We start from the raw sequence: 56,570 nt of genomic DNA, 5'->3' as shown, positions 1-56,570 counted from the left end.
CAAGAGCCTACAATAACAAGTGCAGGTTTATCTATCTGATCTACTTTTTGCATTATATCAAACTCATTGCAAGCAAGAAAATCATTGTATCGTACGATTTTGTTTGTATTATTAAATTCACTTTCAGCTTCTTCGATCAATTCTTTTTTTGTATGTTCGCAATAAGCCCAATCTACTGCATAGTTTGCACCTTCCAGGGTTGCTTTTAAAATATCTTGATGAACTTTTAATTTTGCGCCGCTTCCAGCAATGATAATTTTATCTAAAAGGTGTGGGTATTTGAGACTGAATTGCAAAACAATTGCGCCACCCATAGAATGTCCGCAAAGTGTTACATTTTTTAAGTTTAAGGCTTCAATAAATGACTTTATAAAATCAACATAATCATCAATAGAAGAATAACCATTACCTTGAGACTCACCATGTCCAATTAAATCAAGAGCGATTTTTGTATAATTGGGCAATGTTGCTTTTAGCTGATGCTTCCATGTTAGTTTGGTAGCTCCAGAACCATGTATAAAAATAATATTCTTTTGTTGTTCTGGGCTTTCTTGTTCGTATGAAATTTTTTTGCCTTCTATATAAACTTCTTTTTCCATGATTTACACCTTTTAATTAAAGTTTAAGTATTATAGCATTTTTTGAATTATTTATCAAATTAAAAAAGTTTTTTAAAGTAGAGCCAATTTAATTAGATTTAAATTCAATAAGACTTGACAAAAAATAAAATTAGAATATCTTTGTTAGCAGGTAGAAGTGGTGATTGCTAATGAAAGCAGAATTAGATGAAAGATATTTAACGGTTTTAAATATAGTTGTTGAAAACTTTATAAACTACAAAGAAGCCGTGGGCTCTAGAGTATTAATAAAAAGGTATAATTTACCTTTTTCTGCTGCTACAATGAGAAATATTATGTCTGATTTAGAAGAAATGGGATACCTTAAACATTCCTATATATCAAGCGGAAAAATTCCAACTGAACTTGGTTACAAAGTATATGTACAGCATCTATTGGAAAAGAAAAGAAAGAGTTTAAAACCAAGATTAAAACAAATTGATAATATAAATTTAAGCACCATTGAAGATTTTGTTTCAGATATATCGAATATCTTATCTAATTCGTGTGGTTTGATATCCATGGTTAGCTCTCCTAATATATTTAAATTAAAACTAAAAGATATTAGTTTGATAAAAATTGGATCTAATAAATTGCTGTGCGCTGTAATAGCTGAGCCGTCAGTTGTGGAAACAAAAATAATAGAAGTTGCAAAAGATTATTCTGAAAGTGAGCTAAATGATATAGTCCAGTTTTTAAGTGAAAATTACAAAGGTTGGGAGCTAGAAAAAATTCAGGAAGATTTAGAAAACTCATTGTCGAAAAGCAGACAAGAGTGCGATTTAATATTTAAAAAGTTAAAAGAAAAAAGTAAAGCTCTGTACTTTTCTGGTGTTCAAAATCTATTGAAAGAAAGAGAATTTTATGAAGATTATGAACAGTTGAATAAAATTCTTGATGTTATAGAAAAAAGAAAACATGTTTCTGAAATAGTTGATTTGATTTTAAAAAATGATGAAAAAATATTAATAGGTAATGATATACCAAATGAGAAACTAAAAGGCATGAGTCTTATTGCCCAACCTTACTATCTGGATAATGTAAAGTTGGGTTTTGTAGGTGTACTTGGGCCTATGAATTTAAATTATGAAAATGTAATCTACACACTGGATTTATTGAGCAAAAAAATAGAAAAACTTTTTAAACAAGGGAGGTAGTAATGAATGATAAAAATAATATCACGGAAAATTTACAAGAAAATCAAGAGTTGCAAAATAATAATATAGAAAGCAAGGAAACAGATCTAAATCAAACCCAACAGGAGACAAAAGACGAATTGTCAGAAATAAAAGAACAATTAGAAAAACAAAAAGATGCATATTTAAGGTTATTGGCTGAGTTTGATAATTTCAGAAAACGCACAGAAAAAGAAAAGTTTGAAATTGCTGATGTTATAAAGGGTTCAGTAGTAAGAGATTTTTTGCCAATTTTGGATAGTCTGGAAAAAGCATATGAAGCTTGTGTAAATGATGAATCAATAAGATCTGGCATTGAGCTTGTTATAAAAGCGTTTAAACAGCTTTTGGAAAAGTATGAAATAAAGGAAGTAGATACTGAATGCGAGTTCAATCCAAATCTTCATGAAGCTTTAATGATTGTAGAATCAAATACGCCGAATAAAATTGTTCAGGTTTTTGAAAAAGGTTATACTTATAAGGATAAATTGCTTAGACCGGCAAAAGTTTCGGTAGGTAAATTGAATAATAATGACAACAATACAAATGAAGATAAAAATGAGGAGGTATAATTTATGGGAAGAGTGTTAGGTATAGATCTTGGAACAACAAACTCTTGTATGGCCATTATAGAAGGTGGCAAACCAAAAGTAATTCCAAATGCTGAGGGCTCAAACACAACACCAAGCGTTGTAGCTTTTACAGATAAAGGCGAAATATTAGTTGGGCAGGCTGCAAAAAGACAGGCAATAACAAATCCTAAAAAAACTATATTTTCGGCAAAAAGATTGATAGGTAGAAGGTATAGTTCAAAAGAAGCTCAAGAAGCAAAAGCTAAACTTCCATACGAAGTAGTAGAAGGACCAAATGATGATTGCAGAATAAGAATTAATGGAAAAGATTATACACCACAGGAAATTTCTGCTCAGGTTTTAATGAAATTAAAACGAGATGCGGAAAGTTATTTAGGTGAAAAAATAACAGAAGCAGTTATAACTGTACCAGCTTATTTTGATGATTCACAAAGGAAAGCAACCAAAGATGCTGGTACCATTGCGGGACTTAATGTTTTAAGAATAATAAATGAGCCAACTGCATCATCACTAGCATTTGGGCTTGATACAGCAAAAGAAGGTAAAGTGGCAGTTTACGATTTAGGTGGCGGTACATTTGATATATCAATATTGGAAATTGCTGATGGGGTTTTTGAAGTTAAATCAACCAATGGTGATACATATTTAGGTGGCGATGATTTTGATAGGGTGTTGCTGGATTATTTAGCTGATGAATTTAAAAAAGAACATGGTATTGATTTAAGAAATGATCCAATGGCACTCCAAAGATTAAAAGAAGCCAGTGAAAAGGCTAAAATTGAGCTTTCAAGTTCTCTTGAAACAGAAGTTAATTTGCCTTTTATTACAGCTGATGCTTCAGGACCAAAACATTTAGTAATTAAAATTACAAGGGCTAAATTTGAACAATTAGTCGATCCGTTAATACAACATACACTTGAGCCATGCAGGCTAGCCTTAAAAGATGCTAATTTAACGCAAAAAGATATAGATTATGTTATCCTTGTTGGCGGTATGACAAGGATGCCTAAAATTCAGCAAGTTGTTAAGGAATTTTTTGGCAAAGAACCTAGAAAAGATGTTAACCCAGATGAAGCTGTTGCAATAGGTGCTGCGATACAGGGTGGTGTATTAAAAGGTGAAGTAAAAGATGTATTATTACTTGATGTAACACCACTTAGTCTTGGCATAGAAACACTTGGCGGTGTTATGACAAAGATAATACCTAGAAATACTACTATCCCTACCAAAAAAAGCCAGATATTTACAACAGCAGAAGACAATCAGACTGCAGTTACTATCCATGTATTACAAGGTGAACGAGAGATGGCATCAGAAAACAAGACTCTTGGAAGGTTTGAGCTTGTAGGAATACCACCTGCACCAAGAGGGATACCCCAAATAGAAGTTACATTTGATATTGATGCTAATGGAATTCTTAATGTAACTGCAAAAGACAAAGCTACAGGTAAAGAACAGATGATTCGCATTACAGCTTCAAGTGGTTTAACTCAAGAAGAAATTGAAAGAATGGTAAAAGAAGCTGAGCTTCATGCAGAAGAAGATAGGAAGTACAAAGAATTAGTAGAGGTCAGAAATAAAGCCGATTCAATAGTGTATTCTACTCAAAAGAGCTTAAATGATTTTGGCGACAAAATTTCTGAAAGCGAGAAAAAAGAGATTCAAGATGCGATAGAAGCTACAAAGAAAGCTATAGAATCTGGTACTAAAGAAGAAATAGAAGCAAAAATGAATGAGCTTATAAATAAAGCTCATAAGTTAGCAGAAGAAGCTTACAAACAAGCTTCGTCCAAAGGGGATCAGGCTGGCAGCGATTCAAAAAAAGAAGAAGATGTTGTTGAAGCAGAAGTAGAAAAAGAAGATAAATAACATGAATTGCTATGAACCAGGGTAGATTTTGCCCTGGTTCATAATTCTTTAAGTAGCAGGGAGATTAAAACAAAAATGGCAAAAGATTATTATGCTATTTTGGGTGTAGATAGAAACGCAACTACAGAAGAGATTAAAAAAGCTTACAGAAAGCTTGCACTTAAGTATCACCCAGATAGAAACGAAGGCAATAAAGAAGCTGAGGAAAAATTTAAAGAAATTACAGAAGCTTACGCTATACTATCAGATGAAACAAAAAGGGCAAAATATGATCAGTTTGGTTATGTAAACGAAAATGATTTTGATTTTAATCCATCAAGTTTTGATGATATTTTTGCTTATGTTAATGATATATTCGGAGATCTTTTTGGTAATTTTGGCTCAAGACGCTCAAGGTATTATCGTCAAAAAAGAAAAGGTGAAGATATACAGTATCAGTTAACAGTTTCTTTTAAGGAAGCAATATTTGGGGCTTCAAAAGAAATTGAAATAAATTACCAAAAAGTTTGCGATGAATGTAATGGGCTTGGTGCTAAAGCGCAAGACTTTGAAACATGCGATTACTGCAAAGGGACAGGTCAGGTAGAATATGGTAATTTTTTCATATCAGTTAGAAAAACGTGTCCTAAATGTGGTGGTACTGGCAGGATAATAAAGAAAAAATGCTCAAAATGCAGCGGTAGAGGTTTTGTCGTTGAAAAAGAAAAAATTACAATTAATATTCCGCGCGGTATAGATAACGGTTATGCTATAAGAATATCATCAAAAGGACATGAAAGTATAGATAGAATTAGAGGTGACTTAATAATATACTTTAAGGTTTTGCCCGATAAAGTTTTTAGAAGAGAAGGTTTAAACATATATCTTGATTTAAATATTACGATTCCTCAGGCAGTTTTAGGCGATACAATAGAAGTAGATACAATTTGGGGCAAAAAAAAGATTTCAATTGAACCTGGTACTCAAAGCGGTTCACAAATTTTACTAAAAGGCGAAGGTGTGGAGATTGAAGGTGCAAAAGGTAACCAGATAATCAATATACATGTAGATATACCAAAAAAATTAACACCAAAGCAAAGACAACTTATGGAAGAGTTTGCAAAAGAAATGGATCAATCACTTTCTTCTAATCAGGAAAAAAATATATTCAAACGCTTTTTTGGCCAGTAAACATTTTTAAAAACTTAAAGTTTATTGATAATTTTGATAAATTGTACTTTAAAATTGCCATATTAAGCAAAAAATTTAATATATTGGCCAGAAGTATTGAGAGCCATATACCATTTAGCTTAATATGCATAGATAAAAAATATGCAAGTGGAAGCTGAAACAAAAATAAACTAAAAAAATTCATTATGCTTGGCAAAAAAGTGTTTCCACAGGCCATTGTAATGCGGTTTGCAATAGAACCTGCTGCAAAAAATGGATAACTTAAAGCGTAGTATAAAAATGCATTTTTTGCAATTTCAAAGCATGTTTTATCTGAAGTAAAAACTTTTATTATGATACCTGAAAATACAAACAATAAAATATCTAAAAAAACTATAAAGGCACTACCAAATAAAATTGATTTTTTTACACCTTCTTCCACAAATGGCCAGTTTTTTGCACCAATATTTTGACCTACAATTACGGCTGCTGCATTTGATATACCAAAAATCATAAATAACAAAATTTGATATATGCGTGTTACAATACTATAACTTGAAATTGCAGTTTGAGATTGAATAGCTATTATTTTAATAATTAATAACATGCTTAAAATCCTTACAATTAAATGAAATGAAGCAAAAATGCTTTTGCTTAAAAGTTGTTTAATAAGAGGCAAGTTAATGTGTAATTCAAATCTTAGTTTTGTTTTTAAAATAACAGATACCTGCAACAAAATGCCAACAAACATTGAAAAAATTGTAGCCAAAGCCGCACCTTTTACGCCCATTTTTAAAACAAATATTAATAAAGGATCAAGTAAAATGTTTATAATTGTAGCAATAAGCATAATAAGAAGGGTTTTGTGGGGTAGCGACATACTTTTTAGTGTTGAGCTATTTAGGCCAAACACAAACGATATTGGAAGCCCTAAAATAGAAATACTCAAAAACTCTTTAGCAAAAACCAATGTGGAATCTTTTAATCCAAGAAGACTTAAAATATTATCTAAAAATGGATAAAGCAACATTGATGCAAGAGAAAAGAATATCATAACAATTAAAGCGTTTGAATAAACAGTGTTTGCTCTTTTAAAGTTTTTTGCACCATAACTTTGTGTAAAAAAAATTGATGATGCAATAGAAATACCTATAGTAAAAGCAGATATTAGCATCATTAGTATGCTTGAAGAGACCAGTGCACCTATTGCACTGTAGCTTATCTTCGAAACAAAAAATGTATCAACAAGATTAAAAATGGTTTGAAGATTGCTTTCTATAATCATCGGTATAGATAATCCAATCAGACTTTTTATTATAGGATCTTTTGTAGGGTCTATATTAGTCAATTTATTGTGTGTAGTATTTTAACATATCGGCTCTTTTTCTAGCATCCGCAATTTTTCTTTCTATGTTGTTTCTTATCCATGAGCCGTCAAGCCATTCGATCGGGTTTACATAATAGCCGTCAATTAACATACCAAAGTGCAGGTGGTCTCCTACTGCAAGACCCGTGGTATCTGTATGGGCAATGATCTGGCCTTTTTCAACAAAGTCACCTTTTTTAACAAGGAAATCTTCTAAATGGCCATATAGGCTAAATATACCAAGCCCGTGATCGATTAAAATACAATTTCCGTAAACACCGATTTTTCCAGTATAGACTACTATACCCGAGTTAGCTGCAAGTACTTTAGCGTGTTTTATGCTAGCAAAATCAACTCCTAAATGATATTCATGAGTCAGTGGCCTATTATCATAGTAAAACGTTCTATAATCGCCAAAATATGCCATAACAGCAGAGCCAGGCAATTGCAAAAAGGGGCCATTAAATAGTATCTTGTCTGTATGAATAGAATTTGCTATTTGAGCAATTTGTTCGTTATTTTGTTTTTCTAATTTATTTATAACCAAGTCAAAAGCTTGTGCTGGATCTTGTTCATTAAAACTTATATTAGCTTCTTTTAATAATCTGTATACTTTTGTTTCAATAAAATGTGTATCGACCTGAACATCTGTTTTTTTGTTTTTAAAAGATTCATAATAGACAGGTACATGTACATAAATTTCATTTCCTGCATTGTTTTGGGCAACTATAGATGTATCCCAATTTTTTTGCTCACAAAAGGGATAGGTGAAAAATGCTATATAAGTATGTGGATGATTTGTGAATTTTTCTGCATTAAAGCATCGAAATTTAGCAATTTTGTTATTTGCATATTTAACCTGTAAATATACATTTTTTAAACCAATTTTATCATTTGCATAAAACAATACTACAGCCGAACCACCTTCCAGTATATTTGCTGCATCATTTAATAATATTACTTTTGGATAATGATTGTAAACAGTAACTTGTTTTTCTATTTTCTTTTTAAATCCAAGAGAAAAATTGTTGTGTGAGTAATCTGTTACTTCAATTACGAATTTTGCTGGACCATCTGGAAGCCTTTGGTTTAACTTAAATTTAAGTGGAAAATTGTAAGTATTTTTGTTTTCAAATATTTTATCATACAAAGGAATTTTTGTATTCATGGTGTATGTGTAAATATTTATTTCTTTTAAAGGGTATTTTGTATCTTTGATATTTATATCAATATTTTTATCTGAGCTAAAATATTCATTTGGATAAACAATATTGATTTGTATCGGATTTTTAACAAAAAAAGGCGTATAATGATAAACTGCATAAGCACAGACAAGTAATATCAGGATAAATAAAAGTTTAGATCCAAAGCCTTTCTTTTTTTTCTTTTTTAAATAAAATGTGTCTTTCATTTTATACTCCTTACTATATCTTTTTGAATTTTTAAATTTTGCGTTGATATGCAAATTATTTTATATATGTAAGAGTTGTGCATTAGTTTATTTGAAAAATGATTTAAGTAAGGTAAGCTCCTAAGTATAATAGACACAAGTGCAATCAAAAAAATAGCTTTAAAAAATCCAAACAAAGCGCCGAGGATTCTATCAATGCTTGTTAATTTCATTTTTCTTGATGCACTTTGGCTTAAAAAACTAATAAGGTTTACCAGTGTATATATAATAATAAACAATACAATAAAACTCAGTAGATTTGCAATTAAATAAGATACTTTTAGTGCTTTTTCTATGGGTAGTGTCAAAACACTGTGGTATATAACAGACAAATACAAACCCAAAATTACAGCTACCAATTTAAAAAATTCCTTTATAAAACCATTAATATAGCCTAAGACCAATAGACCTAAAATAAAAATGCCAAAAATAGTATCTGCCATTAACCCACCACAACCGTTTTAAAATTAGAGTAAGTAACCCTGCCTTTCTTAAAACCTTTAGGTTTTTTTACAAATTTTACAAATGTATAGTCTACTTCAATTTTATCGTTTGTACCTAAATTTTCTCTTATTTTTTGTGCACATTTTTCTAAAAGAGTTTTGTCTAACTGTTGCAAGCGTTGTGGATTTTTTATTATTAAATGTGGCCCTGGTATGCTTTTTGTATGCATCCATATATCATCTTTTGAAGCGTTTTTTAGAATTAAATCGTTTCCTTTAGCGTTTTTTCCTATATACACATCAAAACCAAGTACGTTAAAGTGCTCATATGGTATATTATCTAAAGGGACAATTTTTTGCGCATTATTATGAGGCAAGATTGTTTTTATATAATTAGGATCAATGTGTCCACTAAGTAGGTTTTCTTTTATTTTTAATAAAAATTTTTGCTCTTTAATTGCATTTTTTAATACATTTTCTAGTTTGCTCTTTGCATTTTTATATTTTTTGTAGAGTTTATAGTAATGATTTATGTTGTCTTGAATTGTTTTTTGAGGATTAATCGGTATAGCTAACTCATTTGGTTTTTCAAGAGGTTTTAGGTAAATTATATCGGCATTGATATACTTTAATTTAGAAATATTTTCAAGTAAAGTGTCAGCGTACAATTTAAAAGTTTGAGCATCCTCGGCTTTTTTGATATCGCTTTGAATTTTTTCAATTTTTTCGCTTAATTTTTTAATTTTTTTGTCTAAAAAATTTATAATTTTAGTATTGTTTGAGTTAATATTTGTATTTTGTTTAAAAAATTGTTCAAAAAGCTCGTTTTCTTCAATAGCAGATGTATCTAAACCAAAATTAAGTAAAAATGGATATACAAATTTCTTTTTATTGTAAGTATAGCAAAATAGCCTGTCTGATGGTTTTTTTATTGTTTCTATGAAATTTTCTAAATTTTCCTCATTTATGAAGTTTTTTGTAAAGCTGTCTATACCTAAGATATTTTCTTTTTTTATAGCATTTTTTAAAGTATTTATATCTGATAAAGTTACATCTAACATTTGAGGTGGTTTTTTGTAAATTTTTCCTGGTATGATTTGTCTTTTTTGGTTTAAACGGAACACCTCAATTATTTTTTGAGCGTTATCGCATAGCAATAGGTTACCATTTCTACCGGTAATCTCAAAGATTAGATAATAATGATGCTCAATATCTAATCTTTTATCCAAAAGATGCAATGTTAAAACACGCTCAAGCCCTACAAAGTCTACCTCAATAATTCTAAGTCCACTGATTTTTTTATGTAAAGATACAGCAAAGTTATTTTGTGTTTTTTCAAGTTTATAATTACCGAAAAATAAAGCAGTTGGAGAGTTTAATTTAAATAGAATGGCTAAATTATTTTTTAAATTTAAAAAGAGTGTATCCTCATGTGCATAAATATTAAAAATCCTTTCCCCTATTGATCTTTCTTTTATTTTTTTTGCAAAATAGTTAAATAAAAAGTTGTTCATAAGCCAAATAAACTCCTCAAAAGGAGGAGTTTATTTTTTTCTTTCGCTAAGTCTTTTTTTCTTGAGAGCCTTTTTGCGAGCAGCTAATGCTTTTTTCTTTTTCTTTTCGCTGGGTTTTTCATAATGCTCTCTCTTTTTTATTTCAGAGAGAATACCAGCACGCTCGCATTGCTTTTTGAATCTTTTGAAGGCTTCTTCAAAAGATTCATTGTCCCTTACATAGACACCCGGCAAACAAATCACCCCTTTACTTTTAAATTCTTTTTATTATATTAAAAAAAAGATATTGGGTCAACATCAAAGTTTAGGTTTTTATCTAAAAGTTCAGCTGTTATAAAGTGAAGTGTTTTAAATATATCATTTGTTTTTATAATTATATGGTATCTGTATTTATTTTTTATTTTATCTATTGGACATTTAGTTGGTCCAAGAAAACTAAATCCACTATTTTTCAATATTTCAAAGCATAGTTGTATGTTTTGTTTTGCAACTTTTTCATTCGTGTTTTGAGAAAGGATTCTTATTAAATGTGAAAATGGTGGATAATTTAGAGATTTTCTCAAATTGATTTCTTCTTTTAAAAAACCTTCGTAATCATGGTTTATTATAAAATTTTCTAACCTCGAAGGTAATTTTGACTCGATAATAACATTTCCTTTTTGCTTGCGACCACTTCTACCTGCTGTTTGAATAATTAGTGAAACGCACTTTTCATCTGCTCTAAAATCAGGCAAAGCAAAAATTGATTCAATGTTTGATATTATTACTAGATTTATTTTTTCTATATCGTAGCCTTTTGATATCATACTTGTACCTACTATAATGTCTATTTTACCATCAAGCAAATTTGAAACTATGTTATAAGCGTTTTTTTTTGATGAAGCTGTATCTCTATCTAATCTTGCAATATTGATATTTCCAAAATTTTCGCGCAAAAATTCTTCCATTTTCTGTGTACCTGTACCAACATCTTTTATATTGTAACTGGAACAGTTTGGACATTTTTTTGGTATTTCAAAGCTTGATTCACAAAAATGACATTTAAGATCCTTTGTTTTTTTATGATAAACAAGCGAAACATTGCAATTTGGGCACCTAAAAATATAACCGCAGTCACCACAAATCAAAAAATGTGCAAAGCCTCTTCTATTTACAAGGATTGCGCAAGTTTGTTTTTCTTCTATTGATTTTTTTATGTATTCTTGTGATTTTATACTCAAAAGAGTATTTTCTGGTTTTGAAAACTCAATTACAGGTAACTCACAATTATTTATTCTATTATTAAGTTTAAATAATTTAAATTTTTTTGTTATCGAGGCTTTATAATAAGTTTCCACTGTAGGTGTTGCACTTGATAGAATTACTGGAATATTTAGTTGTTTTGCCCTGTATATAAGCAGGTCTTTAGCGTTATATGATGGCGTATTTTCTTGTTTGTATGAATCATCATTTTCTTCATCTATCACTATTAAGCCTGTATCAGATAAATCTACAAAAGCAGCGGAACGCGTACCAAGCAATACTCTTTTTTCTTGTTTTTTAAACATTAACCACTCGAGGAATTTTTGTTTTGGTGTAAGTTGAGAATGATATACACCAACTGTATCAAGAAATTTTTCTTCAAAAACCCTTTTGTATTGATTTGTAAGCACAATTTCTGGTACCAACACAAGGGCGTTTTTTCCTTTTTCTATTACGTCTCTTATTAGATGTAGAAATATTTCTGTTTTACCAGATCCTGTAACACCAAATATCAAATTAACATTAAAGATTTTTAGATCAATAGATTCATAAATTTTTTTTTGTTCATCGTTTAAATTAAAAAATTTTTGATGGTTAATTTGTTTTTTAATAGAATTTTTTTCAAAATTTATTGGTTCTTTTGAAAAAGCTTTAGAAGGCAGAGCATTCCTCAGAATTAGACCTCTTGGAGATAAATAATAATAACTGGCGAAATTAATTGTTTTTATTAACTCTTCAGTAATAACCGGTTTATTATCTAATATAGATATAATTTCTTTTATTTCTTTTATATCATCTATATTTATTTGTGTTGTTTTTTCAAGGACAATGCCGACTTTTTTCCTATTGTTGAAATCCACCAGTACACGCGAGCCGACTTCAATATTTTGTGTACTTTTGTAAGTAAAACTTTTGCTTAAAGCAATATTAAATAGCACATTATAGTAATTCACAAAAAAATTTTATCATAAATCATTTAAAAATAAAATCATCATTTACCATTGTGAGGGTTTATTTTTTCTATTTCTATGTGTAAAAAAAGTTTGTTATAGGTTTTTTGAAAATAATTTGATAATTCTTTATTATTGAGTTGTTTATATATGTCTATATAATACTTTAAAACCTGTTTTAAATGAGTGCTTGCTAATTGATTTTTACTTTTAGATAATGTTTTTACCCAATTTTTGCTTATCTGTTCGCCTTTATTTTTGTCAATTTGATACTCAACAGGACCCATCATATCACAGCCTGGAATGTAATTATTATAGCAAGCAATAGAAAAATAGATAAATGCATTTTTATAATCATTTTTTTTCAAAAATTCAATAGCCTGATTGTATAAAACCTCGCCATTGCTTAGTGCCTTAGAGGTTATATTAAAGAGTAAAATGAAAAAACAAATTGCAACAAAAATTTTCATACAACCTATACTATAGTATTTTTTATTTAAATCTCAATTGTTTAAAGCTAAGAGGGATAAATCCCTCTTAGCTAGCAGGCAAAAGTGTTTTTAAAAGCACAGTAACGACAATAACAAATATTAATGCCAAAACACCAATTAAATATTGCATAGAATATTCTTTAGATTCTGTGCGGTTTTTGTTGACATAAGATACAATGTATTGCATAAAACCCATAAAAAATCCGCCGATAGCTAATGTTATTATAAACGAAACTAAAGTATTTGCACCAAATAGTGTGTGCCAGTAAACTTGGCCTAAATCACTTGATACATAAAAATCTTTCTCAAATGGAAAACCGAATATAAATATAGCCATTCCAACAAGCATTCCCAGTCCAAATACCATAGCATCTTTTTTACCACTTGCTATGGCTGCTACAGAAGTACCTGGACAATAACCACTCATTGCCATGCCAACGCCAAATAACAATCCTCCAAATATATATGGCCATAAGTATAAATTTGGTGTCCATATATTTTGTATCTGGATAAGACCCAGTGAGCCAAATACCAAAAACCAGAATGTGGATGTCAAAATAGCTGTAACCATCATCTGTATGACGCGATTGTTTCTAAAATAAAACTCATCTGTGATGTTTTTACCCGAAGCAAAGCCTGTTGCTTCCAAAAAAAATCCAAACAAAAAGCCTCCAAATATTGAAAAAAGCATATTTGTATGACCAGATATAACACCGTTTATATAAAGTGGAGCACTCATAGCCACTGCCTCCTAAATAATCTTGCTGTAAGATACACACCAGCAAATACACAGAACAAAAATAACCATCCACCTATTGAATATGCACCTGCACCTGCTAGTCCTTGGCCACTTGTACAGCCTCTTGCGTATCTGGTAGCATAGGCAATTAAAATACCACCAAAAAATGCCAGTGCATATCTATAGGATGTTGGAGTAGTTTGGCCTTTGTCCACTGAGAATCTTAATCTGCCACCAATAAGTGCACTTACAAAACCGCCAATAAATATCCCAATATCAATAAAGAAAATGCGGTTATAGAGAATATGAGTTATACCGTGTTCACCTAAATCTTTTGCAGTATATGCATTTGAAGCAATGTAAGATTTAGAAAACAAAGCTATAATGAAAGCTGAAAGTTGGGAAAAACCGCCACTTGCGCCAAAGCCTGCACCAGATACGTAATAGAAAATAAAGAGTGTTGTGCCAACAAGAAAACCACCAATCAACGTCCCCCAATAACCTCTTTGTTGCATAAAACCTCCCATTTTTTGATCTTGATGTGAAGTTTATTATTTTTATGTCTAATATCAAGAATGATTTATTCATTTAAGTTACTTACTTATTAATGATAAAACCGCTATAGTTTCAAAATGATAGGTATTTGGAAACATATCAAGTAAAAAAATCTTTTCAAGTGTGTAGTTTTTTAAAATAGATAGATCCCTTGCAAGCGTTGGTGGCTCGCATGATACATATATCACTTGATTTGGTTTTTTATTGTTAATAAAGTGCATTAGATTTAAGCTTCCGCTTCTTGGTGGATCAAGTATTAATGTATCAATTGGTTTTTTATAATTTATAGGTTTATTTAAATCGCACTGTGTTGTTTTGATATCAAGCGATAATCTTTTTGCGTTTTGTTTTAGTGTCTCAATGGATAACTCATCAATTTCAAAAGCTTCGACCTTGTGGTTTTTGAGTGCCAAAGGTATTGTAAAGTTCCCGATTCCGCAGAATGCTTCAAAAACATTTTCACCTTTAACTAAATTTAGTATAAGATTAATAAGAGTTTTGTTTGCATCAAGATTGACTTGAGTAAAAGAACCCATTTTATAATCAATGTAAGCATCTTTTGCAATAAAAGATAAGTCTATTCTTAACGGTTCATTTTTATTTGTAGCTAGTTTAAAAAAGCTGTCGACTTCTATTTCTAAATCTTTATGATTTTTTATATAACTATTTATTAGTTTAACAAGTATCGGGCAATAGTTTATTTCTAGAAATTCATTTGAGTTTTGTTTAAAAAATCCTATTTTTTCAGCTTTTTTTTGAAATTTTACCCTGTGTCTGTAAAATGTTTGTTTACTTTTTATTATTTCAATGTTATCTAATGATATATGTCCTATACGTTTAAGTATATTTTTTAATATTTGAGATTTTATGTTTAACTGTTGATTATAGTGGATATGTTGATAGTGACAACCGCCACATAAACCAAAATATTTACAAAATGGTTTTTTTCTAGTTTTAGTGCTTTCCAAAATATCAACGACCTCCGCGAGACAATAGTCTTTTTTTTCTTTTGTAATTTTTATTGCTACTTTTTCATTTGTTTCTACAAAAGGAATAAACACTATTTTGCCATTTATGAAAGAATAACCGTAGCCCTTGTAAGCCTGTCCTGCAATCTGTACAATCTCAAACATCAAAGCAATTATACTAATATAATTTTTAATGACAAATCTACTTGAAATTATAGCTACTAGCAACTAAATTAATAAAAAACAAGGAGGCTGTATGAGAAAAGAAACAGATTCTATGGGTGAAGTTATGGTTCCAGATGAAGCATATTTTGGTGCTCAAACACAAAGAGCTATAGAAAATTTTAAGGTATCAGGTAAATCTATGCCTTTGGATTTCATATATGCTTTAGCTACTGTTAAGCTTGCCTGCGCTTTAAGTAATAAAGAGCTTAAATACATTGAAGAGAAAAAAGCTGATGCAATAATCCAAGCTTGTAAAGAAATTTTAGATCATAAGTTTGATAATCAGTTTCCTGTAGATGTTTATCAAACAGGTTCTGGTACTTCAACAAACATGAACATTAATGAAGTAATAGCAAACAGAGCAACAGAGATTTTGGGAGGTAAAAAAGGTGAAAAACTTGTTCATCCAAACAATGATGTAAATAAAGGCCAATCTAGCAATGATACAATCCCAACTGCAATGCATATAATGATTGTAGAGCTTTCAAAAAAGAAGCTTTTACCAGCGCTAAATGGCCTTGAAGAAGCATTAGAGTACAAAGAAAAAGAATTTGCAAATATTATAAAAATTGGAAGAACACACATGCAGGATGCTGTACCTATTAGGTTATCTGATGAATTTGGGGCATATAAGACTCAGATTATTAACAATAAAAAGCGTATCACATTTGCTTTGGAAGGTTTAAAAGAACTGGCTTTAGGGGCAACAGCAGTTGGGACTGGTTTAAACGCACCAAAAGGGTTTGCCTGGCTTGCAATAGAAAAAATTTCTGAATTTACCAATACAGATTATAAACAGGCACCTAATTTATTTGAAGCCATTGCATCAAAAGATGCTGTAAATTTTTTTGCATCAAGTTTATCAACATTAGCTTCTAGTATGATAAAAATTGCAAGCGACATAAGATTTTTATCGTGTGGCCCAAGATGCGGCATTGGTGAGCTAATTTTAAAAGACTTGCAACCAGGTAGCTCAATTATGCCAGGCAAAGTAAACCCAGTTATTCCAGAGTCAGTGCTGCAGGTTTCCTATAGTGTAATTGGTTACTCACAAATAATTAATATGTGTGCTCAAGCAGGTGTATTAGAGCTAAATGTAATGATGCCAGCTATTATTTATCATATAAACGAAGCCATTAATATAATGTCTAATGTAATTGATGATTTTAGTACAAAATGTATTTTACCAATTAGAGCAAATAAAGAACGTATAAATAGTTTCATAGAAAATTCTTTAGCCCTTGTTACACCTCTTGCTTTGATTATTGGATATGATAAGGCCGCTGCAATAGCACACGAAGCTTACATAACAAACAAAACAATAAAAGAAGTTGTATTAGAAAAAGGTATATTATCTAAAGAGCAGGCTGAAAAAATTTTGGATCCACGCAAAATGGTCTAGATTTTTTTAATAATAATAGGTTTTGCTGGAAAGTAAATATCTATTACAGGCTGATTTTTTAACAATTCAAGAGCTCTTTTAACTTTGTATTCGTATGATAAGTGTGTATATACTTTGTAACCTATTAACACCAAAAATAGTACAAATACTAAGATAATAATTTTTTTTGCATTCACAAATTCAAAGATAATTCTATTTTAAAAAATTGTCAAGAGATTTTTGAACTTTTATTTAGTCATATATTGACTAAGCGTTTTTTTTGATATAATTTAAACAAAAATAGGAGGTTTGATATGAAGATAGAAGGTAAAAGTTTAGGTTTGCTTCATTTAAAAAATCCGTTTATTGCTGCACCTGTTAAGACTGCTTATGCAGATTTAGAATCACATGTAAACCAAAGGCATCTAAATTACTATGAAAATTTAGCAAAAGGCGGGGTTGCGCTAATAATTATTGAACCCACAGCTGTATTAAAAAGTGGTAGAGAACATCCAAAGCAATTATGCATTGATGAGGATTATTGTATAGATGAGCTTTCAAAGATAACAAGGGTTATACACGATAATGGTTCTTTGGCATGTATAAATTTAAATCATGCAGGTAGAGCTGCAAATCCCAAAGCAAGTGGCGTGGTTTTGGCTCCAAGTGCTGTAATGTGTCCATCTACTATGCAAACACCAAAAGAGCTTACTAAAGAGCAAATTAAAGAAATTGTTAAGGCTTTTGGAAAAGCGACTGTAAGGGCAAAAAAAGCAGGATTCGATGCAATAGAAATACAGGCTGGCATGGGTTATTTAATTGCCCAGTTCTTAAAGGATCGTACCAATAAGCGAAATGATGAGTACGGAAAAGATAAATTACTTTTTGCAAAAGAAGTTTTTGGAGAAGTAGCTAATTTTAGTAATGGTTTAGAGTTAATTTTGAGAGTATCTGCAAATGAATTTGTTGAGGATGGGATTGTTGAACAAGACAATGTGGAATTAATTAATTTGGCTAAAAAATACGGTATTAAAGCGGTACACGCAGGTCTTGGGAATGCATGCGATACGCCGCTTTGGTATTACAGTTATGCTTCAACGCCCACAGATAAACAAATCGAATCATTTAAAAAACTGAAGAGCTTAATTGATTTACCTATTATTATTGATGGTAGAATGGGTAACCCTGATAGGATAAAGGCTTTACTTGAAGAAGGATGGGTTGACTTTTTTGGGCTGGGCAGATCTCTTGTGGCAGACCAATATTTTGTAAATAAATTGTTAAATGATGAGTTAGACAAAATTTGGTACTGTGGTGGTTGTTTGCAGGGATGCTTGTACAATGTTAGAAGCGGAATAGGTCTTGGGTGTATTACAAATCCTTTTGTAGATAAGAAATTCTTTGAACCTTCAGGTAAAAAACTTAAGGTTTGCATAGCTGGCGGTGGTCCAGCAGGAATTGCTACAGGTATTTATGCTAAAATGAAAGGTTATGATGCTATTGTTTTTGAAAAGAAAGAACTTGGCGGACAATTTATACTTGCAACAAAAGCTCCATACAAAGACGCAATGCTAAAGCCACTAAATGCTCTTATAAACGAAGCAAAAAGAAGAGGTGTTGAGTTTAGATACGAAGAAGCAAATTATGAAAAATTAAAAGAGCAAAATCCTGATTTAGTTGTTGTAGCAACTGGTGCCAACTCGCAAATACCAAATATTAAAGGCATTGAGAATGAGTATGTAATAGATGCATTTAGTTTTTTTGAATCAGTTGCCCAACCGAAAGGCAAAAGGGTACTTGTATTGGGTATTGGCTTAATTGGAAGGGAAGCTATGGAAATCCTGGCTAACCAGGGTTTTGAGGTGGTGGGTGTTGATATATTAAGTGAATTAACGCAGGATTTTACACTTACAAGGCTAAAAAATAACCCAAATGTAAAAATATTTGTAGCAACAAGTGTTGAAGAATTTACAAACGAAGGTGTTTTTGCTAGACAGGAAGATGAAGTAATAAATTTAGGCAAATTTGACACAATCATTTCTAGCATTGGTACAAAGCCAAATAAGGCTTTGTATGAGCAAATTAAAGACAAGTTTAAAAATGTTGAAATTATTGGAGATGCGGCAAGGGTAGCAGACATTTACACTGCAACCCAATCTGCATACGAACTCATAAGTAGATACTAACCTATATATATTAAAGGTGGGTTTGTCCCACCTTTATAATATAAACTACCTTACCGTTTTTACACATAAATATCTTGTTTTCGAAATATGGAAAATATTGTTGGTGCCGGGGGCGGGAATCGAACCCGCATGGGGTTGCCCCCACTGGATTTTGAGTCCAGCGCGTCTACCAGTTTCACCACCCCGGCAATACTTTAATAATCTTATTATGAAGTTAAAAAAAAGTCAAGTTGTAATTTACTTACAGGATTTTTTTGAGATCAAATAGAATTTTTCCTAAATCTTTTGTATTATCTTGTTTTAATTCTAATACTTTATATTTAAATGTATTGCCCAAAAATTCTCTAAAATCTTCAAGGATGTAGGTAGCTCCAGATTCATCTGTTCCTGGTAAAACTAAGTAGATAAAATTATTGCCTTCGTTAAAAAATGCATCAGAATTCCTAAGTATCTTATTCAAAATTTCAACGGCATATTTAAGGTTTTTTTGATTGTCAAATTTTAAAATTGCAATGCAAAAAAAATCTAATGAGTTGATAGATTCATCTAAATTCAACTCTTTTTTTACTCTTGCGATATTTGCAAAAGAATAATTGACTAAACTTTGTAAACAGCTTAAATCAAATACTTGCGCCATTTTAACCTCCTTTTTTGTTGTTAACAAAATTATATATTTAAATATTAGCTATTTGCAAGAAAAAAATCTTTATTATAATCCATTAGTTAAGAATATATGCTAAGTTTTTAAATTTTGGTGTTTTATTGAATTATTTAAAATTAGGTATTATAATTAACCTATGACAACTAGTTTTAATACAGTTGAGTTTTTTTCTTTTACATTAAAAAGCATTGTTTCTATTTTTGCTATACTTAATCCATTTGGTGCTATACCTGTATTTGTTAGTTTAACACAAAATTATTCCCAAAAAGATAAACACTATATTATAAGGCGTTCAACATATTTTGTTTTTGGAATATTAACATTTTTTTTCTTATTTGGCGAATTAATTTTTAAAATATTTGGGATTAATATAGGTTCGCTGGAAGTTGCAGGAGGTATTTTGTTATCTTTGGTTTCTATTAATATGGTTTTTGGTAATCCCCATAAAGAGCGTACATCCAAAGATGAACTTGCAGATTTAGAAGATAAAGAAAATATTGCTCTTGTGCCACTTGCTATACCCCTTTTATCTGGTCCTGGTGCAATTGCTACTGTTATTACGCTTTCAACTTCAGTTCAAAACTTATTTTTATATGCAGCAATTTTTTTTGCTATTATTATTTCATGTTTTGCTGTGTACTTTGTTCTGATTAGTTCTTCCTATTTGAATAGATATTTGGGTAAAATTGGTATAGGTATAATTTCCAGGCTTATGGGTATTATATTGCTTGCAATATCAGTGCAATTTATCGTAAATGGTTTAAAAATACTGTTCCCTGCTATTTTAAAGTAATCATGTGTGTATTTTTTTATTACAAAATTTATTCAAAATATTAATTTGACTAAATGAATTTGTTTTGTATATTAGTTTTTATGAGAGGATAAAGTGAATTTATTGACAAAAGAAGAGTTCAAAGAACTATCTTACGAAAAAATATTTGAGCGGCTAGAAACAAACGAGAGAGGTTTAACACCTAAAGAAGCTCAAAAAAGGCAACAAGAGTTTGGTTTTAATGAAATACCAGAAAAAAAGCAATCTCTTGTTATTTTATTTTTGAAAAAATTTTGGGGCCTTACAGCATGGATGCTTGAATTTATAATTATTTTATCAATTTTTTTAAAACATTATTTGGATGCTTATTTTATAGGTGCATTGTTGCTACTTAACGCTATACTGAGTTTTTACCAAGAATCTAAATCTTCTAAAGCAGTAGAAGCTTTAAAAAAACAACTTGCAATAAAGGTACGCACCCTAAGAGACCAGTGGGTATTGATTGATGCAAGAGAAGTAACTATTGGAGATATTATTAGAATTCGAGCAGGTGATTTTGTACCAGCTGATGTAAAAATCATTGATGGTATGGTTGGTGTAGATCAATCTGCTCTAACAGGTGAATCTCAGCTTATACAAAAAACAATTAATGATACACTATACTCTGGATCAATAATAAAAAATGGTGAATGCACAGCAGTTGTTGTATTTATAGGCTCCAATACATATTTTGGAAAAACCACACAACTGGTTGAGCTTGCAAAACCAAAGTTAAATATAGAACATATGATTACAAAAGTAGTAAAATTTTTGATGGTTATTGTTGCAGGTTCTCTTATTATAACTTTCATAGTTTCATATATTAGAGGAGAAAATCTCTTTGCGCTTTTGCCTTTAATGCTTATCTTGCTTGTTAGCGCAATTCCTGTTGCGTTGCCTGCTATGTTTACTGTATCGATGGCACTTGGTTCACAACAGTTATCAAAAAAAGGTATATTGGTAACAAGACTCAATGCTTCAGAAGATGTAGCATCAATGACTACGCTTTGTGCAGATAAAACTGGTACGATTACTGAAAACAAATTGACTTTGTCAAAAGTGAAGCCAGTATCAGGTTTTAGCGAAAACGATATATATGTCTATGGGGCTTTATGTAGTCTTGAAGCTAATCATGATCCAATAGATTTGGCATTTATTAATGCATGTAAACAAAAAAATATAGATTTATCCGGCTATGAGCAAATAAATTTTATACCTTTTGATCCAAAATTAAAACGTACTCAGGCAGTTGTAAAATTTAATTTTCAGCAAATTATTATAACAAAAGGTGCATATGAAAGCATTTGCAATGTATGCCCTATTATAGATCACACTCTCAAATCTGAACTTGACAAAACAGTTAGCGAGTGGGCTACAAATGGTTACAAAACAATTGCTATATCTATAGAAAAAGATTCCAATATAGAATTTGTTGGTATAGCTGCATTATATGATCCACCCAGAAAAGATTCAAGTGTTTTTATAAAAGAATTGCGCAAACTTGGTGTTAAAATAAAAATGCTCACAGGCGATGCAAAACCTATAGCAAAAGAAATTGCAAAAGAAGTAGAAATTGGAGATAACATAGCTGAGCCTCAAATTATAAGAGATGCTATCTCTACTGATGCAAAAAAAGCATATGAGATTGCAAGTAAAGCAGATGGGTTTTGTGAAGTTTTACCAGAAGATAAGTTTTATATTGTAAAAGCGCTTCAAAGTGGCAATGAGATTGTTGGTATGACAGGTGACGGTGTAAATGATGCTCCAGCTCTAAAGCAAGCCGAAGTGGGGATCGCAGTAAGCAATGCAACAGATATTGCAAAAAAAGCAGCCAGTGTAGTTTTGGTTCAGGAAGGTTTGGGTACTATAGTTAATTTGATTAAAATGGGTCGAATAATTCATCATAGAGTATTAAACTGGATTGTAAATAAGATTGTCAAGACTTTCCAAACAGTTGTATTCGTATGTATTGCATATTTAATTACTGGAAAATTTGTAGTTTCTGCTTTGGATGTAGTTTTATTGTTATTTATTATTGATTTTGTAACAATATCATTTTCTACGGATAATGTAAGATGGAGCAAAAAACCCGAGGTATTTAATATCAGACCCATTGTCAATGTAAGTATCGTAATTGGTATTTTAACTGTTTTAGAATCGTTAGTGATATTGTATATAGCAGATAAGTATTATTCAATTTTTTCAAATTTAGACCAATTACACTCTTTTGGTTTTGGTATATTGCTCTTTTCCAATATTTTTAATGTATTTGTGATTAGAGAAAGAGGTCATTTCTGGGAATCTGTTCCAAGCAGGGTATTGCTTGTATCAATGCTTGCAGATTTTATAGTTGGTATTTTAATGATGAGCTTTGGCATTATTGTTCGCCAGCTTCCTTTTGAGTTAATAGCTTTGCTTGTTTTCTATTTAATACTAGCATCTTTATTTAATGATTTTGTTAAAGTGGCTTTGAGTAAGCTAAAAAATCATTGACGCAATATTTAATAATGCGTTTTTTGCTTTTTCTTGCAAAAATATATGGGGCTTGCAGATATTTGTAGATTCAATTGCTGGGTTTATTGTAATAATTTTAGAACCATAAAATTTAAATTTATTTGCGACATAATCATTCGTTGGCACTGCGCCACTTGATCCTATCAAGAAAATTATATCTGGATATTTGCACTCATTTATAAATTCATAGTAATTATTTGCTTGATATTCATTTTCTATATAATCCCAATCTCCAAACATCAATATGTTTGGTCTAAGTAAACTACCACATACAGGACAATAAGGGAGGTTACTTGCCTGCATAGTTTTTTCATCTAAATCACAAAGCGGAACATCATAATTTTCTTGTACAAAATAGCTACATGCAAGCCCTCTTGTGCATTGCAATCTCCACATGGAACCATGAACTTCGTAAACTTTGTCTTTATCGGCTCCAGAGCGTAAATGATAACCATCTGTATTAGTTGTATGTATAAAGGAAGATTTAAAAACTTCTTTCATTAAACGTACAATAACATAGTAACCTTCATGCGGTTTATTGTAATGAGCATTTCTCCTTCTCCATTCATAGAATGCCCAAGCATACTGAGGTCTTACTTCGAAACTGTAAGGGCTTGCCAGTTCTTGCGCTTCCAAACCTTTTTCTTTAAAAACTGGAAAATTGCGCCAGTAACCTTCTTTATCTCTAAATGTAGGGATACCCGAATCTGCACTCATACCAGCACCGGTTAAAAAAAGAGCAGTTTTGCTATTTTTTATGATATTTAACACAGCATCATAATCATTTACCAGCATTTTTGCTCCAAAACAAACAATAAGGATCAATTGCTAAGTAATCGCCAAAATATGCATCAGCCCTTGCTCTGCATCCTCCACATATACTAATATAATCGCAAGTTTTACATTTTCCAGTGTATTTGCTAAAGTCCCTTAAGTTTTGGAATATAGGTGAATTATCCCATATATCTAAAAATGAATTTTGTATAATATTCCCAGCAGATCGCAAAAAATAACTGCATGGTTTAACTGAACCATCAAATGCTATAAATGCGATTGATTGGCCTGCAATACAACCTTTTGCCCCACCGGTTGAAAAGCTTAGTGAACGCCTGATATATTCTACATTGTGTGTTTTGGTATATAGATCAACTATAGCATAATATTCAGGTGCACAAGTAGGTCTGATAAACATAGTTTTTTCTTGAAGCTCCAGTTTAAAATGCCACTTTAATATTTTATAGTAATCGTTTTTTGAAATTAGTTCGCTTTGTAAATTTTCACCTCTGCCTGTAGGCACGATTATAAACATATACCAGCTTTTTGCCCCAAGGGATTTTGCCAGTTTGTAAGTATTTTCTATATCATGTTGGTTTCTTTTTGTAAAAGAAGAATTTATTATAAACGGGATATCATGTTTAGCCAGAAGCTTTGCAGCATTTATTGTAGCATCAAATGCACCTTCTTGTGCTCTAAAATTATCATGTATTTGTGCAGTAGAGCCATCAAGAGATAAAGAAACTATATCAAAATAGGCTTTAATTTTTAATGATAACTTTTCGTCAACTAATGTACCGTTTGTGGCAAGCCCTACTCGCCAATTTTTAGATTTTGCAAAAGCTGCTATCTCAAAAATGTCTGATCTAAGAAGCGGTTCTCCGCCTGTTAAAACCAGTACGGGTTTATAGCGCCTATCAATATCTTCAATAGTTTGTGTTATTTGTTTATATGTTAAAACTTCGTTAAGATTAGCATTTGCATTTGTGCGACAATGGATGCAGTTTAAATTACACTTAGGCGTTACTTCAAACGCTAACCACTTAAGCTCATTCATTAAAACGTTTATTTAGATATTCCCACTTCTTTTGAATTGATTGTCTTAAAAATTCAATATTTTCTTGTGTTAAATTTTTGTATCTACCTTGCAGTTTTAAGTATTCTGTAATATCAGTAAATTTAGGTTTTTTTGATAACACATATTTGCCGTCTATTATCTCATAAAGTGGAAATACACCGGTTTCAACAGCAAGTTTTGCCACTTCAATAGTTTTATCTTCAAGAAATTTTTGGCCTGGCGGGCAGGGCACAAAAATATGTATAAATTTAAAGCCCCTTATGGATTTTGCTTTTTCAAATTTTTTTATAAAATCCTGTGGATATGCAAGCGAAACAGAAGCAATATAGGGTACATAGTGAGCAGCAAGTATAGCCATTAAATCTTTTTTTGGTCTATCTTTGCCTTCTGGTGTTGTGGTTGTTTGAGCAAAGTGTGGTGTGGCAGAGCTTCTTTGAATACCTGTATTCATATAGGCTTCGTTGTCATAGCAAACATAAATTATATCGTCATTTCGCTCAGCTGCACCGCTTAAAGCTTGCAAGCCGATATCAAATGTACCGCCATCACCTGCCCAACCTACAACATTTATACTGTCTTTACCTTGCATCTTAAAGGATGCTTTAATGCCACTTGCAACAGCTGCTGTAGTTTCAAAAGCGGTATGAAATACTGGAACTCCTGCGTAATTTTTACCAACAGGACCATTTATAATTGTCCAGCAACATGCAGGTATAACAAGCACAGTATTTCTGCCTAAAGCTTTAAGCGCAAGTCGCATTGCCAGACTTGCACCACATCCAGGGCAGGCTAAATTATTTGGAAGGGCTATTTCATCTTTAGATATTTTCATATTTACCTCACAAGAATAATCCTTTTATCTGAGCATTTTTTGCATCTAAAAATGCATTAGCAATTGTAGATTCTGTAATTTTGTCGCCACCAAGACCTCCCACAAAGCCAACAACATTGCACAAATCCAAGCCACCAGCAATTTCGTCTTTTACAATACCACTTTTTCCATGTGAGATATCTCTATCAAATACCACGATAAGCTTTTTATCACTTAGCAATTGTTTTAATAGTTGTTGAGGAAATGGTCTTAACATATTTATTTTAACAAGGTTAACATCAATGTCGTCTTTTCTTAGGTTATCTACAGCTAACCTTGCAGTTTGACTAAGCGTTCCCAAAGCTACTATAGAATACTGACTATCTGGCTTTGGATAAACTTCAACTGGATTATAGTGTCTATTTGTAATTTTTTTAAACTCAAGTGAAACATTGTCAAAAATATCTAAAACTTTAAGCATATCTAAGTGTTGCCCTTTTTTTATAATATAATAGTCTTTTGGAAAGGCGAGTGCACCATATGCTTTTGGGTTTGCTGGATCTAGTGTATCGCGTTTAATTTTTGGAAGCAATTGCTTGACTGTTTCATGTTCTAAAATTTCAACAGGTTCTTTTGTGTGTGTAAGCAAAAAACCATCCAGACAAACCATAACAGGAAAAAGCGCCCTTTCAGCTACCGCAAAAGCCATTATTATAAAATCATAAACTTCTTGAGAGTTTGCAGCATACAATTGAACCCATCCAGTGTCTCTTTGAGAAAGAGAATCTGTAGCTTCAGCCCAAATATTCCAACCAGGAGCTATTGCTCTATTTGCATTGGCAAGCACAATTGGCAGTCTGGCACCACTTGCCCAGTGTAAAACTTCGTGCATTAGAAGTAGCCCTTGAGAGCTTGTTGCTGTAAATGTCCTTGAGCCAGCAATGGATGCACCAATGCAAGCTGCCATTGCTGAGTGTTCTGATTCTACTTTAATAAATTGAGCTTTTATTTGTTTGGCATAAATTAAATCAGCGATTTTTTCTATTATTGAGGTTTGTGGTGTTATTGGGTATGCACTTATAACTTCTACATCGCAAACAGATACAGCTTGTGAAACCGCATCGTTTCCACCTAAAACCTTTTTCATAAACACCTCACACTCTCGTATGCAAGCCTGGCACCTTCTATATTTAAATCGGCTTTTTTATCAATTTTAGATTTTATAGCATTAACTAATATATCAAAAGAAAAATCATTTGTAACCTTACAATAAGCACCAAGAATCGTAGTATTAATAATGGGAATTGCGGGGCTTCCAAGCCCAAGTGATAGCGCAATAGCATTAGCATCCACTGTGTAAATATCAATCTTTTTTTCTTTTACTTTAAAGTTTGAGCCATTTATGATTAAAGTGCCATTTTCTCTCAATTTTGCAGTATCTATTACAGAGAGACTAAATATAACTGAAATATCTTCTTCTTCTATCTCATAGCGCTGGTAAATTTTATTATTATCTGTGCGAATATAAGAATGTGATGGAGAGCCTCTGCGCTCTGCACCATAAGATGGCATAAACTGAACATATTTACCACTATCAAAGTAACACTGAGCAAGTATTTCCCCTGCTACTACAACACCTTGTCCACCTCTACCATGCAAACCAATTTGTTTCATAAAAACCTCACGCCATTTTATTGATATAATCTACCACTATTTCGGTTGGCTCAACCTTGTATTTTAAATGATAAAGACCACGCGGTGCTGGACCAAATACGCGATTTCCCCATGCGTCATAGACACTGCCGTGACAAGGGCATATAAATTCTTTTTTATCATTGTGCCATTTTACGATACAGCCCAAGTGTGTACAGTGTGCATTTAGCGCTACTATTTTATTGTCGCGGTCTATTAAAAATACACTATCTTTATAATTTACACCATCGTTATTGGAACCTTTTTTTATTTCATCCTTCAAGAATCGTACCAGTCGTTTAGTATTGTTACCTCCAAGTGCAAAATCCAACCCTATAAAACCTACAAAACCAGCAAGTATAACTTTTGCACCAAGTACAAATAAATCTCTTCTGTTCATATCAATTTAACCTTTATAAATACTTTCTTCAAGTAATATAGATAAATTTTTGAAATACTCAAGGTTTGTTTTGTTTTTTATAACCTCGCAAAATTTATTTACCCAAAGTTTTAAATGTTCTTCTAATAAGCGCAACTTTATATCATGATTTTCAGCCGAATCATTTTCTTCTAAATATGCGTAAAACGCAAGCTCAGCTGCAATATGATCTGGAAGATCATGCCAGTTTTTACTTATATCTAAATCACATGCAGCGTAAAGTTTTTTTATTGCAATTGTAGTTTCTCCGTAAATTTCTTTTTCTCTCCAGAATGATTCGTATGGTGGTGCAATAACTTTTGGGTATGCGTTTATAAAAAGTCTGGTATATTCTACCTGCAAATCTTCCAATTCGGGTAATTTTAATCCGAAGTTTTCAGCACAATTTTTATAAGGTTCTATTATATTTTTTTGAGGATACAAAAACAATACAGATAAGCAATCAAATTTATTCATAAACACCATTTATTATAATAAAAATTATTTAATTTGCAAGGAAATTTTCAATGAGACTTGCGCCTTAGAGAAAACTCTCAAGGCGCAAAAAATGACTAAAACTTATAAGTTAGCTGAACTGCATATTCGTCTTGGTGCATTTTTATGGATATTGGCATACCCTCAAAAGTGCCGCTTTGTTTGTGTTCAAATGCGTGCTGGTATGCAGCAGTTACCTGTACGCTTGGAGTTACACTATACGAGGCACCAAAAGATAGGTGTGTTTGAACTATAGCTGGAGCTATAATGTTATTACCGAAAGCTTCTCCATTTGGCACAGGGCTTTTTCCATAGTTAAAGCCAGCCATAAGTGTTAATGGAGGTGTTGGTGTGTATTCAACGCCAAGCATGTATACCCACTGGTTTTTCCAGTTAAAATCCCAAGAACTCATGCCTGCTACGCCAGTTACCGGCACTTTATCCATTACATTTGACCAGTTTATCCATTTTGCATCTGCTTCAATACGTAAATTATTTACTGGTCTAAAGTTTACACCGAATTGTATGGTTTGTGGCATATCAAGTCTCATGCGTACTTTATATCCATCAAACATACCACCCAGCATTCCTTGCCCTGTTGCAAGATTGAAAGCGTTAGGTATGGTATTCCACTGTAGGGTTTGCATCCAGCGCTTTGACTGATAAGCCAAGCCAAACTGCCACATGTCGTTTAGCTTATACACAAGGCCTAAGTTAAATCCTGCTCCATAGGCATTTTGAGCATTAAGAGAGTTTACAGCTGTACCTGTAGCAAAAGGAGCAGACCCGGCATACTGCCCATAACCATAAGCATTCGCTATCGCGGCATTATTCATATCCATTTCAAGTGACATAGCCTGATACACAAACACAGGCGCAAAACCTATGGATAAGTGGCCATCTATTCTATAAGCACCTGCTATATCCATCTCCATCATCTGCATGTTTGAATAAACTTTTTGTAGGGGTGCTGCCATACCAAAACCATTTGGATTGTTCCAATCAACGCCCATACCAGATACGCCATACATGCCAATGCCCCAGGTAAAGTTTGACTCTTGGCAGTTACATCCTTTTGGATTTATCGCAACACCAGCTGCAGGTACAACATACACATTTGATTGACTGCCCTGGCCATTTAAGTATCTAAGTGGCACAAAAATATCGCCGCCAACAGATGCGCTTGATGTTGGAAGCCATGCAATACCTGCTGGGTTTGTAAGGATTGTTGATGCATCCTGTGGGTTAGCCACCACTGCGCCACCAAGTGCGAGCTGTTTTGCGCCAAGGCCAGTCATAAAATAACCATTTGTAGCAAACGATTTAGTTGCCACACCAAAACTCAAACCAACCGCCAATGCAACGGCTAAAGATACATGTTTTTTCAACATAAGACCCCCAAAATTGTAATTTTGTCACAGTATAATAAAATCATTTTATGCTTGTCAAGGAAAAAATGATAAATTTGAAATTTTTTTATAGCTTTTTAAAGAAATAATTTTATATAAATAACCTATATATCGTATTTAGTCTTGAAGTAGTTTGTTGATTTTATTTTGAGCATTTTTTAAAAACTTATCTAAATCTTTTTCAATAGCTTCAAAAGCAGCAATAAGTTGTTTACCTTTTTGTGTTAGAACAGATCCACCACCACCTGCTCCGCCAATTTTTGTTTCAAGTATGGGGGATTTGGCTAAAGTATTTATTTCTTTTACAATATCCCATGCGGCTTTGTAGCTCATTTTCATATCTTTTGCTGCTTTTGATATAGAGCCATACTCATCAATTTTTTTTAAAAGCTCAATTTTACCTTTGCCTAAAAAATTTTTATTGTCGATATCAATCCATATTCTACCCAATACTTTTTTTTCTTCCAATAGAAAACTCCTTTTTTATGATTTATAATTTGCTTTATCGTATATTACATATCTAATGCCGCCTGTTGGGTTTGGTACATCGTTAAAGTATCTTGGAATAAGATGAAAATGCAAATGACTTATGGTTTGTCCTGCGGCTTGACCTTCATTGAGTCCAAAATTGTAGCCATCAGGTTTTTTTGAAATGTATGAGCTTTTTAGCGCATTTTCTATAAAATCAAGAGACTTTTCGTTTATAGGACTAAGGTTTTCATATAAATCCTTTAAGTCATTTTTCTCAATGAATTCTTTTGATTTTGATATGGCTTTTTTCAAATAAAAAAAGTCATTATCGCTTAAATCTTCAATTGATTCAATGTGTTTTATTGGTATTATCAGCATATGACCTGGATTTACGGGAAATTTGTCTAAAATTACAAAAAATTTATCATTTTCAAATAACACGTCGCTTTTTTGTTCGTAAATTTTACAAAATAAGCACTCTTTCATAAATACCTCACTATTTCATAGTTTGTTGTTCTAAGTGCAGGAATAAATCCTGCTTGTTTTATAAGAGTTGCTAATTCTTCAACTGTTGAAGTTACTCTAAATCCAGCTTGAGCCATAACATTTTCTTCAAATAACAAACTGCCTAAATCATTTGCACCAAAGTAAAGCGCCACCTGACCAATTTGTTTTCCCTGCGATGCCCACGAAGCTTGAATATTTTCGATATTATCCAAATAAATGCGTGTTATGGCAAGTATTTTGAGATAATCAATACCGCTTGCCTTTTTTGTAACAAGCTTTTTTAATGCCGTGTTTTCTGGCTTAAAATCCCACGCTATAGCGGCTCTAAAACCAGATGTTTCATCTTGTAACCTCCTTATATTTTCAAGATGTTCTATAATATCTTCTTTTGTTTCGATATGGCCAAACATCATTGTAGCGGTAGTTTTTAGCCCTGCATTGTGCGCTGCTTTCATAATTTCAAGCCATCTATCAGTACTAATCTTTTTTGGCGAGATTTTTTTTCGTACACGCTCTGATAGTATTTCTGCACCACCACCTGGCATAGTTTGCAGTCCTGCTTTTTTTAAGTCTTCAAATACCTCTTTTGGGCTTTTGTTTGTAATTTTGCACATAAGATCAATTTCTGGTGGTGAAAATGCATGTACATGTATGCCTATATTTGATAGTTCTTCAACCATTTTTATGTAGTAGCTATACTCAATTTCTGGGTTTAGACCGCCTTGGATCAAAACTGTGCTAAGACCAAGCTCTTTTGCTGCAATGGCTTTTTGTTTTAATTGCTCTATACTTAGAACATAAGCGTCTTTATCATTTTTATTTCTATAAAATGCGCAAAAAGAGCATTTGGTCTCGCAAATATTTGTATAGTTAATATTCGTATCTGCAATGAATGTAACAAGCTTTGTGGGATGTTTTTCAAACCTTACTTTTTGTGCTAATCTGGCAAGCTCTATAAGGTCAAGATCAAATAATTCGAGTGCCTCTTTTTTTGATATTCTCATTCATACACCTTAATTTCATTATATAAAGCATCTCTTAATACTGGGACAAAACCTGCATTTTTAACCATTTCAATAATTTTTTCACTTAATAGTCCGCTTGCGCTTTTTGCACCAGCTGCATGAAATATATTTTCTTTTTCAATAGTCCCATCGATGTCATCTGCACCAAAATGCAAACCAACCTGAGATATGCTATCTGACATCATTACCCAATAAGCTTTTATATGGTCAAAATTGTCAAGGATAATTCTTGATATAGCAAGTACTCTTAATTGCTCAATGGCGCTTTTCTTTTGAATATGTCCTTCAAATACTGTGTTTTCCGGGTGAAACAACAATGGAACAAAGCATAGAAAGCCTTTTGTTTTTTCTTGAAGTTGCCTTAATTTGAATAGATGGTCAATAATTTCTTCTTTTGTTTCAATATGGCCAAAAAGAAGCGTTGCGTTACTTTTTATACCCATACTGTGAGCGAGTTCATGAATATAAGCCCACTTTTCAAATCCAATTTTTTTTGGGTATAGTTTTTTCCTAACGCGCTCACTAAAAACTTCTGCGCCGCCGCCTGGCATAGTTTGCAAACCTGCTTTTTTTAATTGCTCTAAAACTTCTGTGTGACTTAGAGAGCTGATTTTAGAGAAAAAATCAATTTCGGCTGCCGTAAAAGCTTTAATATTGGCTAATGGCGCAGCTTTTTTTACCGTCTCCAATAATTTTATATAGTATGAAAAATCAAGTTTTGGGTTCAAAGCGCCAACAATGTGTACTTCTTTTAAGTTTTCAATACCAGATAGTTCTTTTTCTACTTGATCAAAACTCATAGTATAGGCATCTTTGTCGCCTTCGTTTCTATAAAATGCACACATTAGACACTTTGATGAGCAGACATTTGTGTAGTTTATATGTTTGTTTATAGTAAAATAAACTTTATTGCCCGTTTTTGACAATTTTATTTTTTTGGCAATTTGAGCTAGGTCTAAAAAGTCAGCTTTCTCAAATAAATCTAAAGCTTCTTTGTAAGAAATAGGCTCATTGTGGTATTTTTCAGTTAATGCAGTTTTCATAAAATTAACTCCCTAAATATTTCAAATGTTCAAAAAAATTAGGATAAGATGTAGTAGGTGATTTTGTTTCAGATAATTCCAGATTATACCCAAGCGCTTTTAGCACAGAAAAACTCATTGTGATGCGATGGTCAAAATAGGTTTCAATGTAGGCTTTTTGTATGTTTTTAGTAGGTTCTATTTCAAAGCCATCTTCAAATTCTTCTACTTTTACGCCCAATTTTTTTAAATTTTCAACAATTGATTTAATACGGTCGCTTTCTTTTACCCTGAGTTCTTTTGCATCTTTTAAAATACTTTTGCCATTTGCAAACAAAGCCAGTATTGATAATATTGGTATCTCATCGATTAGTGTCGGCAAAATTTTACCATCGATGTAAAAAGGTTTTAGGTTTGGAGAATATTTAACTAAAATATCTGCAACTTCTTCGCCGCACATGGTTTTTTTGTTAATTATTTCATAGTTTACGCCCATATCGCTAAAAACTTTCAATATACCAGTTCGAGTAGGGTTAATTAAACAATCGGCAAACACCGCCTCGCAATTTGGCTTTAATGCACACATTACCATAAAAAATGCACAAGATGAAATATCAGCTGGCACGTTTAGTTCAAAGCCGCCAGTTAATTTTCTATGTTTACCAAGAAAAACTTTGTTGTTTTCAGAAATTATATCTACACCAAATTGCTTTAACATAATTTCTGTGTGATTTCTGGATACTTGAGGCTCACTAAATTCTACATTTTCGTCTGTATAGAGCCCTGCAATTAAGACTGCCGATTTAACTTGAGCTGATGCTATTTTGGAAGCATAATTAATACCTTTTAGTTTGTCTTTACCAAATATTGCAAGTGGTGCCAAAAAATTTTTTCTTGACAGAATAGTTGCACCCATTTGTGTTAAAGGCTCAATAATGCGTTTCATTGGTCTATTTCTTAGTGAATTATCACCGGTTAAAATACTTAAAAAACTCTGACCAGCACACACCGCACTTATTAATCTGATGCCTGTGCCGGAATTGCCTAAATTAATGATATCAAAAGACTCTTTTAAGTATTTACCCGTACCTTTAATTGTTACTTTAGTTTTATCTATATCAATATCTACACCCAGTTTTTTAAATGCTTCAAGCGTGTTTAAGGTATCCTGTGCAAATAGATAGTTTTTTATTGTAGTTTTTCCTGATGCAATACTGGAAAAAATTGCACTTCTGTGAGAAATTGATTTATCCGAAGCGCATCTTAGGGTTTTTATTTGATCCATAAATCTACCTTGTATACAACCAATGTATTTGTGTTTTTGTTGTAAGCAAAACCATTTGATTTTTTTATATCAATTTTTTCTGATTCTAAGCGGGTATTTATGTTTGAAGATAGAGTTTCGTTTGCATTATCCCAGTAAGCTTTTTGAGTTTTTACTAAAAAGTTTTTACCTTTAGCTGTGCAATTGCCTATAAGTGAAGCGTTATTATTTTGGTAAATATACAATTTGCTTGCTGATATTTGAAACTCTGATTTGCCTTTGTTAAAAAAAGAGGCATTTTTAGCAAAAATAGTAGAACCAATATATTGAGCAAATGACGCATTTACTATTTGAGTTGAATTATCAGAAAGTCTTATTATATGAATATCTTCTGCATAAGAGCTAATTTGAGTTTTTTGTTTTTGTGATGCTTGAATATTAAACACGCTTTTTGATATATACATAATTAAAATAATGCTTATAATGCCAAGAACAATTTCTGTACCTCTAACCCACATCTGTTAATCCCAAAAGTTTTTAAAACCATTAATTTTCAAAATTTCTTCCACAATTTCTCTTACTGCCCCTCTACCAGCGTTTTTTGTAGAAATATAGTTTGCTGTCATTTTAACTTTTAGGTGAGCATCTCTAGGTGCTGCGCTAAAGCCACATTTTTTCATTGGCTTAATATCTATAATATCATCACCAATATAGGCAATTTCTGAGTAGTCTACATTGTAATAATTTTTTATATATTCAAGAGCCTGTGTTTTATCCAATTGGTTTTGAATGCATAATTCAACGTTAAGCTCTTTTGCTCTTTGAGTTGTAACCTTTGAGTATCTGCCAGAAATAAATGCAATTTTTAAACCGAGTTTTTGTACTATGTGAAAGATATGGCCATCTTTAACATCAAAAAATTTATATTCTGCGCCATTTTCGTCAATAATAATCCTGCCATCAGTTAAGACACCATCAACATCCATTATAATAACTTTTATCACTATATGACACCTGCTTTCATTATATCGTGAATATGTATAACACCAATGATTTTGTTATTTTCACACACAGCAAGACTCGTAATTGAGTAATTTTGCATCATATTGGCAGCTTTAATTGCAAGTGCCTTTTTTTCAATTATTTTTGGATTTTTTGTCATCATATCTTTGGCTTTGAGGCTAAAAACTTCACTTTTATATTTTTCCAAAATCCTTCTTAAGTCTCCATCGGTAATAACTCCAAAAAGCGTAAAAGAATTATCCACTACAAAAGCTACACCCAGACGTTTTGAAGAAATTTCGTACAGTACCTGTTCAAAGCCATCGTCTAAATAGACAGTAGGCAATTCTTTACCTTTATGCATTAGATCTTCTACAAATGTAAGCAATTTTTTACCGATAGAACCACCTGGATGAAGCATTGCAAAATCTTCATCTTTAAAACCTCTTTTTACGATGAGACCACAAGCTATGAGATCACCAATTACAAGAGCAACTGTGGTGGAAGCCATAGGTACAAGTTTGATGGGAGAAGCTTCTTCTTCAATACTTGCATCTAAAATAAAATCACTTAAATGTGCAAGCTCAGAATTTGTATTTCCAATAATTGAAATAATTTTTAATCCCATTCTTTTAATAGGGCTAACCAAACCAAGTATTTCAGTAGTATTTCCTGAATTTGATATAAAAACAACTAAATCATTAGGCTTTAACATACCAAGGTCGCCATGGTATGCATCCGTTGGGTGAATAAATATCGAAGCAACACCGATACTTGATAAAGTTGAAGCAATTTTTCTTGCAATAAGGCCTGATTTGCCAACTCCAAGAAAAATTATTCTACCGCCGCATTTGTCTATTTGGTCGATAACTTCCACAAATGAACCATTTAATATGTTTTCTATTTTTTTTACTGCTTTTAATTGCTGGTTCAGGGATTTTTTTAAAGAATCAAGCAAGTCGTTCATTGTTTTGAATTTTTACCTAAATTGCTAACCTTTTTATGGAGCAAGCTATCAAAAGGTCTTTTTTGTAGGGCTTTAGTAAGATAGTCAAGTGCTTTTTGAGTATCACCCATCTTTTCAAATATCTCTCCAAGCATTATATCACTGTATGTACTATCTGCTTCTATTGACTCTAACATTACAGTTTGATTATTATAATCAATTTCATCTATACTGAATTCTTCGTAAGAAATTTCATGATCAAAAAAATACTCTATCATGTTTTTTTGAGAATTATAATCTGATAATAAAAAATATTTAAATAAATCTTTAGCTTCAACATACCCGCTGTTTATAGAATCGACGCAAACAATACCAAAATAAGCTATATGGGCAAATTTCGAGCTGCTACTTAAAAGCGCAAAGTAATTTTTTGCAAGTTGATATTTATCGGAAAAAAAAGACTCAATAGCTTTTTCTAGTATTGTTTCATATTCTATAGCCATATGCTAAACCCCTCATAATTATCATTTTTTGCGTCTTTAACTTGAACGCTTTCTACAATTGCACGCTTTGGACCAATTTTGCATGCACTTATGTATCGTGCAACGAGTTCTTTTTCACCGCATACAACACTTTCTACTGTATTTGTGCCTATATTTCTTACATACCCACTAAGTCCTAATTCTTTAGCTATATTTTCCAAGTATGCTCTAAAACCCACGTTTTGTACTTTGCCTGTTATTATAATAAGTTTACATACACTCACATTTATTATTTTACTCAAAGAATTCAATTAATCAAGATCAATTCTAAATTTAAAAAGTAATTGACAAAATAGCTTCAATTGTTTAATATATGAGTCGTCTTATTTTAATGGGAGGAATTGGTAATGAAAAGCTTTGTGGCAAAAAGTGAGCCAACAGATAAAAAATGGTACTTGATAGATGCCAAAGGGGTTGTGCTTGGTGATTTATGTGTAAAAATCGCAAATATCATAAGAGGCAAAAATAAACCAACTTTTACACCAAATGTTGATTGTGGAGATTTTGTTGTAGTTATTAACGCTAAAGATATTGTCCTAACAGGGAAAAAGCTCGATCAAAAAAAATACTTTACTCATAGCGGTTACATAGGTGGTATAAAGGAAATTACAGCAAGAAAGTTGTTAACTAAAGATCCAGAGCGTATGATTAAACACGGTGTTTGGGGTATGTTACCAAAAAATAGGTTATCAAAAAGACTCATTAATAAATTAAAAGTATATATAGACGAAAACCATCCCCACAAAGCTCAAAAACCTCAAGAGATAAAAGTAGGAGAATAAAATGGATAGGTATTACGCTACAGGCAAAAGAAAAACTGCAGTTAGTAAGGTTTGGCTTAAAGAAGGTAGTGGAATTATTCGCATTAATGGAAAATCGCTAGATGAGTATTTTGGTGGACTTAATAGTTTAAAACTTATAATTGAACAGCCATTTAAAGTAACAGGTTATGAATCGAAGCTTGATTGTGATTGTCAGGTTTTAGGTGGTGGCCTTTCCGCACAAGCGCAAGCAATAAGGCATGGCATAAGTAGGGCTCTTGTTATGTTTGATCCTCAAGCCCGCAATATTTTAAAGCCTCTAGGTTTTTTAACAAGAGATCAACGCAGTGTAGAAAGAAAAAAGTATGGCTTGAAAAAGGCACGCAAATCTTTCCAATGGTCAAAGCGATAAAATTTATTTATGCTACGTGTTGGCATAGTAGGTGTAAGTGGCTTTACAGGTTTGGAGCTTGTCAAGTTACTTTTACACCATCCTTTGGTTGAAATAGACTATCTTTCAGCAAGAAGCCATGTAGGGCAACCGTTAAGTGATATTTTTCCTTCTTTAAAAAATATTTGCGATAAAATAATAGAACCCATAGATGAAAACAGACTTAGCAAATTGGATGTAGTTTTTTTGGCTTTACCACATGGTATATCAATGGAATTTGTTTGTAAGCTATTTGGAAAGGTTCGCATTATTGATTTAAGTGCAGATTTTAGGTTACCTAAAGATTTGTATGAAAAGTGGTATAAACCACATTTGTGCCCTAATCTAATAAAAGAAGCAGTTTATGGTTTGCCTGAATTAAATAGAGAAAAAATTAAAAAAGCTAAACTTATTGCAAACCCTGGTTGCTATGCAACAGCTAGTATTTTGGCTATACTGCCTTTTTTAGATATTGTTGAAAGTGATGTTATTATTGATGCAAAAAGCGGTGTAAGCGGAGCTGGTAAATCGCTTAGAGAAGATTTACTTTTTAGCGAAGTAGAGTCTTCTTTTAAGGCATATTCGGTTGCAAAACACCGTCATCAACCAGAAATAGAATATACACTTAGTTTAGTAGAGCCTGTAAAAGTTACATTTGTTCCGCATTTGCTTCCAATAAATAGGGGAATTTTGGCTACAGTATACGCGAAGCTTAAAGGTTTTTTTGATGAATCTTATCTATTTGAAAAACTCGAAAAGTTTTATAGAAATGAATTCTTTATAAGGGTTTCTAAAAGTTTGCCTCAAATTAACAATATTAGCGGGACGAATTTTTGTGATATATCTTTTGCACTTGATAAAGATAATAATCGGCTTATTATAGTAAGTGTTATTGACAATTTACTAAAAGGTGCGAGCTCACAAGCTCTACAGAATATGAATATTATGTTTGGTTTAAAGGAGGAGGAAGGCTTAAAATTAAAGCCGTATTACCCATGAATTGCAAAATTACAAATGATGGATTTGATGTATTTGAATCGGTTAAGACTTCGGCTGTAAGGGCTGGCATTAAGAGAAAAGGTGAAGATTTAGCTTTAATTTATTTTGAAAAAGAAGCAACTTTTGCCGCAGTTTTTACAACTAACAAAGTAAAAGCACACTGCGTAATTTACGATGAAGAACTTTTAAAAACTCAGCAAAATATAAGAGCAGTTTTAATAAATAGTGGCAATGCCAATGCATGTAATATAAATGGCGCTCAAGCTATACAAGACGTAACAAAAGCACTTTCAACTGTGCTAAATATTAAACAAAACGAGATTTTTATAGCTCAAACCGGTATAATTGGCGAAGAGTTTCCAACAAAGAAAGTAACAAATGCTCTAGCTAAGCTTAAAAATAATTTAGGTAAAAATTCACAAAATTTAGCAAGAGCTATTTTAACTACAGATAAAATTCCAAAAATTATATCAATTGAGTGCGAATATGCTGGTGTGATATTTCATATAGCTGCTGTTGCAAAAGGTGCCGGCATGATTCATCCCAATATGGCAACAATGCTTTCTTTTATTGTTACTGATTTAAAAATTACCCAGAATATTTTAAAAGTAGCCCTCAAAGAGGCTGTTGATAAATCTTTTAATAGAATTAGCGTAGATGGTGATATGTCTACAAACGATACAGTTTTTATTGCCAGTCTAAATGAAGTAGGAGATTTAATAAACGAAGAAAACGAATTTTATAGATACTTTGTTGATAAGCTTACAGAGTGTTGTGTGTATCTTGCAAAAGAAATAGTAAAAGATGCGGAAGGTGCAACAAAGTTTTGTGAAGTACTTGTTTTTGGTGCAGATAAAGATGAAGATGCGCAAAAAGTAGCACGTAGTATAGCTAATTCCTTACTAGTAAAAACTGCAATATTTGGCAAAGATCCAAACTGGGGTAGAATTATTGCAGCTGTTGGATATTCTGGTGCAAATATTGATGTAGAAAAACTCGAGATTAAAATTGGTGATTTTTTGGTTTATTCTTGGGGTAGACCGCAAGAATTTGATAAAATTGCCCTTCTTGAATACATGAGACAAAATGATTCAATAAAAATATATATAAACTTAAATATTGGCGCATCAAACTTTAATTTATACTTCAGTGATTTGACATACGAATATATAAAAATTAATGCACAGTATCATACTTGAGCATTGACATTTTGATAATTATTATTAAAATTATATTAGAATAGTCAAGGTTAAAGGAGGCGTAAAATGGCAGTTTACAAATGTGAAAAATGCGGTTACGAGAAAGAGTCTAAGTGTAAGCCCAGAAAATGCCCACAATGCGGTAGTAAAGATTCATTTAAGAAAAAGGAGGTATAAGTATGGCAAAGATGACGGAAAGATTTTTATGGGAAGCCTTTGCAGGTGAATCTCAGGCACACATGAAATATTTAAATTATGCAAAAGCAGCGGAAAAAGAAGGAAAGACAAACATTGCAAGACTATTTAAAGCAATTAGCCAGGCAGAAGTAATACATGCATCGGGACATCTAAAATTATTAAACGGTATTGGAAGTACACTAGATAATGTTAAAAGTGCCTGGGAAGGCGAAAATTTTGAAAGCGAAGAAATGTATCCTGCTTACGAAGCTGTAGCAAAAGAGCAAAATCAAGATAAGGCAGCCAAGTGGATTAACCAGGTTTTGCAGGTAGAAAAAGATCACAGAAGCTTGTATGAAAAAGCCAAAGAAGCTCTAGAGCAAAATAAAGACGCAGATTTCAAAGATATATTTTTATGTAGCGTATGTGGTTATGTAGCATTAGATAAAGCACCAGATAAATGTCCAGTATGCGGCGCACCAGCTAGCGCTTTTGAAAAATTTTAAAGAAGTTTATTATGAATGAAAAAGCACTTTTTTTAATTAATTATGGATTGTATATAGTAGGTTCCAAAAAGGATAACTTAATTAATGCACAAATTTCAAATACTGCATTTCAAATTACGGATAATCCTAACACTATAGCTATATCTATTAATAAATCCAATTATACGCATGAATTTATTGAAATAAGCAAGTTATTTACAATTTCTATAATTGCTAAAACAGCACCATTATCGCTTATTGGCAATTTCGGTTTTAAAAGTGGCAGGAACATTGATAAGTTTGAAAAAATAAGTCACTTGTTAACGCCAAACGGATTACCTGTTGTGCTTGAGCATACGCTTGGCTATATAGAATGCCGTGTTATAAATAGTTTAGATGTATTTACGCACACACTCTATATTGGCCAAGTAATTGATGCCGATATATTCAAGAAAGAAGAACCAATGACGTATGCTTATTATCATGAGATTAAGAATGCTCAGGCGCCAAAATCTACACCAATTCACGAAGAATCAAAAATTAGAAAAAAATATGTTTGCAAAGTATGTGGTTGGGTTTATGATCCGGAAGTTGGCGATCCAGATGGTGGCATAAAACCAGGTACCGAATTTGAAGATATACCAGATACCTGGGTATGTCCAGTTTGCGGAGCAGCAAAAAGAGATTTTGAATTATTAAAATAAAAGGAGGTTTTTATGTCAAAGTTAGCAGATTTTGTAAAATATGAGGCAGATGAAAAAAAGGAAAAACACGTGCCAGTTATTGATGCACCAGATACTGTTAAAAAAGGTGAGTTTTTTAGCGTAACCGTAACTGTAGGAAAAGACATACCACATCCAAATACAAAAGAGCACTATATTGGATGGATCGAAGGTTTTGTTGTACCAAAAAGTGGTGTAGCAAAATCAATAGGAAAGTTTATTTTTGAACCAGAAGTAACAGATTCTACGGCAACTTTCAGGATTAGGCTTGAAGAAGATGCAACGCTTTTTGCCTGGGGTTACTGTAATATTCACGGTGTATGGGAAAATTCAAAAGCAATTAAAGTAGAATAAAATGTTTTTGGCGCGCTAATTTGCGCGCCTTTTTTATAAGGGGGTAAAAATTGAAAGCAGGAAGAGATCCATTTGAGGTAAAAGATGGTATATATTGGGTTGCGACGCTTGATCCTGAATTAAAGATATTTGATATCATAATGCGCACAGCACATGGCTCAACGTATAATTCTTATTTGGTCAAAGGCACAAATAAAAAGGCTATAATTGATGCCGTTAAGGAGCCCTTTTTTGAAGGTTTTCTTGAAAATTTAGAAAAATTAAATGTTAAACCAGAAGAAATTGATTATTTGGTTGTAAATCACAACGAGCCAGATCACTCAGGTGCTTTGCCCGAATTACTAAAGTATATGCCTAATGTTAAATTGGTTGTTAGCAAACAAGGTAAAGTTTTTTTGGATAATATTATCAATAAAAGCTATGATTGTATAGAAGCAGATGATAATTTAGAAATTGATCTAGGTGACAAGACGTTGAAGTTTATTATAGCCCCATTTGTCCATTGGCCAGATACAATGTTTACATATGTGCCAGAAAGTAAGGTACTTTTTACATGCGATTTTTTAGGTAGCCATTTTTGCGATGAGAGGATGATTGATACACAAGTAGAAGATTTTTCTGAAGATTTTAGGTTTTACTTTGATGGTATAATGAGGCCGTTTAAAGAGTATGTATTGCAACACATAGAAAAAATTGAAAAGCTCGATATAGATATTATAGCACCAAGTCATGGTCCAATTCTTACCCAGCCAAAGCACTATATTGAGCTATATAAACAATGGTCTCAACCTATGCAGGAAAGATTAGCTGCTGTACTTTATGTTTCTGCATATGGCTATACGAAGAAATTGGCTCAAGAAATAGCACGTGGTATACAATCAGAAGGTGTAAAAGTAATAACAAAAGATATTGTTGATGTTATTGAAAAAGAAAAACCGTACCTTTTGGATACAGTGCAAAGAGCATCTTTAGTTGCTGTCGGCTCTCCAACAATAAATGGAGATGCGGTAGAGCCAATCTGGGAATTTCTATCAAGCCTTGCTACAATTAAAATTAGAGGCAAGATGGGATTTGCTTTTGGATCCTACGGCTGGAGCGGTGAAGCTTCAAAGCTTATTGCTCAAAGAATGAAAGATATAAAGTTTGCTATGCCACTTGAGCCATTCAGAGTAAGATTTAGACCAACTGACGAAGATTTACAAAAAGCATTTGAAATTGGCAAGCAATTAGCTCAAAAAGTTAAGGAGATGCCATGAGCCAAAAAATTATTGATATTTTAAACGAAGCTATTCAATCAGAAATTGGTGCAATTATGCAGTATATGGCTGGTCACTATAGAATGCCAAAGGATAAGCACCCGGTTATTAGGGAAATGCTTGAGCGTATTTCTGTTGAAGAAATGAAACATGCAGAAAGTTTTTCCAAACGTGTAGTAGCGCTTGGAGGAAGGGAAGCCATAACGCCAGACATAGTCCATTTTTCTAACGATTTAGTTGAAATAATGGACTTAAACGAAAAAGCAGAAGATGGTGCCATAGAAATGTATCAAAAACACATAAAAATATGTGAACAGGAAAACGATCCTGAAACAAAAGCTATTTATGAAGATGTTTTAAAAGACGAACTAAGGCATAAAAAAATATTTGCAACATTTAAGAAACTTTTAGAATCAAACCAGGAGGGTATATGAAAAAATATAAATGTAAAGTATGTGGCTACATTTATGATCCAGAAAAAGGCGATCCCGATGCTGATGTTCCACCCGGTACACCTTTTGAAACACTTCCTGACGACTGGGAATGCCCAGTATGTGGAGCTGCTAAAGTAGACTTTGAACCTTACGAAGAAGGTTAATTTTTTGCCGACAAAACAATATCTATAATGTTTTGTCGGCTTGTTTTTTTACTGAGCGGGGCAAACCTCTTTAACGATATTACTTATTAACTGTCCATTCTGCCAAGTTTTGATTCTAACTTTTTTACAACCTGTTTGTGGGTTATAACCAATTGGTTCTGCTTGGACAACACCTTGTGTTCCATCATTAGTTGTTGTTTCATATCGAACAGGCTGGTTATATTGGGCTGCTTGCTGGGCTGATTGGGTTTGTATCTGCGATAGTGTATAACCTGCAACTGCACCGATCGCTGCACCTATTGCTCCACCTTTCCATCTATTATCTGGACTTAGTAAAGCACCAGCAACAGCACCCAGTAAAGCACCGGCACCAGCACCCTGGTATCCTTGTTGTGTGGGTTGTTGTAGGGTTTGGCAGCTTGTTAAGTTTAGACTTGTAGTTAAAAGAGTCGCTGCTAAACCTAAACTTACGATTTTACCTTTAATGTTCATAGTTTCCTCCTTTGCATTTTTATTTATTATTATACACTAAAGTCAAATTAAGGTAAAGAGAAAAACTACGTTTCCGATATAATAATTTTTTGTGCTTTTTGTGTTTTGGTTTTAATAAATGGCAAAAAAATTAAAAATACAAGTATAATATACATCATTAAATGAAAATCATCCTGGAAAGCCATTATAGTGCTTTGTGCATTGATTGTATTGTTTATTAAGCCTATTGCTTTGTTATAGCAAATTGTAGGATTAAAACCACCATAAGTAAATAGATAACTAGAAAGTATATGAAGATAATTTTGAAAAATAGGATTTGAAGCAGTTATGTTGCTAACAAGGACATCTCTATGGAAAGCTTCACGATGAGCTAGCATAGTAGAAGCCATAAGTGATATACCAAAACTTCCACCAATACTTCTTGCAAAGTTTAACACGCCACTTGCTTCTCCCATATCTTCATTTTTTAAAAAAATAAACGCTATTACATTGATAGGAATGAATATAAGTGGCAAACCTAAACCAATAAGTACTCGTCCAAGAAGCAAAAAATAGGGTGATGCTGTTAAGTTAATTTGTTCCATTAAGTATAATGCATAAAGTCCAATTATCACGCCAAATATTATAAGGATTTTAAAACCTAATTTTTTTGATACTCTACCAATAAATATAACGGTAATAAGACTGGCAATACCGCCTGGCATCATAATAAGACCACTTTTATAAGCATCGTAGTTCATTAATGTTTGCATAAGCTCTGGTAAAAGAGTTAACGTAACAAAAAACAAAAATCCCAAAAAAAACATAGCAATTGTTGCTATAGCGTAGTTTCTATCTTTAAGTAAACTCATTCTGATAATTGGTTTGTCTGAAAAATAATTTTTTATCAAAAACATTGAAATGAAGAAAAAACTCAAAAGTGCTAAAATTACAATAAAATTTGAATTAAACCAATCATCTTCCTGTCCTCTATCTAGCATTACCTGAAGTGCACCAATACCTATTGCAATAAAGCTTAAAGCCACATAATCTAATTTTAAAGTTTTATTTGCTTTTGCATATGGTGGATCAAATATAAACATTAAGGTCATTATTGTTGCTAATATGCCAAATGGTACGTTAATCAAAAACATCCATCTCCATGAGTAACTATCTACAATCCATCCACCTATTACAGGTCCCAAAATAGGTGCAAATATAACGCCAATCGAAAAAATACTCATGGCTTGGGCTCTTTTTTCTAAAGGAAAACTCTCCATTAGTATTGCCTGGGATATAGGTTGCAAACCACCACCCGCAAAACCCTGTATAGCCCTAAATAGTAATAATAAATCAAGAGTTGGAGCAATACCACACAAAAAAGAACTCACAGTAAAACCAATTATGCTTATAAGAAAGTAATTTTTTCTGCCAAATTTATTTCCCAAAAAACCTGTTATGGGCAAAATTATACCACTTGCAGCTAAGTAAACAGTAAGTGTCCATGTAGCATCATCTGTTGTTACAGATAATGGACCTGCCATGTAAGAAAGTGCCACAGTAACAATAGAAGTATCCATAAGCACCATAAAAGTAGGTAGCATAACAGTTAAAGCAATAATATATGGATTAACTTTTCTATCTTGCATTTCTATCCTTTATAAACAAAATAATAAAAAAATCATAACAGATTTTAAATATATAAGCCTTTAAGTAAAAATCAAGGAAAAAGGTATTTTAGTTGCTTACGTATGGGGTATAATACATAGAAATTTTAATAATTTGTCACTATTATTCTTGTATGAATGTTCTATATTAGGTTCAATAAAGACTGCTGAGTTTTTAGAAACATGTTTAGTAATATTTCCAACAGTGATTTCACACTCGCCGTCTAATATAAAAATTTCATGTTCCCATGGGTGTGAGTGTGGTGGAATTTCTGTGTGCGGTTGCATTTCAAAATAGCGCATGGCAAAGTTTGGTGCACCGTCTTCTTTTTTTATAAGCCATCTTATACTAACACCAGATACATTTTTACCATTAAATTCTACTGGTTGGTTTTGCAAGCTATCCAAATTTATAACTTTCATACACACTCCAAATTTTAGAAGTATTTAATTTTAAGTAACTAACTTTTTTTACAATATTTATTAATTTTTGTCAAAAAAAACTTTTAAAGCTCTTAAATGGTTATTTTTCTTACATATTTTATAGAATCTTTTTTAAATCTAAGTCTAAAAATTATTTAAGCTTTGAATTCATCCATTAGATTAAATTGATTAGAAACTTTCTATAACAAAATTATTTTGTTCAAATAAAATATAAATAAATTATTTTTTTTGTTTTTTTTGTTTTTTTGTGATATACTATTTATGAAGGGTTTTTTGGATTTTTAGGTGTAAAAATTGGTTTTACAAAAAAAATTAATAATTTTTAGCAATAGATTTTTTGAAAAACGTGAAACATATGAAGTGTTTAATTCTTGGGAAAGTTTCTTAGATTCGGCAATTGAACCTATAGGGTTTTGGATTGCAAAAGATTTTAATGATAACTATTTAAGTATTATAAATAATATTAGACGTTCAAATTGGTGGTATAAATATTGTTTTAGTGAAGACAATTTAAATAATAAGCTTTTAGATGGTAGTTTAGATATAGATCAAGCCATAGATAAGTGTAATTTATCTGAGGAAAAAATTGCCAAACTTAAGTTTAGCTTAGGAGGCCTTGCTCCCAGTGAAAAATTACTAGTTTATTTGTATTTACGTGAAGGTTTAGAAATTGTTCCTCAGTTTAACCCAAATGCGCCAAAACTTTATACTTACCCTATTATTGAGATTTTAAGCGATAATCAAAACGATTTAGATTGGTACCAAGAATTGATTAGAAAAAATCTTATTGCTTATAAAAAACTTATTGATAGGGTTAGACTTTGCAATAAATGCTCCAGCGCTCACATATATTTTATTGATATTTGCCCAAATTGTAAAAATATAGACATAAAACGCTCACGCTTTCTTCATTGTTTTACATGTGGATATGTTGGTAAGCAAGAAGAATTTAGCAAAGGTTATGATTTAATATGCCCAAAATGTAATGCCCATCTAAAACATATTGGGGTAGATTATGATTTGCCTACTGCACAATATATTTGCAACAATTGTGGTTATGTGTTTGAAGAACCTGAAACGATATACCGCTGTATTGCATGTGGAGAAGAAGGTAGTCCGGATAAGTTAAATATACAAGAATTTTACAGTATTGAAATGACTTTGTATGGCAGAGAATGGCTTTTACTTGAGCAAAAGAAAATTATATTTTAAGTGTTAAATGAAAGCTTAAAATATGTTTCTTTAGAATATTTTCAACTCTTATTAGATTGGTTTATAAAACTTTACAGAAGAGATAGTAATTTTTCATTTGCTTTGGCGCTAATTAAGTTTCAGAATATCGAAGAAATAATTCAATTCTATGGAATCAGTCAATCTATAGAAATTTATAGATCATTAGCGCAACGCATAAGCGAGATGCTGCGCAATACAGATATTGTGTGCAGAGATGACGAATACAAATTATGGATTTTTTTACCTGCTACGAAAAAAAAGGGTATTTGTAATAGAATTAATAAACTGGTAAATAGCATACAACCAGAAAGTGGTGTAAAAATTAAAGTTTACATTAATATACAATACTCTTCCGAAATAGACTCAGAAATTAATGCTGAATTTTTAATGAATAAATTGGATTCAAAAAATGATTGATTCAATTTATTTAGCTTTTATTAACATAATAACATCTCACAATTCATTTTTGACATTTATACTTATGTTTACGCCTTTTATAGTATTTTTTGAGGGCCCTTTGCAACTAATAACAATGATAGGCATATTTAGATTTGCCAAACAACAACTAGCACAAAGCGATTTATTAACTCAATTACCACATGTTAGTTGTTGTATTACTTGTTATTCTGAAGGAAAAAGCGTTATAAATACAATCAAATCTTTAACCTTTCAAACATATCCTGGTTTAATTGAAATCATAGCTGTTGTCGATGGTGCGCTACAAAATAAAGATACTTTGCTAGCCGTACAAAGTTGTAAAGAATTTGTCGAAAACACTACTAATAGAAAATTACTTATAATACCTAAATGGCAGCGAGGTGGTAGGGTTTCTTCTTTAAATGCAGCACTAAAAATAGCTTGTGGAGAGATCTTTATGGCTTTAGATGGAGATACTTCTTTTGATAATAACATGGTAGTAAATGCTGTTAAACACTTTAACAATGACAATGTAGTTGCGGTTTCTGGTAATTTACGCGTAAGAAATGCTAGCAAATCATTAGCTACAAGACTTCAAGCCTTAGAGTATATTTTGAGTATATCTGCTGGCAAAACAGGTTTGTCTGCTTTTGGTATTGTAAATAATATATCTGGGGCTTTTGGGGTTTTTTAGAAAGAAAATTTTGGACTTAATAGGTGGGTGGGATACTGGTACAGCAGAAGATCTTGATATTACAACAAGAATCAAGCAATACTTTGGAAGAAATAAAAACTGGAAAATTGTTTTTGACCCTTATGTAATAGGGCATACAGATGTGCCAGAAACATTTTTGGGTTATTTTAAACAAAGGCTTCGTTGGGAAGGAGATTTATTTTATCTTATAGGTCGTAAATATTTGGATAATATAAGACCAAGATTGTTAAATTGGGCTAATTATATATCAACAATAATTATAACCTATTTTATGCAAATTATTTTACCATTTGTTATAACTTTTTATACCATCTATTTGTTTTACACCCTACCAGACGCATATGTTTTAGCTTTATACTTTATGGTTTACTTATTTTATGTGTTTGTTTTGTTTACATATTTTTTATTATACTGTCTTTTGGTATCTGATAGATTAAACGAAGACATTATTTACTTTTTGTATATACCTTTATTTCCTTTTTTTGCATTTTTTTCCAGAATCAATGCTGCATTGGCAATCACGCACTCTGTAATAAACAAATCGCATTTGGATTCGAGTATGGCGCCTTGGTGGGTTTTAAAAAAGGGTAAATTTTGATATGAGTCTAAACTATAAAATGAAAGTGTCAATTTTTATTTGTTTAGTTTTATTTTTAATTCCGTATGCTTGCAAAGCACAAACAATCACTTTGGAACAATTGCAACAATTAATACAAAAAGATCCCAATATTGAAATAGCGCAAAAAGAATATAATATTGCAAAATCACAGGTTGATATAAATGAATCTGCTCTTTCTCCAACGCTATTTGGCAGTGTAACCTATACAAACTATTCAAATCCTGTCCAAACTTCTACTTACAATGTTTCTACTACAAACCAAAACGGCTTAACAAATAATTATAGCGAAACACTAACTCCGCAACAACAAAGATACAATAATGTTTCTGCAAATATTGGTTTGAGTATACCTTTGTTTGGCAGCCGTCAAAGCCTAAAGCGTGATTTAGTTATAAGTAAATCTATATTAAACCAAAACTCTGCAAACATAGAGTTACAGAAATGGCAAGCAATTAAATCCTTAATTTATGCTTATTCAGAGTATTATGTAAGATCCATCCAGATAGATTTAGCTAAAGGTTTTTTACATGACGAAAGCTTAGTAAAAGATATTTTATTGAAAAGACAAAAAGCTGGGTTAATATTGGATTCAGATAGGTTAGAATTAAATACAGAATTTAGCGCGGTCAAGCGAAATGAATTTGTTTATTTAAAACAATATCAAGATGCATTGAATACTTTACAATTACTTACTGGAAAAACACTGGACAATTTCCAGTTTGTATACCCTTATTTAGATACAGAATCTATAACAAAACAAAAGCTTTTAGAATCTATGTATAAAAATCCACAAATTAAACTATACACAGAAAAACTAGAAGGTTACAAAAAGGCATTAAGCGAAGTGGGTTCAATATTTTCATCTGGCAGTTTAAGCGTACAAACTGGTATTCAAAACAGCTTTCAAGGAAAAATGGGGTGGAATGTGTCAGCTACTTTAAACGTAGGTATGCCGCTTTTTGAGAAAAAATGGCGCGATGCTACATATTCCAAGGCATTTTTAGAAATGCAAAAAGCTGAATTAGAGTTAGAAAACCAAAAGAAAGCTTATAAAAATGCATGCGATAGCTATTACTTATGGCTAAAGTCTAGAAAAGAAAATTTGGATTTTGCTGTAGAGAGATTCAATGCTGCTTTCGCAAGTTATAATACTGCAAAATTAAGAAAACCGATTAATCCTGGTGATTATTGTAATTAAATCTAAATACTATTTGTACCAGACTGTTAATGATTATCTTGAGGCTTTACTTGAATATTTAAAAGCACAAGCGGATTTACTTGGGTTAATTGGCTATAATGACAATATTTACAAAGAAAACGCAATCTCTAATAAAAATCAAAATATCATTAAAAAAATAGAAGACATGTATAAATTAAATAAAATCCATTACCAAAACGAAGCTTATTTAAATTGGTATGCATGGAACAGTTTTGCACTATATAAAAGATTAGGAGAAGATTTTTGGGATAAAATTCCTAAATCAACAAGAAGTGTATTTTTATCTTTAAATAGTCAGGAAATTCAGATGATAAATACAAAACCAGACGAAGCGAATATTTTAGACAATTTTATAAAACAAGCCAACAAAAGAAACATAAAAGTAGAATTGCTATTGGGTGACCCATATTGGGTATTAGAAAAATATCGACACCAATTAATATCTATAATTAAGAGCCTAAATAAATTCGGGTTTTCAGGTATACAACTCGATATAGAAAAAAGCCAGCTTCCTAAAAACGATAGATATTTGTGGGATAAAGGTATAATAAAAACTATATCATAGGTTAAAGCAAACACTGCTTTTCCTATAGGATTATCAATAAATTATAAAGAAGCTCAAAACAATAAGTTATTAAAGAATCTTCAAAAAGCGGGCTTAGATAAAATCGTACTTATGATATATACAGTCAACCCTAAAAAAATTATGGAAGTTGCAGATAAAATTATTGCAAATAATCCAGATTTATACTTTAGTATAGCAGTTTCATGCGAGCCTACTTCGGTTTTACCACCAAATGAAACTTTTGCAACTATGAAAGTAAACAATATGCTTTCAGAATGGAGAAATTTGTACGAGTATTTTGCTTCAAGGAATAATTTTTTGGGTATAACGATTCAATCACTTGAAGATTTTTGGATTTAAAAAATGAAAATTAAATTTAGCAGACCCCCTTCATCTCCAAATGAAGTTAGCGGTTTAAAAGTTAATTATGAACCTCCAAAAAGACCAATTTCAAAATGGCGTTTTAGGGCTGTGCTTATATTATTTTTACTGCCATTTTTAGTTTTTGGTGTATATTTGATTTATAAAATTACTTACAATCTATTGTTTATTAATGCACCTGGATACTTAATTATTAACCAAATAACAATCAAAGCTCCATATGATGGAAAAGTAGTATACATAAGAAAACCTGGTGATAATGTCAAAAAAAATGAGATTATACTCAAAATAAAAAATCCATTAGTAGAAAATCAGTATAGAGAATTATTTAAGAGTTTAAAACAAATAAAATCATCAGCTAGCATAAAGGTTAACCCTGAAGTGTTAAAAATTTACAAAGAACTTTACGAAAGTCGTTTAAAAACATACAAAGAAATACTCAACCTACAACAAAAAAACGCAGCAACATCATATGAAGTGGCAAATGCACAAGATGCTCTGCACTCTGCAGAGATTGCTTATTTGCAAGCAAAGCAAAGTTTAGAAAGCAACAAAAATGTACCTGTTGCCGAGGATATGAAATTAAATGAATTGGAATCTATATTGCAAAGTTTAACTATAAAAGCGCCAGAAAACGCAACAATTGCTTTAGATCTTGTTAAAGAAGGAGAATTGGTTAATAAAAATGAAGATCTAATGGTGTTGCAAAACAATAACAATGTTATAATAGAAGCGTTTTTAGAGCCGAATAAGGTGAAACATGCTTTTTTGGGTAAAAAAACTAAAGTTGTGTTTCCAAATGGTAAATCGATAAAAGCTGAAATTATTGGCCTAAAATTACAAACCCAAAAAACTCCTCCAATTTTAGTATCTCCATTTGCAAAGGAAAATCTATCTGTGGTAGTTGAACTAAGGCCAATTAATGCAATCCCAAAAAACTTAATGATTAATTATATGCCAATAAAGGTTGTTTTTTAAAAAACAATGGTGCCGAGGGTGGGAATCGAACCCACACGGGAGAAACTCCCAAGGGATTTTAAGTCCCTTGCGTCTACCAATTCCGCCACCCCGGCAAGTAGGTAGCTTCTGGAGGCGGCACCCGGATTCGAACCGGGGATCTGGGTTTTGCAGACCCGTGCCTTAGCCACTTGGCTATGCCGCCAATTTGGGTCTGTTTATAAAAAAATGGAGCGGGAAACGGGACTTGAACCCGCGACCCCAACCTTGGCAAGGTTGTGCTCTACCAACTGAGCTATTCCCGCTCGATACATTACTATTTATATAAAAAATTTCTCAGTTGTCAATAGAAAAAATTCACTATATATTCTCCACACCAAGCCCAACTCTTACACCACCAAAGTGTTTGCCTTCAATAAATACAGGAACGCCAATATCGCTTATAACTTCGCCAGTGTCCCTTGGATAAGTTTGTATAATTAGGCTATCTGTATTTCTTGCCACATTTAAACCAACTGTATCGTTAAATATTCTCATAGAACGATTCCCTACAAGGTCTTTCTCGTAGTTGCCAGTTAGTGGTTTATCATATATTGAGTTGTGTGCTGCTATGTAGCCATTGTTGTCTGTAAGCAATACATATCTAAAGTTTTGGTTCATATTCAAGTATTTGTCTTCTATGGGCTGGATGTATTGTTTAAAAAAGTCTGTAAATCTTGTGCGGTATTTTTGCGGATTGGTATTTGGTATTGGCACATAGTTTCTATCCCATATGTCACTGGATGAAATTATGCCTTTTTTGATTGCATTTTCTATTGTATCTGTCATTTCTTTAGCGCATTTGTTTGCAAGATCTACAACTTCTTCTAAAGGGTTTCCTGTTCTTACTTTCTTTAAAATATTTGTGGACTGTTCTGCAATTTTGCTTAAATCAAGACTTTTTGAGCTTACATTATCAAGACTTGTTGATATTTCTTTAACAGAACCTGCAAGGTATTCTACCGTTTGGGCTACTTCTTCAATTGAACTTGACTGTTCTTCTGTGGCTGCTGTTATTGTATTTATCATGTTGTTTGCCTGATTAATTTTATCTGCAAGGTTATCAAAAGAAACAAGCATTTCTTCTACAGATTTTGTGTTTTGTTCAATTGTATCTCTTATTATTTTATTTCGCTCAACAAGAATGTTGAAATTTTCTGCAACAGAATTAATTGTATTTTCTATCTCTTTTGATTGCTTTTGTGTTTGCTCTGCAAGCTTTCTAATCTCATCTGCTACCACTGCAAAGCCTCTGCCATGCTCACCTGCCCTGGCAGCTTCAATGGCAGCATTTAAGGCAAGAAGGTTTGTTTGGTTTGAGATATCATTTATAACATTTACAATGGATAGTATATCGTCTATTTGAGAATGCAGGCTTTCCATAGATTGTTTATTTTCATTTAATACTTCAATTGAGTTTTGAGAGGCTTTGGTTATATTTTGAGTCGTCTTAATTGTTTGTTCGCTTATAGCGTTTACTTCTTCCATAAACCTCACAAAGTTTTCCATATTGTGAGATATATCACCTATGGCTTTTGTAGAATCATTCATTGTTTTATTTATTGCTTCAAGGTTGTCTTTGGTTTCGTTCATATGATGTGTAATATTTTTTAGCTCAAAGTTAAATTTGGCGTTAAAAACAGAAGCTTTTGTAGCATTTGTGATAAGCTCGCTAAAGATAGATCTAGAAAAGCTAACAAGTGTGTTAATAAACTCTCCAAGTGAAGCACAAAAGCCTGGTACAGAATAGTCTTTTGTTAAATCATACCTGTCTTGTTTTGTAATTTTACAAAACTCATCGGCTGTTTGTTTTGTTGGTTTTATTATAACAAGATAGTAATACCAGAAGTTAATAATTGCAAAAATAAAAGTTGCTGCAGTAAATGTGTAGATGAAGTACTTTTGCACAAAACTATTCAAAAAGATATAAGCTAAAATACCACCGATAAAGTATAATGCAAATGTAAAAATAGTAAAAGTTATTAATTTTTTAACCATAACTTTACCTCCTTGTGTCATAATAATTAAGCAAAGCTATTCTGTCAAATTTTGAGTTTACAAAATTGTAGCTTTATTTTATATTGTGTTTTAGTAAATATTTGGAGGACAATGCATGAAAGGTATAATCTTAGCAGGTGGTTCTGGCACAAGGCTTTATCCTGCAACAAGCACAATTTGCAAACAGCTTTTGCCAGTCTATGACAAACCTATGATATACTACCCTTTATCAATTTTGATGCTTGCCGGAATAAGGGATATTTTAATAATATCAACCCCGAAAGATACACCTAGATTTAGTGAACTGTTTAAAGATGGTACTCATTTAGGTTTAAATATTTCATATGCTGTACAAGAAACACCAAAAGGTTTGGCAGATGCATTTTTGGTAGGTGAAAGCTTTATTGGAAGCGATAATGTGTGTTTGGTTTTAGGTGACAATATTTTTTATGGTCAAGGTTTGTCTTATTTATTAAGAAAAGCCAAGACAATTGCAGAAGAAGAACACAATGCAGTAGTGTTTGGCTATTATGTTAAAAACCCACAGGATTATGGCGTGTTTGAGTTTGATGAAAATTTTAATGTATTAAGTATTGAAGAAAAACCGCAAAAACCAAAATCAAATTATGCAGTGGTTGGTTTGTATTTTTATGATAATACAGTAGTTGATATTGCTAAAAACGTAAAACCTTCGTGGAGGGGTGAATTAGAAATTACAAGTGTAAACCAAACTTACCTATCTGAATCAAGGCTTAAAGCTATAACATTAGGTAGAGGTTTTGCTTGGCTTGATACGGGAACATTTGATAGTTTACTTGAAGCCAGTCAATTTATACAGACAATAGAAAAACGCCAGGGTTTAAAAGTAGGCTGCATAGAAGAGATTGCATACAAAATGGGCTATATTGACAAAGATAAACTCTTAGAATTAGCTCAACCGCTTAAAAAATCAGGTTATGGAAATTACCTAATAAACATATTGCAAGGAGATAGCAGTAATGAATAAAATGTTAATAAGTGGTGGTGCAGGTTTTATTGGTAGCGAGTTTGCTCGTCAAGCATTGCTTAATGATTTTAATATTGCAATTGTTGATAGTTTAACATATGCTGGCGATCTAAAACGTATTGATGATATTAAAAATAGATTAAAATTTTTTAACTGTGACATAAGCGATTTTGAATCTTTAAAAAAAGTATTTATAAACTTTAAACCAGAAATCGTAGTACACTTTGCAGCAGAAACACATGTAGATAGAAGTATATTAAATCCACATATTTTTATAAAAACAAACATAATTGGTACACAAAATATGCTTGAGTTATCCAAGGATGCGTTGTTTGTAAACATTTCAACAGACGAGGTTTATGGAGATTTATCGGAAAATGATGCAAGCTTTATGGAAAATTCTTGTTTAAAACCCAGTTCTCCATATTCCACAAGTAAAGCATCTCAAGATATGCTTGGACGAGCTTACGCTAGAACCTATAATGCAAATGTTATAACGATTCGTCCTTCAAATAATTATGGACCATGGCAATATCCAGAAAAACTAATACCTGTTGTAATATATAAGGCACTTCAAAATGAGCCAATACCAGTGTATGCACAAGGAAAAAATATTAGAGAGTGGACGTTTGTAGAAGACTGTGCAAAAGCAATCTTGCAATTAATTAAAAAAAGATGCGCAAATGAAATTTTTAATCTTGGAAGCGGTATTGAAAAACAGAATATTGAAGTTGTGAAATCTATATTGGCTTTATTAAATAAATCAGAAAGTTTAATAAATTATGTTAAAGACAGGCCTGGTCATGACTTTAGGTATTCATTGGATTCAACAAAACTCAAAAAAACAATTAGTATAAGCTTTACAAACTTTGAACAAGGCATAGAAAAGACAGTTAAATGGTATCTTGACAACAAAGATTGGCTATTTGAAAAAGCAAAAGAGTTAAAAGATTACTGGCATACAGTTTACAAATCTAAAAATTAAATAAAATGTTTTTTAAAAAGTTGTTTGACAATTTTAAAAATATATGTATAATCGTTTTTTGCTTGCTGGCGTAGCTCAATGGTAGAGCAGCTGACTTGTAATCAGCAGGTTGGGGGTTCAAGTCCCTTCGCCAGCTCCATAGTTATAATGGAGAGGTTCCCGAGCGGCCAAAGGGAACAGACTGTAAATCTGTCGGCTATTGCCTTCGGAGGTTCGAATCCTCCCCTCTCCACCATTTAACAAAAAATAGGCGGGAATAGCTCAGTTGGTAGAGCGCAAGCCTTCCAAGCTTGGGGTCGCGGGTTCGAGTCCCGTTTCCCGCTCCAAATAAAAAAGTAATGATTGCCTATGTAGCTCAGGTGGTAGAGCACTTCCTTGGTAAGGAAGAGGTCAGCGGTTCAAACCCGCTCATAGGCTCCATTGAGTTTAGGAGGTTTCCATTATGGCAAAGGAAAAATATGTTCGTACCAAACCTCACGTAAATATTGGTACAATTGGACACGTTGACCATGGTAAGA

64 protein-coding genes and 8 tRNA genes (1 of these 72 running past the window's edge) are annotated in these 56,570 nt (G+C 32.1%); 33 read left to right on the top strand and 39 right to left on the bottom strand.

What is annotated here, in order from left to right:
* On the bottom strand, positions 1-599 hold the 5' portion of the coding sequence (locus BLQ93_RS07845; RefSeq protein ID WP_092129439.1) for an alpha/beta fold hydrolase. 148 nt of this gene lie to the left of the window's left edge; the window shows 599 of its 747 coding nt (coding positions 1-599); its start codon is at positions 597-599; its stop codon lies beyond the left edge, outside the window.
* A gap of 170 nt (positions 600-769) precedes the next feature.
* Between BLQ93_RS07845 and hrcA the strand changes: the two genes are divergently transcribed.
* The 4 genes from hrcA to dnaJ all read left to right on the top strand — a co-directional run bounded on the left by hrcA (position 770) and on the right by dnaJ (position 5,424).
* Complete coding sequence (gene hrcA, locus BLQ93_RS07840) at positions 770-1,774, top strand: heat-inducible transcriptional repressor HrcA (RefSeq protein WP_092129437.1); 1,005 nt, start codon at positions 770-772, stop codon at positions 1,772-1,774.
* Positions 1,775-1,776: 2 nt separating this feature from the next.
* Complete coding sequence (locus BLQ93_RS07835; RefSeq protein ID WP_092129435.1) at positions 1,777-2,364, top strand: nucleotide exchange factor GrpE; 588 nt, start codon at positions 1,777-1,779, stop codon at positions 2,362-2,364.
* Between the two features lie 3 nt (positions 2,365-2,367).
* Positions 2,368-4,254, top strand: a complete 1,887-nt coding sequence (dnaK, locus tag BLQ93_RS07830; RefSeq protein WP_092129433.1) for a molecular chaperone DnaK — start codon at positions 2,368-2,370, stop codon at positions 4,252-4,254.
* A gap of 75 nt (positions 4,255-4,329) precedes the next feature.
* Positions 4,330-5,424, top strand: coding sequence for a molecular chaperone DnaJ (gene dnaJ, locus BLQ93_RS07825; RefSeq protein WP_025391385.1), 1,095 nt, complete (start codon positions 4,330-4,332; stop codon positions 5,422-5,424).
* Here the strand turns inward: dnaJ and BLQ93_RS07820 are convergent.
* The 10 genes from BLQ93_RS07820 to BLQ93_RS07775 all read right to left on the bottom strand — a co-directional run bounded on the left by BLQ93_RS07820 (position 5,402) and on the right by BLQ93_RS07775 (position 15,286).
* On the bottom strand, positions 5,402-6,751 hold the full coding sequence (locus BLQ93_RS07820; protein ID WP_092129431.1) for an MATE family efflux transporter: 1,350 nt from the start codon (positions 6,749-6,751) through the stop codon (positions 5,402-5,404). The two genes, dnaJ and BLQ93_RS07820, sit on opposite strands and share 23 nt — an antisense overlap.
* 1 nt (position 6,752) lies before the next feature.
* Entirely contained in the window at positions 6,753-8,180 is a 1,428-nt protein-coding gene (locus BLQ93_RS07815) for a M23 family metallopeptidase (protein ID WP_092129429.1), read from the bottom strand.
* Positions 8,177-8,662, bottom strand: a complete 486-nt coding sequence (locus BLQ93_RS07810; RefSeq protein ID WP_092129427.1) for a CvpA family protein — start codon at positions 8,660-8,662, stop codon at positions 8,177-8,179. The genes BLQ93_RS07815 and BLQ93_RS07810 overlap by 4 nt, the downstream gene beginning before the upstream one ends.
* The gene (locus BLQ93_RS07805) at positions 8,662-10,176 is read right to left on the bottom strand and encodes an NFACT RNA binding domain-containing protein (protein ID WP_092129425.1); all 1,515 of its coding nucleotides are present in this window, start codon (positions 10,174-10,176) and stop codon (positions 8,662-8,664) included. The genes BLQ93_RS07810 and BLQ93_RS07805 overlap by 1 nt, the downstream gene beginning before the upstream one ends.
* A gap of 30 nt (positions 10,177-10,206) precedes the next feature.
* Complete coding sequence (rpsU, locus tag BLQ93_RS07800; protein WP_025391390.1) at positions 10,207-10,410, bottom strand: 30S ribosomal protein S21; 204 nt, start codon at positions 10,408-10,410, stop codon at positions 10,207-10,209.
* A gap of 38 nt (positions 10,411-10,448) precedes the next feature.
* Positions 10,449-12,371, bottom strand: coding sequence for a replication restart helicase PriA (priA, locus tag BLQ93_RS07795; protein ID WP_092129423.1), 1,923 nt, complete (start codon positions 12,369-12,371; stop codon positions 10,449-10,451).
* A 38-nt stretch (positions 12,372-12,409) separates the two neighbouring features.
* Positions 12,410-12,838, bottom strand: coding sequence for a hypothetical protein (locus BLQ93_RS07790; RefSeq protein ID WP_092129421.1), 429 nt, complete (start codon positions 12,836-12,838; stop codon positions 12,410-12,412).
* A 67-nt stretch (positions 12,839-12,905) separates the two neighbouring features.
* Positions 12,906-13,598, bottom strand: coding sequence for a DUF6691 family protein (locus tag BLQ93_RS07785; protein WP_092129419.1), 693 nt, complete (start codon positions 13,596-13,598; stop codon positions 12,906-12,908).
* The gene (locus BLQ93_RS07780; RefSeq protein ID WP_025391394.1) at positions 13,595-14,113 is read right to left on the bottom strand and encodes a YeeE/YedE thiosulfate transporter family protein; all 519 of its coding nucleotides are present in this window, start codon (positions 14,111-14,113) and stop codon (positions 13,595-13,597) included. Before BLQ93_RS07780 ends, BLQ93_RS07785 begins: the two co-directional genes overlap by 4 nt.
* A gap of 78 nt (positions 14,114-14,191) precedes the next feature.
* Positions 14,192-15,286, bottom strand: coding sequence for a class I SAM-dependent RNA methyltransferase (locus BLQ93_RS07775; protein ID WP_092129417.1), 1,095 nt, complete (start codon positions 15,284-15,286; stop codon positions 14,192-14,194).
* Between the two features lie 91 nt (positions 15,287-15,377).
* On the opposite strand from BLQ93_RS07775, the gene BLQ93_RS07770 reads away from it, so the two are divergent.
* A complete protein-coding gene (locus BLQ93_RS07770) occupies positions 15,378-16,748 on the top strand; it encodes a class II fumarate hydratase (RefSeq protein WP_092129415.1) in 1,371 nt (456 codons plus the stop codon).
* Here BLQ93_RS07770 and BLQ93_RS07765 read toward each other — a convergent pair.
* The gene (locus BLQ93_RS07765) at positions 16,745-16,924 is read right to left on the bottom strand and encodes a hypothetical protein (protein WP_092129413.1); all 180 of its coding nucleotides are present in this window, start codon (positions 16,922-16,924) and stop codon (positions 16,745-16,747) included. The two genes, BLQ93_RS07770 and BLQ93_RS07765, sit on opposite strands and share 4 nt — an antisense overlap.
* Before the next feature lie 117 nt (positions 16,925-17,041).
* Here BLQ93_RS07765 and BLQ93_RS07760 point away from each other — a divergent pair, with 117 nt between their 5' ends.
* Positions 17,042-18,913: an oxidoreductase gene (locus BLQ93_RS07760; RefSeq protein ID WP_092129412.1), complete on the top strand. Its 1,872-nt coding sequence runs from the start codon at positions 17,042-17,044 to the stop codon at positions 18,911-18,913.
* 101 nt (positions 18,914-19,014) lie between these two features.
* On the opposite strand, the gene BLQ93_RS07755 is transcribed toward BLQ93_RS07760, so the two are convergent.
* Positions 19,015-19,101, bottom strand: a tRNA-Leu gene (locus BLQ93_RS07755).
* 53 nt (positions 19,102-19,154) lie between these two features.
* Positions 19,155-19,550: a hypothetical protein gene (locus BLQ93_RS07750; protein WP_025391399.1), complete on the bottom strand. Its 396-nt coding sequence runs from the start codon at positions 19,548-19,550 to the stop codon at positions 19,155-19,157.
* Between the two features lie 160 nt (positions 19,551-19,710).
* Here BLQ93_RS07750 and BLQ93_RS07745 point away from each other — a divergent pair, with 160 nt between their 5' ends.
* Together BLQ93_RS07745 and BLQ93_RS07740 are read left to right on the top strand one after the other, a co-directional pair.
* On the top strand, positions 19,711-20,367 hold the full coding sequence (locus BLQ93_RS07745) for a MarC family protein (RefSeq protein ID WP_092129410.1): 657 nt from the start codon (positions 19,711-19,713) through the stop codon (positions 20,365-20,367).
* A gap of 93 nt (positions 20,368-20,460) precedes the next feature.
* Complete coding sequence (locus BLQ93_RS07740; RefSeq protein WP_092129409.1) at positions 20,461-22,878, top strand: plasma-membrane proton-efflux P-type ATPase; 2,418 nt, start codon at positions 20,461-20,463, stop codon at positions 22,876-22,878.
* On the opposite strand, the gene BLQ93_RS07735 is transcribed toward BLQ93_RS07740, so the two are convergent.
* The 18 genes from BLQ93_RS07735 to BLQ93_RS07655 all read right to left on the bottom strand — a co-directional run bounded on the left by BLQ93_RS07735 (position 22,864) and on the right by BLQ93_RS07655 (position 36,597).
* The gene (locus BLQ93_RS07735) at positions 22,864-23,694 is read right to left on the bottom strand and encodes an SIR2 family NAD-dependent protein deacylase (RefSeq protein WP_092129407.1); all 831 of its coding nucleotides are present in this window, start codon (positions 23,692-23,694) and stop codon (positions 22,864-22,866) included. The genes BLQ93_RS07740 and BLQ93_RS07735 overlap by 15 nt on opposite strands.
* Positions 23,681-24,730, bottom strand: a complete 1,050-nt coding sequence (locus tag BLQ93_RS07730; RefSeq protein ID WP_092129405.1) for a radical SAM/SPASM domain-containing protein — start codon at positions 24,728-24,730, stop codon at positions 23,681-23,683. Before BLQ93_RS07730 ends, BLQ93_RS07735 begins: the two co-directional genes overlap by 14 nt.
* Positions 24,723-25,583 carry a 3-methyl-2-oxobutanoate dehydrogenase subunit beta gene (locus BLQ93_RS07725; RefSeq protein WP_092129403.1) on the bottom strand — a complete coding sequence of 287 codons (861 nt, stop codon included), beginning with the start codon at positions 25,581-25,583 and terminating at the stop codon, positions 24,723-24,725. The genes BLQ93_RS07730 and BLQ93_RS07725 overlap by 8 nt, the downstream gene beginning before the upstream one ends.
* Before the next feature lie 7 nt (positions 25,584-25,590).
* The gene (gene porA / locus BLQ93_RS07720) at positions 25,591-26,709 is read right to left on the bottom strand and encodes a hypothetical protein (protein WP_092129401.1); all 1,119 of its coding nucleotides are present in this window, start codon (positions 26,707-26,709) and stop codon (positions 25,591-25,593) included.
* Positions 26,706-27,236: a 2-oxoacid:acceptor oxidoreductase family protein gene (locus tag BLQ93_RS07715; protein WP_092129399.1), complete on the bottom strand. Its 531-nt coding sequence runs from the start codon at positions 27,234-27,236 to the stop codon at positions 26,706-26,708. The genes porA and BLQ93_RS07715 overlap by 4 nt, the downstream gene beginning before the upstream one ends.
* 7 nt (positions 27,237-27,243) lie before the next feature.
* A complete protein-coding gene (locus tag BLQ93_RS07710; protein WP_092129397.1) occupies positions 27,244-27,654 on the bottom strand; it encodes a QcrA and Rieske domain-containing protein in 411 nt (136 codons plus the stop codon).
* 6 nt (positions 27,655-27,660) lie between these two features.
* Positions 27,661-28,149, bottom strand: a complete 489-nt coding sequence (locus tag BLQ93_RS07705; RefSeq protein WP_159427515.1) for a TorD/DmsD family molecular chaperone — start codon at positions 28,147-28,149, stop codon at positions 27,661-27,663.
* Between the two features lie 95 nt (positions 28,150-28,244).
* Positions 28,245-29,558 carry an OmpP1/FadL family transporter gene (locus BLQ93_RS07700; protein WP_092129393.1) on the bottom strand — a complete coding sequence of 438 codons (1,314 nt, stop codon included), beginning with the start codon at positions 29,556-29,558 and terminating at the stop codon, positions 28,245-28,247.
* A gap of 135 nt (positions 29,559-29,693) precedes the next feature.
* Complete coding sequence (locus tag BLQ93_RS07695) at positions 29,694-30,044, bottom strand: winged helix-turn-helix domain-containing protein (protein WP_025391410.1); 351 nt, start codon at positions 30,042-30,044, stop codon at positions 29,694-29,696.
* Between the two features lie 15 nt (positions 30,045-30,059).
* A complete protein-coding gene (locus BLQ93_RS07690; protein ID WP_092129391.1) occupies positions 30,060-30,533 on the bottom strand; it encodes an HIT family protein in 474 nt (157 codons plus the stop codon).
* Entirely contained in the window at positions 30,530-31,558 is a 1,029-nt protein-coding gene (mqnC, locus tag BLQ93_RS09495) for a cyclic dehypoxanthinyl futalosine synthase (protein WP_173801025.1), read from the bottom strand. Before mqnC ends, BLQ93_RS07690 begins: the two co-directional genes overlap by 4 nt.
* A complete protein-coding gene (gene mqnE / locus BLQ93_RS09490; protein ID WP_173801023.1) occupies positions 31,555-32,622 on the bottom strand; it encodes an aminofutalosine synthase MqnE in 1,068 nt (355 codons plus the stop codon). Before mqnE ends, mqnC begins: the two co-directional genes overlap by 4 nt.
* Before the next feature lie 4 nt (positions 32,623-32,626).
* On the bottom strand, positions 32,627-33,886 hold the full coding sequence (gene aroA, locus BLQ93_RS07680) for a 3-phosphoshikimate 1-carboxyvinyltransferase (protein WP_092129389.1): 1,260 nt from the start codon (positions 33,884-33,886) through the stop codon (positions 32,627-32,629).
* Positions 33,874-34,383, bottom strand: a complete 510-nt coding sequence (locus BLQ93_RS07675) for a hypothetical protein (protein WP_092129387.1) — start codon at positions 34,381-34,383, stop codon at positions 33,874-33,876. The genes aroA and BLQ93_RS07675 overlap by 13 nt, the downstream gene beginning before the upstream one ends.
* A gap of 3 nt (positions 34,384-34,386) precedes the next feature.
* The gene (locus tag BLQ93_RS07670; RefSeq protein ID WP_025391416.1) at positions 34,387-34,869 is read right to left on the bottom strand and encodes a KdsC family phosphatase; all 483 of its coding nucleotides are present in this window, start codon (positions 34,867-34,869) and stop codon (positions 34,387-34,389) included.
* Positions 34,869-35,834, bottom strand: coding sequence for a KpsF/GutQ family sugar-phosphate isomerase (locus tag BLQ93_RS07665; protein WP_025391417.1), 966 nt, complete (start codon positions 35,832-35,834; stop codon positions 34,869-34,871). The genes BLQ93_RS07670 and BLQ93_RS07665 overlap by 1 nt, the downstream gene beginning before the upstream one ends.
* Positions 35,831-36,316, bottom strand: coding sequence for a tetratricopeptide repeat protein (locus BLQ93_RS07660; protein ID WP_092129385.1), 486 nt, complete (start codon positions 36,314-36,316; stop codon positions 35,831-35,833). Before BLQ93_RS07660 ends, BLQ93_RS07665 begins: the two co-directional genes overlap by 4 nt.
* A complete protein-coding gene (locus BLQ93_RS07655; RefSeq protein ID WP_159427514.1) occupies positions 36,307-36,597 on the bottom strand; it encodes an acylphosphatase in 291 nt (96 codons plus the stop codon). Before BLQ93_RS07655 ends, BLQ93_RS07660 begins: the two co-directional genes overlap by 10 nt.
* A gap of 105 nt (positions 36,598-36,702) precedes the next feature.
* Between BLQ93_RS07655 and rplM the strand changes: the two genes are divergently transcribed.
* The 11 genes from rplM (at position 36,703) to rd (BLQ93_RS07600) (ending at position 43,336) form a co-directional block, all read left to right on the top strand.
* Positions 36,703-37,137: a 50S ribosomal protein L13 gene (gene rplM, locus BLQ93_RS07650; protein ID WP_092129382.1), complete on the top strand. Its 435-nt coding sequence runs from the start codon at positions 36,703-36,705 to the stop codon at positions 37,135-37,137.
* Between the two features lies 1 nt (position 37,138).
* Entirely contained in the window at positions 37,139-37,528 is a 390-nt protein-coding gene (rpsI, locus tag BLQ93_RS07645; protein WP_025391421.1) for a 30S ribosomal protein S9, read from the top strand.
* Positions 37,529-37,537: 9 nt separating this feature from the next.
* A complete protein-coding gene (gene argC / locus BLQ93_RS07640; protein ID WP_092129380.1) occupies positions 37,538-38,545 on the top strand; it encodes an N-acetyl-gamma-glutamyl-phosphate reductase in 1,008 nt (335 codons plus the stop codon).
* Positions 38,542-39,744: a bifunctional glutamate N-acetyltransferase/amino-acid acetyltransferase ArgJ gene (gene argJ, locus BLQ93_RS07635; RefSeq protein ID WP_092129378.1), complete on the top strand. Its 1,203-nt coding sequence runs from the start codon at positions 38,542-38,544 to the stop codon at positions 39,742-39,744. Before argC ends, argJ begins: the two co-directional genes overlap by 4 nt.
* Positions 39,745-39,810: 66 nt before the next feature.
* Entirely contained in the window at positions 39,811-39,921 is a 111-nt protein-coding gene (locus BLQ93_RS09815; protein WP_025391424.1) for an RCKP-type rubredoxin-like domain-containing protein, read from the top strand.
* Between the two features lie 2 nt (positions 39,922-39,923).
* Positions 39,924-40,427: a rubrerythrin family protein gene (locus tag BLQ93_RS07625; protein WP_025391425.1), complete on the top strand. Its 504-nt coding sequence runs from the start codon at positions 39,924-39,926 to the stop codon at positions 40,425-40,427.
* A gap of 11 nt (positions 40,428-40,438) precedes the next feature.
* A complete protein-coding gene (gene rd / locus BLQ93_RS09810) occupies positions 40,439-41,110 on the top strand; it encodes a rubredoxin (protein WP_092129376.1) in 672 nt (223 codons plus the stop codon).
* Between the two features lie 12 nt (positions 41,111-41,122).
* Positions 41,123-41,482, top strand: coding sequence for a class II SORL domain-containing protein (locus tag BLQ93_RS07615; protein WP_025391427.1), 360 nt, complete (start codon positions 41,123-41,125; stop codon positions 41,480-41,482).
* A 50-nt stretch (positions 41,483-41,532) separates the two neighbouring features.
* Entirely contained in the window at positions 41,533-42,738 is a 1,206-nt protein-coding gene (locus BLQ93_RS07610; protein ID WP_092129374.1) for an FprA family A-type flavoprotein, read from the top strand.
* On the top strand, positions 42,735-43,172 hold the full coding sequence (locus tag BLQ93_RS07605; protein ID WP_025391429.1) for a ferritin-like domain-containing protein: 438 nt from the start codon (positions 42,735-42,737) through the stop codon (positions 43,170-43,172). The genes BLQ93_RS07610 and BLQ93_RS07605 overlap by 4 nt, the downstream gene beginning before the upstream one ends.
* The gene (gene rd, locus BLQ93_RS07600) at positions 43,169-43,336 is read left to right on the top strand and encodes a rubredoxin (RefSeq protein ID WP_084323517.1); all 168 of its coding nucleotides are present in this window, start codon (positions 43,169-43,171) and stop codon (positions 43,334-43,336) included. Before BLQ93_RS07605 ends, rd (BLQ93_RS07600) begins: the two co-directional genes overlap by 4 nt.
* Before the next feature lie 48 nt (positions 43,337-43,384).
* Here the strand turns inward: rd (BLQ93_RS07600) and BLQ93_RS07595 are convergent, their stop codons facing one another.
* The 3 genes from BLQ93_RS07595 to BLQ93_RS07585 all read right to left on the bottom strand — a co-directional run bounded on the left by BLQ93_RS07595 (position 43,385) and on the right by BLQ93_RS07585 (position 45,897).
* The gene (locus tag BLQ93_RS07595; protein WP_092129372.1) at positions 43,385-43,828 is read right to left on the bottom strand and encodes a YMGG-like glycine zipper-containing protein; all 444 of its coding nucleotides are present in this window, start codon (positions 43,826-43,828) and stop codon (positions 43,385-43,387) included.
* A 65-nt stretch (positions 43,829-43,893) separates the two neighbouring features.
* The gene (locus tag BLQ93_RS07590) at positions 43,894-45,456 is read right to left on the bottom strand and encodes a DHA2 family efflux MFS transporter permease subunit (RefSeq protein ID WP_092129370.1); all 1,563 of its coding nucleotides are present in this window, start codon (positions 45,454-45,456) and stop codon (positions 43,894-43,896) included.
* 96 nt (positions 45,457-45,552) lie between these two features.
* Positions 45,553-45,897: a cupin domain-containing protein gene (locus tag BLQ93_RS07585; RefSeq protein WP_025391432.1), complete on the bottom strand. Its 345-nt coding sequence runs from the start codon at positions 45,895-45,897 to the stop codon at positions 45,553-45,555.
* 381 nt (positions 45,898-46,278) lie between these two features.
* Between BLQ93_RS07585 and BLQ93_RS07580 the strand changes: the two genes are divergently transcribed.
* From BLQ93_RS07580 to BLQ93_RS07550, 8 genes are all read left to right on the top strand, one after another.
* Positions 46,279-47,130, top strand: coding sequence for a TackOD1 domain-containing metal-binding protein (locus tag BLQ93_RS07580; protein ID WP_143338719.1), 852 nt, complete (start codon positions 46,279-46,281; stop codon positions 47,128-47,130).
* Positions 47,131-47,568 (top strand): diguanylate cyclase domain-containing protein, encoded by a 438-nt coding sequence (locus BLQ93_RS07575; RefSeq protein ID WP_092129366.1) that lies wholly within the window; start codon positions 47,131-47,133, stop codon positions 47,566-47,568.
* Positions 47,561-48,262: a glycosyltransferase family 2 protein gene (locus BLQ93_RS09570; RefSeq protein WP_216818764.1), complete on the top strand. Its 702-nt coding sequence runs from the start codon at positions 47,561-47,563 to the stop codon at positions 48,260-48,262. The genes BLQ93_RS07575 and BLQ93_RS09570 overlap by 8 nt, the downstream gene beginning before the upstream one ends.
* Before the next feature lie 10 nt (positions 48,263-48,272).
* Positions 48,273-48,881, top strand: a complete 609-nt coding sequence (locus BLQ93_RS09565; RefSeq protein WP_216818763.1) for a glycosyltransferase family 2 protein — start codon at positions 48,273-48,275, stop codon at positions 48,879-48,881.
* A 19-nt stretch (positions 48,882-48,900) separates the two neighbouring features.
* Positions 48,901-50,100 (top strand): TolC family protein, encoded by a 1,200-nt coding sequence (locus BLQ93_RS07565; protein ID WP_159427513.1) that lies wholly within the window; start codon positions 48,901-48,903, stop codon positions 50,098-50,100.
* Positions 50,084-50,686: a hypothetical protein gene (locus BLQ93_RS07560; RefSeq protein ID WP_092129362.1), complete on the top strand. Its 603-nt coding sequence runs from the start codon at positions 50,084-50,086 to the stop codon at positions 50,684-50,686. The genes BLQ93_RS07565 and BLQ93_RS07560 overlap by 17 nt, the downstream gene beginning before the upstream one ends.
* Positions 50,687-50,797: 111 nt before the next feature.
* Complete coding sequence (locus BLQ93_RS07555) at positions 50,798-51,046, top strand: hypothetical protein (RefSeq protein WP_092129360.1); 249 nt, start codon at positions 50,798-50,800, stop codon at positions 51,044-51,046.
* Between the two features lie 3 nt (positions 51,047-51,049).
* Positions 51,050-52,045, top strand: a complete 996-nt coding sequence (locus BLQ93_RS07550; RefSeq protein WP_092129358.1) for an HlyD family secretion protein — start codon at positions 51,050-51,052, stop codon at positions 52,043-52,045.
* Between the two features lie 7 nt (positions 52,046-52,052).
* Here the strand turns inward: BLQ93_RS07550 and BLQ93_RS07545 are convergent.
* The 4 genes from BLQ93_RS07545 to BLQ93_RS07530 all read right to left on the bottom strand — a co-directional run bounded on the left by BLQ93_RS07545 (position 52,053) and on the right by BLQ93_RS07530 (position 54,061).
* Positions 52,053-52,140: transfer RNA gene (locus tag BLQ93_RS07545), tRNA-Leu, on the bottom strand.
* Between the two features lie 14 nt (positions 52,141-52,154).
* Positions 52,155-52,229: transfer RNA gene (locus BLQ93_RS07540), tRNA-Cys, on the bottom strand.
* A 24-nt stretch (positions 52,230-52,253) separates the two neighbouring features.
* Positions 52,254-52,329 (bottom strand) — tRNA-Gly (locus BLQ93_RS07535).
* Between the two features lie 55 nt (positions 52,330-52,384).
* The gene (locus BLQ93_RS07530; RefSeq protein ID WP_216818762.1) at positions 52,385-54,061 is read right to left on the bottom strand and encodes a methyl-accepting chemotaxis protein; all 1,677 of its coding nucleotides are present in this window, start codon (positions 54,059-54,061) and stop codon (positions 52,385-52,387) included.
* A gap of 115 nt (positions 54,062-54,176) precedes the next feature.
* On the opposite strand from BLQ93_RS07530, the gene rfbA reads away from it, so the two are divergent.
* The 6 genes from rfbA to BLQ93_RS07500 all read left to right on the top strand — a co-directional run bounded on the left by rfbA (position 54,177) and on the right by BLQ93_RS07500 (position 56,472).
* On the top strand, positions 54,177-55,067 hold the full coding sequence (gene rfbA / locus BLQ93_RS07525) for a glucose-1-phosphate thymidylyltransferase RfbA (RefSeq protein ID WP_092129355.1): 891 nt from the start codon (positions 54,177-54,179) through the stop codon (positions 55,065-55,067).
* On the top strand, positions 55,060-56,052 hold the full coding sequence (gene rfbB, locus BLQ93_RS07520; protein WP_092129353.1) for a dTDP-glucose 4,6-dehydratase: 993 nt from the start codon (positions 55,060-55,062) through the stop codon (positions 56,050-56,052). The genes rfbA and rfbB overlap by 8 nt, the downstream gene beginning before the upstream one ends.
* Before the next feature lie 64 nt (positions 56,053-56,116).
* Positions 56,117-56,191, top strand: a tRNA-Thr gene (locus tag BLQ93_RS07515).
* Between the two features lie 10 nt (positions 56,192-56,201).
* Positions 56,202-56,287 (top strand) — tRNA-Tyr (locus BLQ93_RS07510).
* A gap of 15 nt (positions 56,288-56,302) precedes the next feature.
* Positions 56,303-56,378, top strand: a tRNA-Gly gene (locus tag BLQ93_RS07505).
* 18 nt (positions 56,379-56,396) lie between these two features.
* Positions 56,397-56,472, top strand: a tRNA-Thr gene (locus BLQ93_RS07500).
* Positions 56,473-56,570 lie beyond the last annotated feature (98 nt).

Source organism: Desulfurella multipotens (assembly GCF_900101285.1).
GTDB classification, from domain to species: domain Bacteria; phylum Campylobacterota_A; class Desulfurellia; order Desulfurellales; family Desulfurellaceae; genus Desulfurella; species Desulfurella acetivorans.
Note: the sequence above shows the minus strand (reverse complement) of the source record. Positions and strands in the feature narration are given on the sequence as shown.

What these genes read in the sequence shown, in the direction of transcription:
- hrcA (WP_092129437.1), top strand. Translation starts at nt 770, where the DNA reads ATGAAAGCAGAATTAGATGAAAGATATTTAACGGTTTTAAATATAGTT.
- BLQ93_RS07835 (WP_092129435.1), top strand. Translation starts at nt 1,777, where the DNA reads ATGAATGATAAAAATAATATCACGGAAAATTTACAAGAAAATCAAGAG.
- dnaK (WP_092129433.1), top strand. Translation starts at nt 2,368, where the DNA reads ATGGGAAGAGTGTTAGGTATAGATCTTGGAACAACAAACTCTTGTATG.
- dnaJ (WP_025391385.1), top strand. Translation starts at nt 4,330, where the DNA reads ATGGCAAAAGATTATTATGCTATTTTGGGTGTAGATAGAAACGCAACT.
- BLQ93_RS07815 (WP_092129429.1), bottom strand. Translation starts at nt 8,180, where the DNA reads ATGAAAGACACATTTTATTTAAAAAAGAAAAAAAAGAAAGGCTTTGGA.
- BLQ93_RS07810 (WP_092129427.1), bottom strand. Translation starts at nt 8,662, where the DNA reads ATGGCAGATACTATTTTTGGCATTTTTATTTTAGGTCTATTGGTCTTA.
- BLQ93_RS07805 (WP_092129425.1), bottom strand. Translation starts at nt 10,176, where the DNA reads ATGAACAACTTTTTATTTAACTATTTTGCAAAAAAAATAAAAGAAAGA.
- BLQ93_RS07790 (WP_092129421.1), bottom strand. Translation starts at nt 12,838, where the DNA reads ATGAAAATTTTTGTTGCAATTTGTTTTTTCATTTTACTCTTTAATATA.
- BLQ93_RS07785 (WP_092129419.1), bottom strand. Translation starts at nt 13,598, where the DNA reads ATGAGTGCTCCACTTTATATAAACGGTGTTATATCTGGTCATACAAAT.
- BLQ93_RS07780 (WP_025391394.1), bottom strand. Translation starts at nt 14,113, where the DNA reads ATGCAACAAAGAGGTTATTGGGGGACGTTGATTGGTGGTTTTCTTGTT.
- BLQ93_RS07775 (WP_092129417.1), bottom strand. Translation starts at nt 15,286, where the DNA reads ATGTTTGAGATTGTACAGATTGCAGGACAGGCTTACAAGGGCTACGGT.
- BLQ93_RS07770 (WP_092129415.1), top strand. Translation starts at nt 15,378, where the DNA reads ATGAGAAAAGAAACAGATTCTATGGGTGAAGTTATGGTTCCAGATGAA.
- BLQ93_RS07760 (WP_092129412.1), top strand. Translation starts at nt 17,042, where the DNA reads ATGAAGATAGAAGGTAAAAGTTTAGGTTTGCTTCATTTAAAAAATCCG.
- BLQ93_RS07750 (WP_025391399.1), bottom strand. Translation starts at nt 19,550, where the DNA reads ATGGCGCAAGTATTTGATTTAAGCTGTTTACAAAGTTTAGTCAATTAT.
- BLQ93_RS07745 (WP_092129410.1), top strand. Translation starts at nt 19,711, where the DNA reads ATGACAACTAGTTTTAATACAGTTGAGTTTTTTTCTTTTACATTAAAA.
- BLQ93_RS07735 (WP_092129407.1), bottom strand. Translation starts at nt 23,694, where the DNA reads ATGCTGGTAAATGATTATGATGCTGTGTTAAATATCATAAAAAATAGC.
- BLQ93_RS07730 (WP_092129405.1), bottom strand. Translation starts at nt 24,730, where the DNA reads ATGAATGAGCTTAAGTGGTTAGCGTTTGAAGTAACGCCTAAGTGTAAT.
- BLQ93_RS07725 (WP_092129403.1), bottom strand. Translation starts at nt 25,583, where the DNA reads ATGAAAATATCTAAAGATGAAATAGCCCTTCCAAATAATTTAGCCTGC.
- porA (WP_092129401.1), bottom strand. Translation starts at nt 26,709, where the DNA reads ATGAAAAAGGTTTTAGGTGGAAACGATGCGGTTTCACAAGCTGTATCT.
- BLQ93_RS07715 (WP_092129399.1), bottom strand. Translation starts at nt 27,236, where the DNA reads ATGAAACAAATTGGTTTGCATGGTAGAGGTGGACAAGGTGTTGTAGTA.
- BLQ93_RS07710 (WP_092129397.1), bottom strand. Translation starts at nt 27,654, where the DNA reads ATGAACAGAAGAGATTTATTTGTACTTGGTGCAAAAGTTATACTTGCT.
- BLQ93_RS07705 (WP_159427515.1), bottom strand. Translation starts at nt 28,149, where the DNA reads ATGAATAAATTTGATTGCTTATCTGTATTGTTTTTGTATCCTCAAAAA.
- BLQ93_RS07700 (WP_092129393.1), bottom strand. Translation starts at nt 29,558, where the DNA reads ATGTTGAAAAAACATGTATCTTTAGCCGTTGCATTGGCGGTTGGTTTG.
- BLQ93_RS07690 (WP_092129391.1), bottom strand. Translation starts at nt 30,533, where the DNA reads ATGAAAGAGTGCTTATTTTGTAAAATTTACGAACAAAAAAGCGACGTG.
- mqnC (WP_173801025.1), bottom strand. Translation starts at nt 31,558, where the DNA reads ATGAGAATATCAAAAAAAGAGGCACTCGAATTATTTGATCTTGACCTT.
- mqnE (WP_173801023.1), bottom strand. Translation starts at nt 32,622, where the DNA reads ATGAAAACTGCATTAACTGAAAAATACCACAATGAGCCTATTTCTTAC.
- aroA (WP_092129389.1), bottom strand. Translation starts at nt 33,886, where the DNA reads ATGGATCAAATAAAAACCCTAAGATGCGCTTCGGATAAATCAATTTCT.
- BLQ93_RS07675 (WP_092129387.1), bottom strand. Translation starts at nt 34,383, where the DNA reads ATGTGGGTTAGAGGTACAGAAATTGTTCTTGGCATTATAAGCATTATT.
- BLQ93_RS07665 (WP_025391417.1), bottom strand. Translation starts at nt 35,834, where the DNA reads ATGAACGACTTGCTTGATTCTTTAAAAAAATCCCTGAACCAGCAATTA.
- BLQ93_RS07660 (WP_092129385.1), bottom strand. Translation starts at nt 36,316, where the DNA reads ATGGCTATAGAATATGAAACAATACTAGAAAAAGCTATTGAGTCTTTT.
- rplM (WP_092129382.1), top strand. Translation starts at nt 36,703, where the DNA reads ATGAAAAGCTTTGTGGCAAAAAGTGAGCCAACAGATAAAAAATGGTAC.
- rpsI (WP_025391421.1), top strand. Translation starts at nt 37,139, where the DNA reads ATGGATAGGTATTACGCTACAGGCAAAAGAAAAACTGCAGTTAGTAAG.
- argC (WP_092129380.1), top strand. Translation starts at nt 37,538, where the DNA reads ATGCTACGTGTTGGCATAGTAGGTGTAAGTGGCTTTACAGGTTTGGAG.
- argJ (WP_092129378.1), top strand. Translation starts at nt 38,542, where the DNA reads ATGAATTGCAAAATTACAAATGATGGATTTGATGTATTTGAATCGGTT.
- BLQ93_RS09815 (WP_025391424.1), top strand. Translation starts at nt 39,811, where the DNA reads ATGGCAGTTTACAAATGTGAAAAATGCGGTTACGAGAAAGAGTCTAAG.
- BLQ93_RS07625 (WP_025391425.1), top strand. Translation starts at nt 39,924, where the DNA reads ATGGCAAAGATGACGGAAAGATTTTTATGGGAAGCCTTTGCAGGTGAA.
- rd (WP_092129376.1), top strand. Translation starts at nt 40,439, where the DNA reads ATGAATGAAAAAGCACTTTTTTTAATTAATTATGGATTGTATATAGTA.
- BLQ93_RS07615 (WP_025391427.1), top strand. Translation starts at nt 41,123, where the DNA reads ATGTCAAAGTTAGCAGATTTTGTAAAATATGAGGCAGATGAAAAAAAG.
- BLQ93_RS07605 (WP_025391429.1), top strand. Translation starts at nt 42,735, where the DNA reads ATGAGCCAAAAAATTATTGATATTTTAAACGAAGCTATTCAATCAGAA.
- rd (WP_084323517.1), top strand. Translation starts at nt 43,169, where the DNA reads ATGAAAAAATATAAATGTAAAGTATGTGGCTACATTTATGATCCAGAA.
- BLQ93_RS07595 (WP_092129372.1), bottom strand. Translation starts at nt 43,828, where the DNA reads ATGAACATTAAAGGTAAAATCGTAAGTTTAGGTTTAGCAGCGACTCTT.
- BLQ93_RS07590 (WP_092129370.1), bottom strand. Translation starts at nt 45,456, where the DNA reads ATGCAAGATAGAAAAGTTAATCCATATATTATTGCTTTAACTGTTATG.
- BLQ93_RS07585 (WP_025391432.1), bottom strand. Translation starts at nt 45,897, where the DNA reads ATGAAAGTTATAAATTTGGATAGCTTGCAAAACCAACCAGTAGAATTT.
- BLQ93_RS09570 (WP_216818764.1), top strand. Translation starts at nt 47,561, where the DNA reads ATGATTGATTCAATTTATTTAGCTTTTATTAACATAATAACATCTCAC.
- BLQ93_RS07565 (WP_159427513.1), top strand. Translation starts at nt 48,901, where the DNA reads ATGAAAGTGTCAATTTTTATTTGTTTAGTTTTATTTTTAATTCCGTAT.
- BLQ93_RS07555 (WP_092129360.1), top strand. Translation starts at nt 50,798, where the DNA reads ATGATATATACAGTCAACCCTAAAAAAATTATGGAAGTTGCAGATAAA.
- BLQ93_RS07550 (WP_092129358.1), top strand. Translation starts at nt 51,050, where the DNA reads ATGAAAATTAAATTTAGCAGACCCCCTTCATCTCCAAATGAAGTTAGC.
- BLQ93_RS07530 (WP_216818762.1), bottom strand. Translation starts at nt 54,061, where the DNA reads ATGGTTAAAAAATTAATAACTTTTACTATTTTTACATTTGCATTATAC.
- rfbA (WP_092129355.1), top strand. Translation starts at nt 54,177, where the DNA reads ATGAAAGGTATAATCTTAGCAGGTGGTTCTGGCACAAGGCTTTATCCT.
- rfbB (WP_092129353.1), top strand. Translation starts at nt 55,060, where the DNA reads ATGAATAAAATGTTAATAAGTGGTGGTGCAGGTTTTATTGGTAGCGAG.